This is a genomic window from Marinobacter sp. BW6 (genome assembly GCF_008107725.1).
Classification (GTDB): domain Bacteria; phylum Pseudomonadota; class Gammaproteobacteria; order Pseudomonadales; family Oleiphilaceae; genus Marinobacter.
In genome coordinates, this window is record NZ_VIRN01000083.1 from 173,015 (window position 1) to 220,967 (window position 47,953).

46 protein-coding genes and 1 rRNA gene (1 of these 47 only partly in view) are annotated in these 47,953 nt (G+C 57.5%); 20 read left to right on the top strand and 27 right to left on the bottom strand.

Going from position 1 to position 47,953, the window contains the following annotated elements; all coding sequences use genetic code 11:
* The 8 genes in view from metG to nth are tightly spaced (at most 45 nt apart) and all read left to right on the top strand, a layout consistent with a single transcriptional unit that may run on beyond the window.
* A protein-coding gene (gene metG, locus FMN52_RS19415) for a methionine--tRNA ligase (protein ID WP_148610253.1) crosses the window boundary here: on the top strand, nucleotides 1-264 show its final stretch. Its footprint begins 1,767 nt before the window's first position; 264 of the gene's 2,031 nt are visible here — the last part of the coding sequence; its start codon lies beyond the left edge, outside the window; it ends in the stop codon at nucleotides 262-264.
* Nucleotides 265-309: 45 nt separating this feature from the next.
* Entirely contained in the window at nucleotides 310-891 is a 582-nt protein-coding gene (gene rsxA, locus FMN52_RS19420) for an electron transport complex subunit RsxA (protein WP_148610254.1), read from the top strand.
* 29 nt (nucleotides 892-920) lie between these two features.
* Complete coding sequence (gene rsxB / locus FMN52_RS19425) at nucleotides 921-1,499, top strand: electron transport complex subunit RsxB (RefSeq protein WP_148610255.1); 579 nt, start codon at nucleotides 921-923, stop codon at nucleotides 1,497-1,499.
* Nucleotides 1,499-3,328, top strand: coding sequence for an electron transport complex subunit RsxC (rsxC, locus tag FMN52_RS19430; RefSeq protein WP_148610256.1), 1,830 nt, complete (start codon nucleotides 1,499-1,501; stop codon nucleotides 3,326-3,328). The genes rsxB and rsxC overlap by 1 nt, the downstream gene beginning before the upstream one ends.
* 21 nt (nucleotides 3,329-3,349) lie before the next feature.
* Nucleotides 3,350-4,399: an electron transport complex subunit RsxD gene (rsxD, locus tag FMN52_RS19435; protein ID WP_148610257.1), complete on the top strand. Its 1,050-nt coding sequence runs from the start codon at nucleotides 3,350-3,352 to the stop codon at nucleotides 4,397-4,399.
* A 2-nt stretch (nucleotides 4,400-4,401) separates the two neighbouring features.
* On the top strand, nucleotides 4,402-5,103 hold the full coding sequence (gene rsxG, locus FMN52_RS19440) for an electron transport complex subunit RsxG (protein WP_148610258.1): 702 nt from the start codon (nucleotides 4,402-4,404) through the stop codon (nucleotides 5,101-5,103).
* A gap of 2 nt (nucleotides 5,104-5,105) precedes the next feature.
* On the top strand, nucleotides 5,106-5,822 hold the full coding sequence (locus tag FMN52_RS19445) for an electron transport complex subunit E (RefSeq protein WP_148610259.1): 717 nt from the start codon (nucleotides 5,106-5,108) through the stop codon (nucleotides 5,820-5,822).
* 28 nt (nucleotides 5,823-5,850) lie between these two features.
* Nucleotides 5,851-6,489: an endonuclease III gene (nth, locus tag FMN52_RS19450; protein ID WP_148610260.1), complete on the top strand. Its 639-nt coding sequence runs from the start codon at nucleotides 5,851-5,853 to the stop codon at nucleotides 6,487-6,489.
* A 62-nt stretch (nucleotides 6,490-6,551) separates the two neighbouring features.
* On the opposite strand, the gene FMN52_RS19455 is transcribed toward nth, so the two are convergent.
* From FMN52_RS19455 to FMN52_RS19535, 17 genes are all read right to left on the bottom strand, one after another.
* Nucleotides 6,552-7,127 (bottom strand): chalcone isomerase family protein, encoded by a 576-nt coding sequence (locus FMN52_RS19455; protein WP_148610261.1) that lies wholly within the window; start codon nucleotides 7,125-7,127, stop codon nucleotides 6,552-6,554.
* A gap of 208 nt (nucleotides 7,128-7,335) precedes the next feature.
* The gene (rpoS, locus tag FMN52_RS19460) at nucleotides 7,336-8,331 is read right to left on the bottom strand and encodes an RNA polymerase sigma factor RpoS (protein WP_148610262.1); all 996 of its coding nucleotides are present in this window, start codon (nucleotides 8,329-8,331) and stop codon (nucleotides 7,336-7,338) included.
* A gap of 205 nt (nucleotides 8,332-8,536) precedes the next feature.
* Nucleotides 8,537-9,292, bottom strand: a complete 756-nt coding sequence (locus tag FMN52_RS19465) for a peptidoglycan DD-metalloendopeptidase family protein (RefSeq protein WP_240339546.1) — start codon at nucleotides 9,290-9,292, stop codon at nucleotides 8,537-8,539.
* A 342-nt stretch (nucleotides 9,293-9,634) separates the two neighbouring features.
* Nucleotides 9,635-10,534: a DUF368 domain-containing protein gene (locus FMN52_RS19470; protein ID WP_205424981.1), complete on the bottom strand. Its 900-nt coding sequence runs from the start codon at nucleotides 10,532-10,534 to the stop codon at nucleotides 9,635-9,637.
* A gap of 92 nt (nucleotides 10,535-10,626) precedes the next feature.
* A complete protein-coding gene (locus tag FMN52_RS19475) occupies nucleotides 10,627-11,283 on the bottom strand; it encodes a protein-L-isoaspartate(D-aspartate) O-methyltransferase (RefSeq protein ID WP_148610264.1) in 657 nt (218 codons plus the stop codon).
* Nucleotides 11,280-12,038 carry a 5'/3'-nucleotidase SurE gene (surE, locus tag FMN52_RS19480; protein ID WP_148610265.1) on the bottom strand — a complete coding sequence of 253 codons (759 nt, stop codon included), beginning with the start codon at nucleotides 12,036-12,038 and terminating at the stop codon, nucleotides 11,280-11,282. Before surE ends, FMN52_RS19475 begins: the two co-directional genes overlap by 4 nt.
* 11 nt (nucleotides 12,039-12,049) lie before the next feature.
* Nucleotides 12,050-13,099 (bottom strand): tRNA pseudouridine(13) synthase TruD, encoded by a 1,050-nt coding sequence (locus FMN52_RS19485; protein ID WP_148610266.1) that lies wholly within the window; start codon nucleotides 13,097-13,099, stop codon nucleotides 12,050-12,052.
* The gene (gene ispF / locus FMN52_RS19490) at nucleotides 13,096-13,575 is read right to left on the bottom strand and encodes a 2-C-methyl-D-erythritol 2,4-cyclodiphosphate synthase (protein ID WP_148610267.1); all 480 of its coding nucleotides are present in this window, start codon (nucleotides 13,573-13,575) and stop codon (nucleotides 13,096-13,098) included. Before ispF ends, FMN52_RS19485 begins: the two co-directional genes overlap by 4 nt.
* Before the next feature lie 25 nt (nucleotides 13,576-13,600).
* Nucleotides 13,601-14,302 (bottom strand): 2-C-methyl-D-erythritol 4-phosphate cytidylyltransferase, encoded by a 702-nt coding sequence (gene ispD, locus FMN52_RS19495; RefSeq protein ID WP_148610268.1) that lies wholly within the window; start codon nucleotides 14,300-14,302, stop codon nucleotides 13,601-13,603.
* Nucleotides 14,303-14,308: 6 nt separating this feature from the next.
* Complete coding sequence (locus FMN52_RS19500; RefSeq protein ID WP_064230548.1) at nucleotides 14,309-14,581, bottom strand: septum formation initiator family protein; 273 nt, start codon at nucleotides 14,579-14,581, stop codon at nucleotides 14,309-14,311.
* A 205-nt stretch (nucleotides 14,582-14,786) separates the two neighbouring features.
* Nucleotides 14,787-16,082, bottom strand: a complete 1,296-nt coding sequence (eno, locus tag FMN52_RS19505; RefSeq protein WP_148610269.1) for a phosphopyruvate hydratase — start codon at nucleotides 16,080-16,082, stop codon at nucleotides 14,787-14,789.
* A 180-nt stretch (nucleotides 16,083-16,262) separates the two neighbouring features.
* Nucleotides 16,263-17,108 (bottom strand): 3-deoxy-8-phosphooctulonate synthase, encoded by an 846-nt coding sequence (gene kdsA / locus FMN52_RS19510; protein WP_148610270.1) that lies wholly within the window; start codon nucleotides 17,106-17,108, stop codon nucleotides 16,263-16,265.
* Between the two features lie 2 nt (nucleotides 17,109-17,110).
* The gene (locus FMN52_RS19515; protein ID WP_148610271.1) at nucleotides 17,111-18,739 is read right to left on the bottom strand and encodes a CTP synthase; all 1,629 of its coding nucleotides are present in this window, start codon (nucleotides 18,737-18,739) and stop codon (nucleotides 17,111-17,113) included.
* Between the two features lie 87 nt (nucleotides 18,740-18,826).
* Complete coding sequence (gene tilS / locus FMN52_RS19520) at nucleotides 18,827-20,182, bottom strand: tRNA lysidine(34) synthetase TilS (protein ID WP_148610272.1); 1,356 nt, start codon at nucleotides 20,180-20,182, stop codon at nucleotides 18,827-18,829.
* Nucleotides 20,166-21,119, bottom strand: coding sequence for an acetyl-CoA carboxylase carboxyl transferase subunit alpha (accA, locus tag FMN52_RS19525; RefSeq protein WP_008172897.1), 954 nt, complete (start codon nucleotides 21,117-21,119; stop codon nucleotides 20,166-20,168). Before accA ends, tilS begins: the two co-directional genes overlap by 17 nt.
* Before the next feature lie 140 nt (nucleotides 21,120-21,259).
* Nucleotides 21,260-24,742: a DNA polymerase III subunit alpha gene (gene dnaE / locus FMN52_RS19530; protein WP_148610273.1), complete on the bottom strand. Its 3,483-nt coding sequence runs from the start codon at nucleotides 24,740-24,742 to the stop codon at nucleotides 21,260-21,262.
* 45 nt (nucleotides 24,743-24,787) lie between these two features.
* Nucleotides 24,788-25,255 carry a TlpA disulfide reductase family protein gene (locus tag FMN52_RS19535; protein WP_148610274.1) on the bottom strand — a complete coding sequence of 156 codons (468 nt, stop codon included), beginning with the start codon at nucleotides 25,253-25,255 and terminating at the stop codon, nucleotides 24,788-24,790.
* Nucleotides 25,256-25,323: 68 nt separating this feature from the next.
* On the opposite strand from FMN52_RS19535, the gene arsC reads away from it, so the two are divergent.
* Genes arsC through FMN52_RS19555 form a run of 4 tightly spaced genes read left to right on the top strand, consistent with a single transcriptional unit; the run spans nucleotide 25,324 to nucleotide 28,592 of the window.
* Nucleotides 25,324-25,677: an arsenate reductase (glutaredoxin) gene (arsC, locus tag FMN52_RS19540; protein ID WP_148610275.1), complete on the top strand. Its 354-nt coding sequence runs from the start codon at nucleotides 25,324-25,326 to the stop codon at nucleotides 25,675-25,677.
* Nucleotides 25,678-25,720: 43 nt separating this feature from the next.
* On the top strand, nucleotides 25,721-26,326 hold the full coding sequence (gene wrbA / locus FMN52_RS19545) for an NAD(P)H:quinone oxidoreductase (RefSeq protein ID WP_148610276.1): 606 nt from the start codon (nucleotides 25,721-25,723) through the stop codon (nucleotides 26,324-26,326).
* A gap of 56 nt (nucleotides 26,327-26,382) precedes the next feature.
* Nucleotides 26,383-26,754, top strand: a complete 372-nt coding sequence (locus FMN52_RS19550; RefSeq protein WP_148610277.1) for a DUF2069 domain-containing protein — start codon at nucleotides 26,383-26,385, stop codon at nucleotides 26,752-26,754.
* 20 nt (nucleotides 26,755-26,774) lie between these two features.
* Complete coding sequence (locus tag FMN52_RS19555; protein WP_148610278.1) at nucleotides 26,775-28,592, top strand: GspE/PulE family protein; 1,818 nt, start codon at nucleotides 26,775-26,777, stop codon at nucleotides 28,590-28,592.
* A gap of 7 nt (nucleotides 28,593-28,599) precedes the next feature.
* Here FMN52_RS19555 and FMN52_RS19560 read toward each other — a convergent pair whose 3' ends face one another.
* The 9 genes from FMN52_RS19560 to smrA form a co-directional block, all read right to left on the bottom strand.
* A complete protein-coding gene (locus tag FMN52_RS19560; RefSeq protein ID WP_148610279.1) occupies nucleotides 28,600-29,655 on the bottom strand; it encodes a DUF3080 domain-containing protein in 1,056 nt (351 codons plus the stop codon).
* 36 nt (nucleotides 29,656-29,691) lie between these two features.
* A complete protein-coding gene (mtnC, locus tag FMN52_RS19565) occupies nucleotides 29,692-30,384 on the bottom strand; it encodes an acireductone synthase (RefSeq protein ID WP_148610280.1) in 693 nt (230 codons plus the stop codon).
* Nucleotides 30,381-30,941, bottom strand: a complete 561-nt coding sequence (locus tag FMN52_RS19570; RefSeq protein ID WP_148610281.1) for a cupin — start codon at nucleotides 30,939-30,941, stop codon at nucleotides 30,381-30,383. Before FMN52_RS19570 ends, mtnC begins: the two co-directional genes overlap by 4 nt.
* A complete protein-coding gene (locus FMN52_RS19575; protein ID WP_148610282.1) occupies nucleotides 30,938-31,564 on the bottom strand; it encodes a methylthioribulose 1-phosphate dehydratase in 627 nt (208 codons plus the stop codon). The genes FMN52_RS19570 and FMN52_RS19575 overlap by 4 nt, the downstream gene beginning before the upstream one ends.
* 49 nt (nucleotides 31,565-31,613) lie before the next feature.
* Complete coding sequence (locus FMN52_RS19580; RefSeq protein WP_240339547.1) at nucleotides 31,614-32,609, bottom strand: XdhC family protein; 996 nt, start codon at nucleotides 32,607-32,609, stop codon at nucleotides 31,614-31,616.
* Nucleotides 32,602-34,806, bottom strand: coding sequence for a molybdopterin cofactor-binding domain-containing protein (locus tag FMN52_RS19585; RefSeq protein WP_148610283.1), 2,205 nt, complete (start codon nucleotides 34,804-34,806; stop codon nucleotides 32,602-32,604). The genes FMN52_RS19580 and FMN52_RS19585 overlap by 8 nt, the downstream gene beginning before the upstream one ends.
* 1 nt (nucleotide 34,807) lies before the next feature.
* Nucleotides 34,808-35,296, bottom strand: coding sequence for a (2Fe-2S)-binding protein (locus FMN52_RS19590; RefSeq protein WP_148610284.1), 489 nt, complete (start codon nucleotides 35,294-35,296; stop codon nucleotides 34,808-34,810).
* An 80-nt stretch (nucleotides 35,297-35,376) separates the two neighbouring features.
* Nucleotides 35,377-35,568 (bottom strand): hypothetical protein, encoded by a 192-nt coding sequence (locus FMN52_RS19595; RefSeq protein WP_148610285.1) that lies wholly within the window; start codon nucleotides 35,566-35,568, stop codon nucleotides 35,377-35,379.
* Between the two features lie 63 nt (nucleotides 35,569-35,631).
* Entirely contained in the window at nucleotides 35,632-36,213 is a 582-nt protein-coding gene (gene smrA, locus FMN52_RS19600; protein WP_148610286.1) for a DNA endonuclease SmrA, read from the bottom strand.
* Between the two features lie 170 nt (nucleotides 36,214-36,383).
* On the opposite strand from smrA, the gene FMN52_RS19605 reads away from it, so the two are divergent.
* The 8 genes from FMN52_RS19605 (at nucleotide 36,384) to FMN52_RS19640 (ending at nucleotide 47,764) form a co-directional block, all read left to right on the top strand.
* Nucleotides 36,384-38,300: a putative nucleotidyltransferase substrate binding domain-containing protein gene (locus tag FMN52_RS19605; RefSeq protein WP_148610287.1), complete on the top strand. Its 1,917-nt coding sequence runs from the start codon at nucleotides 36,384-36,386 to the stop codon at nucleotides 38,298-38,300.
* A gap of 16 nt (nucleotides 38,301-38,316) precedes the next feature.
* Entirely contained in the window at nucleotides 38,317-39,024 is a 708-nt protein-coding gene (locus tag FMN52_RS19610; RefSeq protein WP_148610288.1) for a 3'-5' exonuclease, read from the top strand.
* Nucleotides 39,025-39,237: 213 nt separating this feature from the next.
* Nucleotides 39,238-39,504 carry a DUF4212 domain-containing protein gene (locus tag FMN52_RS19615; protein WP_008172923.1) on the top strand — a complete coding sequence of 89 codons (267 nt, stop codon included), beginning with the start codon at nucleotides 39,238-39,240 and terminating at the stop codon, nucleotides 39,502-39,504.
* Nucleotides 39,505-39,510: 6 nt separating this feature from the next.
* Nucleotides 39,511-41,277, top strand: coding sequence for a sodium:solute symporter family protein (locus tag FMN52_RS19620; RefSeq protein WP_148610289.1), 1,767 nt, complete (start codon nucleotides 39,511-39,513; stop codon nucleotides 41,275-41,277).
* Nucleotides 41,278-41,374: 97 nt separating this feature from the next.
* On the top strand, nucleotides 41,375-41,881 hold the full coding sequence (locus FMN52_RS19625; RefSeq protein WP_148610290.1) for a hypothetical protein: 507 nt from the start codon (nucleotides 41,375-41,377) through the stop codon (nucleotides 41,879-41,881).
* Between the two features lie 53 nt (nucleotides 41,882-41,934).
* Nucleotides 41,935-45,453, top strand: coding sequence for a PAS domain-containing hybrid sensor histidine kinase/response regulator (locus tag FMN52_RS19630; RefSeq protein WP_148610291.1), 3,519 nt, complete (start codon nucleotides 41,935-41,937; stop codon nucleotides 45,451-45,453).
* Nucleotides 45,450-47,087 carry a tetratricopeptide repeat-containing response regulator gene (locus FMN52_RS19635; protein ID WP_148610292.1) on the top strand — a complete coding sequence of 546 codons (1,638 nt, stop codon included), beginning with the start codon at nucleotides 45,450-45,452 and terminating at the stop codon, nucleotides 47,085-47,087. The genes FMN52_RS19630 and FMN52_RS19635 overlap by 4 nt, the downstream gene beginning before the upstream one ends.
* A complete protein-coding gene (locus tag FMN52_RS19640) occupies nucleotides 47,084-47,764 on the top strand; it encodes a HAMP domain-containing sensor histidine kinase (RefSeq protein WP_148610293.1) in 681 nt (226 codons plus the stop codon). Before FMN52_RS19635 ends, FMN52_RS19640 begins: the two co-directional genes overlap by 4 nt.
* A gap of 69 nt (nucleotides 47,765-47,833) precedes the next feature.
* On the opposite strand, the gene rrf is transcribed toward FMN52_RS19640, so the two are convergent.
* Nucleotides 47,834-47,948, bottom strand: a 5S ribosomal RNA gene (gene rrf, locus FMN52_RS19645).
* Nucleotides 47,949-47,953 lie beyond the last annotated feature (5 nt).

Genomic DNA, 47,953 nt, shown 5'->3' on the forward strand with positions numbered 1-47,953 from the left:
GAGCATGTTGAAGGTGCCGACAAGCTTCTTCGTCTCACCCTTGACGTAGGGCATGGCGAGCGCAACGTGTTTGCTGGTATCAAGTCAGCCTACAAGCCGGAAGATCTCGAAGGACGCCTGACGGTCATGGTCGCCAACCTCAAGCCGCGGAAGATGAAGTTCGGGATGTCCGAGGGCATGGTTCTGGCGGCGGGCCCCGGTGGTGAGGATATCTTCATCCTGTCCCCGGATTCCGGCGCCACGCCCGGCATGCGGATTATGTAAGGGCGGCCGGGCAAAGCGCTGACAGGGGCCAATGGAGCAAGGTAAATGACCGAATATCTGCTGATTCTGGTCAGCACCATTCTGGTGAACAATTTTGTACTGGTTCAGTTTCTGGGCCTGTGCCCATTCATGGGCGTGTCCAGCAAGCTGGAGACGGCCATGGGTATGTCGCTGGCCACCACGTTTGTGCTGACCCTGGCATCGGTGTGCAGTTACCTTGCCTACACCTATCTGCTCGAACCGCTGGAGCTGGCGTTTCTCAGAACCATCACGTTCATTCTGGTGATTGCCGTGGTGGTCCAGTTCACGGAGATGGTGGTCCGCAAGACAAGCCCGTTGCTGTATCGGGTGCTGGGCATCTTCCTGCCGCTGATCACCACGAACTGTGCGGTGCTCGGCGTTGCCCTTCTTAACATCAACAAGAACAACAATTTCGTTGAGTCGGTATTGTACGGGTTTGGCGCAGCAGCAGGCTTTTCCATGGTTCTGGTGCTGTTCGCTGCCATGCGCGAGCGTATTGCCGTGGCCGACGTGCCGGTTGCCTTTCGCGGTGCTGCCATCGGCCTGGTTACGGCCGGGCTGATGGCTCTGGCTTTCCTGGGCTTTGGCGGCCTGGTCAGCGTTTGACCGGCTGGCGGGATTAGGAGTATCAGGTTATGTGGACAAGCGTTCTTGTTGCCGTTGTGGTTCTACTGGCCCTGGCCGTTGTTTTCGGCGGCCTTCTCGGATTTGCGGCCGAACGATTCAAGGTAGAAGGTAACCCTCTGGTCGAGCAGATCGACGCCCTTCTGCCCCAGACCCAGTGCGGCCAGTGCGGTTATCCCGGCTGTCGGCCCTACGCCGAATCCATTGCCGAGGGCGGCCCCATCAACAAATGCCCGCCCGGTGGCGAGTCCACCATCAAGGCACTGGCAGACCTTCTTGATGTGGAACCGGAACCACTGGACGCCGAGCATGGCGTTGAGCAGGTCAAACGGGTTGCGATTATTCGCGAAGACGAATGCATCGGTTGCACCAAGTGCATCCAGGCCTGCCCCGTGGACGCCATTCTTGGCGCCGCAAAACACATGCACACGGTGATTGAAAGCGAATGCACCGGCTGCGATCTGTGTGTTGATCCCTGCCCGGTGGATTGCATAGACATGGTGACGGTGGAGCCAGATATCCGCACCTGGACCTGGACACCGCCCACATCCGGACTTATTGCCACTGATCGCCAGGGAGCCAGCGCCTGATGACTCAACTCTGGGACTTCTCCGGCGGCATCCACCCCCCGGAACACAAAGACATTTCTACCGCGCGCCCGATTCGCAACGCAGGCGTTCCTGACTATCTGGTACTGCCACTTCAGCAGCACATCGGCGATCCGGCCGAGGCCATTGTTGAGGTGGGTGAGCGGGTTTTGAAGGGCCAGAAAATTGCCGACGTGAAAACCGGCATGGGCGTTCCCGTTCATGCACCGACATCCGGGATGATCGAAAGCATTGCCGACTTCCCTGTCCCCCATCCCTCAGGCATGGCGGACCGGTGCATCACCCTGAAACCGGACGGCGAGGACCAATGGTGCCAGCGCAGCCCAGTGACGGATTATCGTTCTCTGGAGCGCGACCAGGTTCTGAAAATGATCCGTGATGCCGGTATTTCCGGCATGGGTGGAGCCGGCTTTCCCACCAATATCAAACTCCGGCCACCAAGGGATCGCAAGGTCAGCACGCTCATTCTGAACGGCGCGGAATGCGAGCCCTATATCACCGCTGATGACATGACCATGCGGGAAAAGGCCGACGAGGTGGTTGCCGGGCTGAAAATCATGGCGTGGATTCTGCGCCCCGAGCGTTGCGTGATTGGCATTGAAGACAACAAACCGGAAGCCATTGCCGCGCTCCAAAAAGCCACCGAAGGCACCCAGACCGAAATTGCGGTTGTTCCCACCAAGTATCCCTCCGGTGGCGAGAAACAGCTGATCCAGATACTGACCGGCATGGAAGTACCCAGCGGCGGCATTCCGGCCGATATCGGCGTGATGTGCCAGAACATCGGAACCGCCGTTGCCGTGGCACAGGCGGTGTCCGATGGCACACCGCTGATTTCCCGTATCGTTACCATCACTGGGGAAGCCGTTCGGGAACCGGGTAATTTCGAGACTCTTATTGGCACACCAATTGAGCATCTGCTGGAGCAGGCCGGTGTCAACCAGAACGCAGTCAGCCGCCTGGTGCTTGGCGGCCCCATGATGGGCTACACGCTGACGACAGAGGCGGTGCCGGTGATCAAAACCACCAACTGTGTGATCGCCGCGACGGCCTCTGAATTGCCGGCACCACCGCCGGAGCAGCCCTGCATTCGCTGTGGGCAGTGCGCCGAAGCCTGCCCGATGGAGCTTTTACCACAACAGCTGTTCTGGCACGCCAAGGCCACCGAATTTGAAAAGGCGGAGCACCTGAACCTGTTTGACTGTATTGAATGCGGAGCCTGCTCCTACGTTTGCCCGAGTTCAATTCCGCTGGTTCAGTATTACCGATTCGCCAAGGGTGAGATCCGTGCACAACAGGCCGAACAACTGAAGGCAGACCGGGCCCGTGAGCGCTTCGAGGCCCGCCAGGCGCGTCTGGAGCGAGAGCAGCAAGAGAAAGAGCTGAGGCGGCAGGAGCGCGCGAAAGCCGCAGCCGAAGCCCAGGCCAAGAAGAAAGCCGAAGCGGAGAAAGCAGCTGCCGAAGGTGAAGCCGTTGACGAGCGTGCCGCCAAATCGGCGCTGGTTGAACAGGCCCTGGCCCGCAAGAAGGCAAAGACCGAAGCGTCCCAGTCACCTGCCCCCAGTGCGGCGCCGGCGGAGGATAAACCGGATATTGAGGCCCTTGAGAAGCAGCTGAGCCAGGCTCAGTCAAAGCTGGAAACCATGCAAGGCATGCTTGATGACGCCAAAGCCCAGCAGGCAGACAACTTAGAAAAACTGGAGCGGGCCGTGGCCAAGAACCACGATCGGGTACAACGGGCTGAAGAGGCACTGTCTGAAGCCAGAGAGAAGCTGGCCGCCGGTCCAACTGAATCCCAGCCAACCCATTAACCGAGATCAGGCACCACACCCATGGCATTCGTTCAGCAGTCATCGCCCCACGCACACAGTGCCCGGCCCACATCCCGTGTGATGTTATGGGTGCTTATTGCGGCCTTGCCTGGCCTGTTGGCCCAGACGTTGTTTTTCGGCTGGGGCAACCTGATCAACGTGGTCTTCTGTGTCGCTGTCGCCATCGCCTCCGAAGCCGCCCTGCTCAAACTCAGAAAGAAACCCGTGGCGTTTTTCATCAGGGATAATACCGCGGCGGTCACAGGTCTTCTGCTGGGCCTGTCCCTGCCGCAGTTCGCGCCGTGGTGGGTCTCCGCCGTCGCGGTGATTTCAGCCATCGTAGTTGCCAAGCAACTTTACGGCGGGCTGGGCTCAAATCCGTTCAACCCGGCTATGGTGGGCTACGCCCTGGTTCTGGTCTCGTTTCCGGTGGCCATGACAACCAACTGGGCGGAACCCGCCACGCTCTGGGACGGTGCGCCGGGCTTTGGTGAGACCCTGGCGACCATTGCCTCCGGCCAGCAAACAGCGGTCGATGGCTGGACCATGGCAACCCCGCTTGATGAATACAAACACAAGATCACCACCCATACCGCGGCCGAGGTCCTCAACCACCCGACCTTTGGTGAGGGTATCGCCAAAGGCTGGGAATGGGTTAACGCGGCATTCCTCGCCGGCGGCCTGCTGCTCATCGGCCTGCGCATTATCAGCTGGCATATTCCGGCAGGATTTCTTGGCGGTCTGATCGTGATGAGCCTGGCGTTTGGCAACAATGCTGACCTCTACGCGCCCCTATCGCTGCACCTGCTCGCAGGGGGAACCATGTTGGGTGCCTTCTTTATCGCCACCGATCCGGTTTCGGCCGCTACCAGCCACCAGGGAAAACTGATTTACGGGGCCGGAATTGGCATCCTGATCTACCTGATCCGCACCTGGGGCAATTATCCGGACGCCGTAGCGTTCAGCGTTCTGCTAATGAATTTTGCGGTACCGTTCATCGATCATTACACACCCCCACGTACATACGGGCATCACAAGGCCCGCAGGGGTGTACCGGGGAGTCAGGGATAATCATGGCTGCAGTTGCACAGTCCATCCGTCGCAGCGCCATCGGGCTCGGCTTGTTCGCCGTGATCACCGGTGGCACCATTGCCGTGACTCAGGTGGCCACCGAAGAGCGAATTCGTGCGCAGGCTGCCCGAGCAGAGGCTCAGGCCCTGTATGAGATAATTCCGGAAAGCCGCCACAACAACGATCTGCTCAGGGACACCGTGCAGTTGCCCGCCAGTGAGCGGCTGGCACAGCCTGGGCCTCTGACCGTATGGGTGGCTCGACAGGACGAACGGCCCATTGGCATGATCATGCCCCTGGTAGCGCCGGACGGTTACTCCGGTAAAATTCACCTGCTGGTGGGGGTGAACATGCAGGGCACCATTCTCGGAGTACGAGTCACCAGTCATAAAGAAACACCCGGGCTGGGAGACCAGATCGAAACCCGGAAATCGGACTGGATCAAGAGTTTTGATGGCCGATCACTGGGTAAGCCCCCTCATCGGGAGTGGAACGTCAAAAAGAATGGCGGAGAATTCGATCAGTTCACCGGGGCGACCATCACGCCAAGGGCTGTGGTGAAAACTGTTCAGAAGGCACTGATCTACTTCCGGGAAAATCGCCAGATTATCCGGGAGCGGCTCAATGAAGAACCTTCACCGCGGGAGAACATCCTGAACCCCGAGGCGATTGCCGGCGAATCGTCCAATACGGAGCATTCCTGATCATGGCAACCAAACCATCCAGCGAAATCATCCGGGACGGGCTCTGGGACAACAACCCGGCCCTGGTCCAGGTACTCGGGCTCTGCCCTCTTCTGGCCGTCACCAGTACCGTCGTTAACGCTATCGGGCTCGGGCTGGCCACACTTATGGTACTCATGGGTTCGAATCTAGCGGTTTCGCTGATTCGCAATTTCGTCAGCGAGTCCGTACGCCTGCCCGCGTTTGTGATGATCATCGCCTCATTTGTGACCTGCGCCGAGTTGCTGATGCAGGCCTTTACCTATGAGCTCTATCTGATCCTGGGTATTTTCATCCCACTGATTGTCACCAACTGTGCCATCCTGGGCCGTGCTGACGCCTTCGCCTCAAGAAATCCACCGCTGCCAGCACTACTGGACGGTGCCATGATGGGCCTCGGTTTTCTCGCAGTTCTGGTGGTTCTGGGTGGTTTGCGAGAGCTCATCGGACAGGGCACCCTGTTTGTCGACATGCACCTGCTGCTCGGCCCCGTTGCCGCCGACTGGGTAGTGCGTCCGTTCGACAATTATCCGGATATGCTTTTCATGATTCTTCCACCAGGCGCCTTCGTAGGTCTCGGCCTGCTGATCGCCCTCAAGAACGGGATCGACACTCATCTGGAAGAACGACGCAAAGCCCATGAACCGGCACCCGTGGCAGCAGGCAGCAAGCGGGTCCGGGTTACCGGGAACGTTTCCTGATCCCCTGGCTGCAGAAGACTGAGAGCTAATGAACAAACAGAAACGCATTGAGATCTTCACCCGCCTCAGGGAGGCCAACCCCAACCCGACCACCGAGCTGAACTACTCCAGCCCGTTCGAGCTGCTGATTGCGGTTATTCTATCGGCCCAGGCCACGGATGTGGGCGTCAACAAGGCCACCGACAAACTATTCCCGGTGGCCAACACGCCAGAGGCCATCCTCGCCCTTGGGGTTGATGGCCTCAAGGAATACATCAAGACCATTGGCCTGTTTAACAGCAAGGCCGAGAACGTGATCAAGACCTGTCGCATCCTGATCGAAAAACACGGTGGCCAGATACCGGAACGGCGGGAAGATCTAGAGGCATTACCAGGAGTCGGTCGCAAAACCGCAAACGTGGTGTTGAATACCGCCTTCGGGCATATGGCAATGGCGGTGGATACCCATATCTATCGTGTATCGAACCGCACCGGCATTGCCCCGGGCAAGAACGTTCTCGAAGTGGAGAACCGTCTGATGCGCCTGGTTCCGAAGGACTTCCTGCTGGATGCCCATCACTGGCTGATTCTCCACGGACGCTATACCTGTACCGCCCGAAAACCAAAATGCGGCGCATGTATCATTGAAGACCTTTGCGAGTTCAAACAGAAACGGGATTATCTCTGAATTCAGGTCGTAAAAAAGCCGGCATTTCGCCGGCTTTTCTCTTTTGCTGAAGCAAGGTCTGGTTACCGCTGACCCAGCATTTTCTCCTTCAGATCCTTCTGGGCCGGTTTATCGGACAGCCAGATTCCGAACAGGGCCTTTTTGAAGGCCAGATCGCCAACGGTATCCTTGTGCTCACCGTTCTTGAGGACCCGCACGCCTTCACCCGGTAGATACACCAGATCAAAGACGTCACCTTCGGTGATCTCTTCCTCGAACACTGCCATAAACTGGTCCACATCCTCCTGGATAGACGCCATATCGCCGCCGGTGGAGGCCTCGAAACCTTCCAGTGTGGCCTCGGTCATGCGTTCGCTGGTGATCATCCCGGAAATGATATGCAGAGTAATAGCCTGGGGCTCATCCGCGTTGATCACTGCCTCACCATCGTCGATGGTCTCGGGTACGTACAGGCCTCCGACATAAAGATCCATGAACCACTTGGAACGGGTACCTGCACCATTAAGCTTCAATTCGGTATCCATGGCTGAATAGGTATCCGGAACATCAACACCTTCCACTGTGAGCGCAGCCGCCGGTGCAGACAGCAGGGCTGTCATAAGCACAGAGGCAAAGCCGGTTGTAAGAGCCTTTTTCATAGTCCTTTCCTTTTCGATCGTTATTATTGACGTGTTTCATTCGTGCACCGGGTTTCGACACCCTTATCCCCGCCCGGTCACGGCATTCTATCAATGAGGCTGGCTGCCAGTGCGCAACCTGGTTCTCATTTGCGGCGATCCTGAAACACAAAAAAAGCCGGCCAGGAATATCCTGGCCGGCTTTTTTGATCGAAAGATCAGAAGAGTATTACTTGAACAGCAGGTTTCCGGACAAGCCTTCCTTCTCCAGAATTTCACGAAGACGGCGTAGTGCCTCAACCTGAATCTGCCTTACACGTTCGCGGGTCAGACCAATTTCCTGCCCCACTTCCTCCAGCGTACTGACCGGATAGCCCCGAAGACCAAACCGGCGTGACAGAACTTCCTGCTGCTTGTCACTGAGCTGATCGATCCACTTTTCCAGGCAGGAACACATGTTGTTGTCCTGCAGGAGATCCGCCGGATCCGAAGCACCCTCATCGGCCACGGTATCCAGAAGGGACTTCTCGCCCCCCGTTCCAATGGGCGTATCCATCGACGCCACGCGCTCATTAAGACCAAGCATGCGCTTCACGTCGGCTACCGGCTTGTCGACCATTGTCGCGATTTCTTCGGCCGAAGGCTCATGATCCAGTTTCTGGGTAAGTTCCCGTGCGGCACGCAGGTAGAGGTTGAGCTCCTTCACTACATGAATCGGCAGACGGATGGTGCGCGTCTGGTTCATGATTGCCCGCTCAATGGTCTGGCGAATCCACCAGGTGGCGTAGGTAGAGAAGCGGAAGCCTCGCTCCGGATCAAACTTCTCAACCGCCCGGATCAAACCGAGGTTGCCCTCTTCGATCAGGTCCAGCAGCGTCAACCCCCGATTCACATAGCGCCGGGCAATCTTCACAACAAGACGAAGGTTGCTCTCGATCATCCGTTTGCGACCGGACTCCTCGCCCTTGCGCGCCAGGCGAGCAAAATAGACCTCTTCTTCCGGCGTCAGGAGCGGTGAAAAACCAATTTCGTTGAGATACAGCTGAGTGGCATCCAGCTGTTTTTGACTGGTGAAATAACGTCCCTGGGTGGGAAAATCTTCTTCGACTTCAGCCACCTCTTCGGCAGCTTCTTTATCGACTTTTTCTTCTGCTAACAATTGATCCTCGGAGTCGTCCGTGTCCGACACGCGATCAATGATGATAACTTCCTGCTCTGCTGACATTTGTCTTGCCCCGCCTCTCAATAATCCTGGATGTTCGTCCGATACTTCTTGTTATTGCGGACGTCTTTGTCTTCATGCTTTTTCTTCAGGACATTTTGTTGGTCGGCCTGTCACGGCCTTTACCGTTTTTGTTTTTCTTTCGAACGCGGTCTTCTTGTCAGTGCCGGAGTGTGCGATGAGAGCAGCCTGCTGACTGCGTCATTCATTAGCGTGGTGGCAGATAATGGACTGGATCAACCGGATTGCCATTCTTGCGAATCTCAAAATGCAACATGGGTCGTTCAGCACCACTGCTACCGAGCTCTGCGATCACCTGCCCGGCTTTCACATCCTCCCCTTCCTGCACCAGAATCTTCCGGTTATGAGCGTAAGCACTTAAATAGTGCTCATTGTGATTCACGATAATCAGATTGCCGTATCCAAGCAACCCGTTGCCGGCATAGACCACATTCCCGGTGGCCGCAGCTCTTACAGCATCCCCGGCTTGCCCGGTAATATCAATACCTTTATTGACTTTTCCGGATGTTGAATATCCAGCAATTACAGTGCCAACGTGCGGCCAGCGCCATTCAATTCGGGCCACGGTCTGGGTCTGCGAGGCCAGAGGCGCGCCTTTGCTCGGCGCCTTGGTTATCGCCGGTTTTGGTGCCGTGGCGGCTGTCTGCTTCGGGGGTGAAGCCCGGCTCGACGTTCTGGGTGCCGAGCTAGCCGGTCTGTTAGCAGTAGCAGTCTGACTGCCCGAAGTTACATTTCCGCGAAGGTCCAGGCGAAGTACCTGCCCCGCCTTGAGATTCCAGGGCGGACCAATCCCATTGGCATCGCCGAGCTCCCGATAGTCCCGACCATACCGCCAGGCTATGCTGTAAAGGGTTTCACCAGGCTGGACAACATGCCGACCCCAGTAGACCGGGGGATTGTAGATGTCATCCTGGTACAGTGCCGGTGTATTGCAGCCAGACAAAAGCAGAAGGGCTACAAGCGGAAAAAGGATTAAGAGACTGGTCGGCGTTTTTTCTGCAGGGCGATAGCGTTCAGAGGCACCGGAAGGGAACCGCGGGGACACCGGTAAGACGGCATTGACTAGCCCACCCAAAAATCTCACAGGAATAAAACTGTCCCAGTTATGAAAAATCCGTATAAACCAACATGGTTGTCGAAGCAGTTTCTAAACTTTTTATAGTAACTTGCTAATATATTGCACATTTCTCGCAGGAAGCCAAGTTACTAACCGGCCATCCCTGTTACCTCAAGAAACACACGTTTTGTGCGTTAGGTAACACTATCGCACCGCATTCACCCCGAACTACGCCGCCGATGAGGCCTGCCCGCGCCTGGAACCGATCCATTCAACAAGCAGAACAAGCCCGAAGCCAGCCAGCGCCATAAACACAGCGAGTAGTACCTCAGGATCCTGGCCAGCCTGCTCCGCGAAGGTCCAGGGCCAGATACTTGCCTCATTCAGTGGCACTTGCTCACCAGAGCTGTTGATGCGCCAACTGAGAGTTTCTTTCCAGGGCCACACCTTGTTGAGCGAGCCGATCATGAAGCCCGTCAGCAAAGCGAGCACCAGATCGTGAAAATGATGAAACGCCCAGGTGATCAGGCGGGCAATGGAAAACAGGCCCGCCACGCAACCTGCCATAAACAGCAGCAGAATGCTCACATCCACTGCTTTGATCGCTGCCAGAACGGGAGCGTACATACCGATAATCACCAGGATGAAACTACCCGAGATGCCAGGGAGGATCATGGCACAGATGGCAAGCGCTCCGGCTCCGAAAAATGCCAATGCGGAGGGGGAGACCTCGCTGGCAGACAGGGCGGTAATCCACCAGGCGATAACAATGCCGAACAGCAGCGGGACCAGAAGTGCGGGGATATAGCGCCGGACCTGACGCCCCACATGCCACACCGAAGCCACAATCAAGCCAAAGAAAAAACTCCAGATCAGGATCGGATATGCCACCAGCATATAGCTGATGGCGGAAGCCAGGGTGGCAATGCTCGTCAGAATGCCTGCCAACAAGCAGACCAGAAAGGTTCCATCGCAGTCGCGCCAGAAAACTCTGAACTGGCCCCGAAACAGTTGGTGGAAGACTGCGCCCGGGACAGCGTTGATGGCTTCAAGCAGCCGGAAGTAGATGCCGGTAATGAATGCTATGGTGCCACCGGACACCCCGGGAACGATATCAGCGGCTCCCATGGCGATGCCCCGCAGAAACACCGCCGCAGGGTGATGGTTACGGACGGTCTCGCCAACAGAGTCGGAGCTGTGTACTGCAGAGTCAACCATGACTATCGGACAACCCCGCCCAGAAGCGGCACAAACCGGACCGGTTCCAACTCTTTATGATCGAAACGATCGCCACGGCGGGTTACCTCCACCAATACCTGACTCTCTTCGCCCACTGGCGCAATCAGAACGCCTCCGTCCGCCAATTGAGCAAGTAGTTCGCCTGGAACTTCAATGGGCGCAGCGGTCACGATAATGCCTTCGAAAGGCCCCCGCTCAGGCCAGCCCATGCCACCATCAGCGTGCTTCAGGAACACGTTTCTGGCGTTCAGCTGTCGCAACCGGTCCCGTGCCCGGTCCTGCAGTGCCTTGATACGCTCAACGCTGTAGATTTCCGAGAACAGGCGGGAGAGTACCGAGGTCTGGTAGCCAGAGCCGGTTCCCAACTCAAGTACCCGTGACGGCCCATGAGCCAGCATCAACTCCGTCATTCGCGCCACGATGTAGGGCTGGGACAGCGTCTGGCCATAACCGATCGGAAGAGAAGTATCTTCATAGGCCCGATGGGACAGGGCCTCATCCAGGAAGATGTGCCGTGGCACCTCTCCCATAATCTCAAGTACCCGGTCCGATTCGATGCCGGCTTCCCTGAGGCGCTGAACCAGTCGCATCCGGGTGCGTCGGGAGGTCATCCCGATGCCTTCGAGCTGAGCGGTCATCCCCGGCCCTCCAGCGAATCGACCCAATCCCGGAGCCGAGACAGGGCCTCGTGCCGGGTCATGTCGATATGTACCGGGGTAACAGAGACATAGCCTTCTCGAACGGCGTTGAAATCCGTACCCGGACCGGCATCACCCCCAACACCGGCCGCCCCTATCCAGTAACGCTCCTTACCCCGGGGACAGGTCATCGGAACGGCGCCTTCTGCACGCTCGCGGTGACCCAGCCGGGTTACCCGAATGCCTGCCAGGTCCTCCCAGGGGACGTCCGGGACATTCACATTGAGAATCGAGCGCGGCCCGAGGACCAGAGGACGCTCGTTCTCAAGCAGCATCCGGACAACCCGGGCAGCAGTCTCGTAGTGAAAGTGGCCATCATTCACCAGGGAAACGGCGATGGCAGGGAGGCCAAGATGGCGCCCTTCGGTGGCGGCGGCAACGGTACCGGAGTAGATAATGTCATCGCCCAGGTTGGCGTGGGTGTTTATCCCGGAAACCACCCTGTCGAACGGCTCCGGGAACAGTCCGTTAACCGCAAGATGAACACAGTCAGTCGGCGTTCCGTCCACAGAACGGAACCCGTTGGGATGCTCCTCCACCGTCAGGGGGCGGTTGAGGGTCAGGGCATTGCTGGCGCCGCTGTGATCCCTATCAGGCGCCACGACCTCCAACTCACCCAGCCCCTTTAACCCCTCAAACAGGGCGATAAGCCCTGGTGAATGAACGCCGTCATCGTTCGACAACAGAATACGCACAGTGTTCTCCGCTAGCCTTGTTGTTCGTTATGTCGGCCGAGGCTCATGTCCTCAAGCTCGAAAATATCACTCAATATGGTTGTGGCGTACTGGCCAGGTGACAGAAAAAACGTCAATTCCAGGCCGCCTTCAGCCAACCACTGCCAGGAGAGCCCCTCCGGCTTTACCGCCAGCGGCCGCCGCTCCGGTTTCATCCGGGTGGCCGAGAACAGGCTCGCCAAGCCCGGGGTTTGCGCAACAATGTCCCGTTCAAGAGTTTCCAGTGCCCCGGAAGCGGTCGTGCCTCCGTCACCCCACAGGGGCCCTGTCGCCCCTGGATCGGCCCAACTGCCATCGTCTACCCGAGCCGCAAGCACCTCGTTGAACAGCCATGAGCGCGCCGCCGAAAAATACAATACGTTTTTAGAGCCGTCGCTGCCAGCACGCTTTCTGCCACCACGGCCTTTTCCGCCAGACCGGCTCCGACGGTTCAGGGTGGCCGGGTCCAGATGCACCGCCCGGTCAAGGTTAGCGCCACCGTTGCCAAACCTTTGGGGGCCAAAGTAATTGGGAGCACCAATATCTGCGAGGCGGACCAGCGCGTGATCGATAACCTCGCGCTCCCCGGTAATGCCTCTCAGGATTACCACAAAGCCGTTGCCCGTGTGCTCGCCTCGACGTAATTTCCGCGCTTGTCGCGAGGCCGCCAGAACCGGCCAGCGAACGGCAATCTCCTGAATCAGGGAGGCGTCCTGAGACTCACAACCGGGTCGATAGAGACTGAACCACTGGCGTGTCACCGCATGCCGGTCCTTGAGACCGCAGAAGCCGACATCAAAGTTGCGACAACCAGCAATTCTGGCCAACTCGCGAGCAACATACTCTGTGTTATCGCCCACTTTCTCCAGTTTCAGACAGAGGTGCTCTCCACTTCCTGCGGTGGCATCTGCCTCGACATCGGAGTTGCTTTCCGATAGCTCCAGTAACTCGTCGACAATGAAATCGCCGGGCGTTGTCTTTAAGCGGCCAAAAGCAACACGGCCACCACCGGACGTTGGCCAGTCAAGACGCCACTGAGTCACGAACCCTCCGGTTCAAGCAGGCAGATGGCCTGGCAGGCGATGCCTTCGCCCCGCCCCGTAAAACCGAGTTTTTCCGTGGTAGTCGCTTTCACGCTCACGCGGCTGGCGGCGACCCCCAGGTCTTCCGCAATGTTCAGACGGATGGCATCGATATGAGGAGCCATTTTAGGCGCTTGAGCAATGATGGTGGTATCCACGTTAACCACACTGAACCCTTCGTCCCGGACACGCGTCATGACCCGGCGTAGAAGATCGCGGCTGTCGGCCCCGGCCCACTCATCACTGGTGTCTGGAAAGAAATGCCCGATGTCGCCAAGTGCTACCGCGCCCAACAGTGCATCCGCCAGCGCATGGAGCAGGACATCACCATCGGAATGAGCCTTCAGTCCTTGGGAGTGCGGAATGCTTACGCCGCCAATAATCACACAGTCGCCTTCACAGAAGGCATGGACATCAAAGCCCTGACCAATACGCATAATGTGCTCCGGAAACTCCGAAAATTCAGAACCGGCTAAGAATAAAGCCTGCAAGCGCCAGATCCGCGGGTACGGTGATCTTGATATTGTCCGGCCGCCCTTCAACCAGCACCGGCATGTTACCGGAAAACTCCACGGCAGAGGACTCATCCGTCACCGGAAGTTCCGTGGCCAGAGCAGTCTCCAGGGAGTCGACCAGAATACGATAGCGAAACATCTGGGGCGTCAGCGCCCGCCACAAACTTGTGCGATCAACCGTCCCGGCAACCTCCGGAAGCTCGCCGGTGCCGGCTTTCTTGAGGGTGTCGGCCACTGGCGAAGCAAGGAGCCCCCCAACCGGGTGGTTGTAGAGTTGGTCAATAAGATTGGACAAATCCCGGGTATGAAGGCATGGCCTAGCGGCATCGTGGACCAGAACCCAGTCATCATCCCTGACCTGTTCCGCCATGGCATGCAGTGCCGACAACACCGAGCTGGCCCTTTCAGAACCGCCAGTGCAGGTCTGAATCCGGCTATCGCCACTAGCCTCGGTATCCGGCCACCAATGATCGGTCGGATGCAATGGCACCATGCAGCCTGAAAAAGGGGCGGAATCCATGAGTCGGGAAAGAGTGATGTCGAGAATGAAACGTTGGTCGATCCGAAGGTACTGTTTCGGTTTCTCAGCCTGCATGCGCTGGCCGATGCCGGCGGCAGGAACAATCAGCCAAAGTCTCGGAGCAGGCATAGACAATCAGTTTTCAACAACCAGGAAAAAGGTCTCGTCTTCTCTTATCAGGCCGAGGTTCATTCTGGCCCGCTCTTCAACGGCGCCCTGCTCGTTACGCAGATTCCTGACTTCGGCATAGAGGCGTTCATTGCGGGTAGCCAGTTCGGCATTTTCTTCGCGTTGCTCTGCGATGGACTGCTCAAGAGCCCATACCTGCGCAAAGCTGCCCTCCCCGACCCACAGGCGCACCTGTAGCAGGAGAATCACAACCACCATTATGGTCCAGAGCAACTTCATTGCCGATTCCGTTCAAAAATTAATCAATCAAAATAACAACGCCGGACGTTGAGTATAGACCTTAGAGTAGATTAGCAACAAATTCTTCTAACTGCCTGTACAAAAAGGCCATCGCATCCAGACTTTCGCCCAGAACACGATGGCCTTAGCAGTTTTTCGCTGATCACCGGCCCGACACTTTGCCAGAACCGGTCAAATCAGTCGATCAGCTTTGCCCTTTGATCTCGCTCAGGCCGCGGTATGGCGCCTTACCGTCCAGAGCTTCTTCGATACGCAGCAGCTGGTTGTACTTGGCAACACGATCCGAACGGCACAGGGAGCCAGTCTTGATCTGGCCAGCGCAAGTGGCCACGGCCAGATCAGCAATGGTGGTGTCTTCGGTTTCACCCGAGCGGTGCGAAATCACTGCAGTGAAGCCGGCATCCTGGGCCATCGTGATGGCATCGAGGGTTTCACTCAGGCTACCAATCTGGTTGAACTTGATCAGGATGGAGTTACCCACACCCTTCTCGATGCCCTGCTTCAGGATCTTGGTGTTGGTAACGAACAGATCGTCGCCCACCAGCTGAACCTTGCTACCGAGCTTGTCGGTCAGCACTTTCCAGCCATCCCAGTCACTCTCATCCATACCGTCTTCGATAGAGACAATCGGGTAACGCTCACACAGCCCTGCCAGGTAATCGGCAAAACCTTCGGAATCGAAACTCTTGCCTTCACCGGAAAGCTGGTACTGGCCATCTCTGTAGAATTCGGAGGACGCACAGTCCAGAGCCAGGGTCACATCGGTACCGAGCTTGTAACCGGCCTTCTCGACCGCTTCCTGAATCACCGCCAGCGCTGCTTCGTTGGATGGCAGGTTGGGAGCAAAACCACCCTCGTCACCAACCGCCGTGTTCAGACCCTGGGCCTTCAGCACTTTCTTCAGGCTGTGGAAAATCTCCGCGCCAACACGCAGAGCCTCGGAGAAGCTTTTCGCAGATACCGGCTGAACCATGAACTCCTGGATATCGACGTTGTTATCCGCGTGCTCACCACCGTTCAGGATGTTCATCATCGGCACCGGCATGGAGAACTTGCCGGAGGTCCCGTTAATGTCTGCAATGTGAGCATACAGGGGCTTGCCCAGGGAGATTGCAGCCGCCTTGGCCGCTGCCAGGGAGACTGCCAGGATCGCGTTGGCGCCCAGGTTAGCCTTGTTCTCGGTGCCGTCGAGGTCCAGCATGATCTGATCCAGAGCACGCTGATCAGCCGCATCTTTGCCTACCAGTGCATCACGGATCTTGCTGTTCACGGCTTCTACAGCCTTCAGAACACCTTTGCCAAGGTAACGGGAGGCGTCACCGTCACGCAGTTCCAGGGCTTCACGGGAACCCGTGGAGGCCCCGGATGGCGCGCAGGCGCTACCGACGGTGCCGTCTTCGAGGATGACATCGGCTTCTACTGTCGGGTTACCGCGGGAATCCAGAACCTCACGGCCCTTGATGTTGGCAATCTTGGTCATTCTTCTCTGTCTCCAAGTTCATGTTCAAATTTGGGAGTCAGAACGAGCGGGAACGGCCCTGCGAAAACCGCTACAAGCACATCCATGTGCGCTTGTTTCGGGCCATCCATGGCCCTCTACATTTTCGCAGGGCCGTTCCCGCTCGCTCCCATAGTCCGCGTAAAACGCCAACACCGCCAATCAGGCGGTGTCGATAGGTTTAAAGCTTTTTACCAGATCATCCACAGCTTTCACCCGCTGCAGGAATGGCTCCAACTGGCTAAGCCTCAGAGCGCAAGGGCCGTCACATTTGGCCTTGTCCGGGTCCGGGTGGGCTTCCAGGAACAGGCCGGCCAGGCCCTGGGACATGCCTGCCAAAGCCAGATCCGTAACCTGGGCCCTGCGGCCACCGGCAGAATCGGCTCGTCCCCCCGGCATTTGCAGGGAGTGGGTCACATCGAACATCACCGGTACGTTCATGGCTTTCATAATGCCAAAGCCCAGCATGTCGACGACCAGGTTGTTGTAACCGAAGCTGCTACCTCGCTCACACAAGATCACCTTATCGTTGCCGGCTTCCTCGCACTTGGTGATGATGTGCTTCATTTCCTGGGGAGCCAGGAACTGGGCCTTTTTGATGTTGATCACCGCACCGGTTTTTGCCATGGCGACCACCAAATCCGTCTGGCGACTCAGAAACGCCGGCAGTTGGATGATGTCACAGACCTCCGCAGCTGGAGCAGCCTGGGCCGGCTCGTGGACGTCCGAAATAATGGGAACACCGAACTTGCTCTTGATGTCCGCCAGGATTTGAAGACCTTTCTCCAGACCGGGGCCACGGAAGGAATTCACAGACGACCGGTTGGCTTTGTCAAAAGACGCCTTGAAAACGTAGGGGATACCGAGCTTGCCAGTGGCCTCAACATAAGCCTGGGCCACTTCCATGGCCAATTCCGGCGACTCGAGGACGTTCATGCCACCAAAGAGCACAAAAGGCTTATGGTTGGCGACGTCGATTCCCGAAACGTTTACGGTGCTCTGCGCCATGATCAGGATCCTTTCTTGCAGGCCAGTGCTGCCTTAACGAAGCCCCTGAACAGCGGGTGGCCGTCGCGGGGCGTGGAGGTAAACTCCGGGTGGAACTGGCAGGCGACAAACCAGGGATGATCCGGCGCCTCAACAACTTCGACCAGGCGGCCATCGGTCGAGCGTCCAGAAATCTGGAGACCAGCCTCTTCCAGCTTCGGCAGGAAATGGTTGTTCACCTCGTAACGGTGGCGATGACGCTCGCGAATGGTTTTCTTGCCGTAGCAGCTGGCAATGGTGGAACCTTCGGTGAGAACGCAGTCCTGGGCCCCAAGACGCATGGTCCCGCCCAGATCGGATTCTTCTGTGCGCTCTTCACGCTCTCCGGTGGAGTCCAGCCATTCGGTGATAAGGCCGACCACCGGTTCCGGCGTGTGCGTGCGGAACTCCGTACTGTGTGCTTCTTTAAGACCTGCCACGTTGCGGGCGTATTCAATAACTGCAACCTGCATGCCCAGACAGATGCCCAGGTAAGGCACCTTGTTCTCACGGGCATACTGGACTGTGCGGATCTTGCCTTCCACCCCCCGTTCGCCAAAGCCGCCCGGCACCAGAATCGCGTCAGCACTGGCCAGTGCGCCTGTACCGTCACGCTCGATGTCTTCCGAGTCGATATAGTTGATATTAACCTTGGTGCGAGTCTTGATGCCGGCGTGCAGCAGGGATTCGATCAGAGACTTGTAAGCATCCAGAAGCTCCATGTATTTGCCAACCATGGCAATCGTCACTTCATGCTCCGGGTTCATCAGCGATTCAACAACGTTGTCCCACTCACTGAGATCCGCAGGACGGGCGTCCAGGCCGAAGCGTTCAATAACCAGCTGATCCAGGCCATGCTCATACAGCATGCGCGGGATGGCGTAGATGGATTTGGCATCCTGGAGAGGAATAACCGCCCGCTCTTCCACGTTGGTGAACAGGGCAATCTTGCGACGTGAACTGGCGTCTACCTCATGCTCCGAGCGGCACAGCAGGATATCCGGCTGGAGACCGATAGAGCGCATTTCCTTGACGGAATGCTGGGTAGGCTTGGTCTTGATCTCGCCAGCGGTAGCAATGTACGGAACCAGGGTCAGGTGCATGAAGAGTGCACGCTGGGGGCCCACTTCGACCTTCAGTTGACGACAAGCTTCCAGGAACGGCAAGGATTCAATATCGCCCACGGTACCACCGACTTCGATCAGCGCCACGTCGGCTCCTGCAGCACCTTCAACGACCCGCCGCTTGATTTCGTCGGTGATGTGGGGAATCACCTGAACGGTTCCGCCCAGGTAGTCACCACGACGCTCCTTGCGGATCACTTCTTCGTAAACCCGGCCGGTGGTGAAATTGTTGCGCTTGCTCATCCGGGAGCGGATAAAACGCTCATAATGGCCCAGATCGAGGTCTGTTTCCGCGCCATCCTCGGTGACAAAAACCTCACCGTGCTGGAATGGGCTCATGGTGCCGGGGTCCACGTTGATGTACGGGTCCAGCTTGAGAATAGTGACCTTCAGGCCGCGTGCCTCGAGGATCGCAGCCAGAGAGGCTGATGCGATACCTTTCCCCAAGGAGGACACGACACCGCCGGTGACGAAAATATAACGCGTCATGCAGATTCCGTGATTGTCTGGTTCGGTGAAGGAGGGAGATTGTCATCTCAAGATGGGACGCCAGACTACCAGAAAGGCCCCATTGACTCAATCACATTCCCGCTCTACAACCAGCCGCCAACCGGCGGCATGGGCGCCTCCCGAGTATTGTTCAGAACACCATAAATCGCCAATGGCAATGAGCTCGACTGCCTCCCCGGAACCGGCGAAAACCAGCGGCAGACGGGCCCTCTCCCAGGGAGGAACGGCCAGTTCCTGGAACCATTTCTTGAGTGATTTTGACTGGCCCTCGGGATGAAAACGGACCCGCTCCCCGCCCTGCCTCGTAGATATCCGTATTGGCGGCAACGGCCTTTCCGGGGTAACGACAGGTTCCAGCCTGAGGAACCACTCGCCAAAGTACAGACCAGGACCCGGCTCCAGAGCAATCGGAACCTCCGACAACGGCAAGCGGTCGGGAACCAGGTATACATCGCCCTGGTAACGACGCAGACTGAAGCCATCGGACCTGAACTCGGGCTCCCGGTCCTCCCCTGCAAAAAGCAGGTCCTGTATGACCTGCTGCCAGTCGCCAATGGTGGGCGCATGAAACCCTCGCTCCCGGACCCACCAACGAATCAGATTTTTCTGCTCCGTCAGAGACAGGGTTTTCAGGCCAGCCACGGGCAGGCGGTCCTGGTCGCCGCCGACAGCCTGCCACTGCAAAGCGGCCAGCTTGCGGTTCAGCGCTTCGCTCTCGGCACAGGACTCCGCCGTGTGGCGCAGCCTGCGATTCAGGCCCGGCCAGCGTTCCCGCAACGGCGGTAGCACACTGTGACGCAGAAAATTCCGGTCGAATCGTTGGTCGATATTGCTGGGATCATCAACCCATGACAGGCCAGCCGATCTGGCCCAGCGCTCAAGCTCATCCCTCTCAAAGCCTAGCAGGGGCCGGACAAGAATCGCGGGGCCCAGCGCGCGACTAGCCGGCATGCCCGCTAGTCCCGCCACACCACTGCCCCTGAGCATCCGGAACAGAACCGTTTCCGCCTGATCATCACCATGGTGAGCCATCAAGAGCAGATCTCCGCGCTGCACCAGTGACTCGAATGATGAATACCGCGCCTTGCGGGCCGCCTCTTCGATGCCACCAGCCACGCCGAAATCATCCCCTGCGGCAACGGTCACCCGCTCAACCACGAGCGGAACACCCAGACGCTCACATTCATCGCGACAGAACGACTCGGTATCCGATGCATTGAATTGAAGCTGATGATTGATATGGATCGCCCGGACAGCTCCGGAACGACCATGGCAGTGGACTGCCAGGTGCAATAGCAGGGTGGAATCTAGGCCGCCGCTCAGTGCGACCCAAAGACGGGTGTGATCAGGGAGTTCTCTGACCGGGGCACACAGGGCCTCCGGCCAGTTGAATCCGGAGCCGGGCTCAGCGCCCGGTGTCATAGCGGGTCAGCCGCTCATAACGGCGGGATACCAGCTCATCCAGTGGCAGGCGGCTGAGTTCAGCGACACCTTTTGCCAGAACCTCCTTGAGGGATTCCGACATTTTTTCGGGGTTGCGGTGAGCACCGCCGAGGGGCTCGGTCACCACGTTGTCCGCCAGGCCCAGATCTTTCAGCCGATCAGCGGTGACACCCATGGCTTCCGCGGCCTGTGCGGCGTATTCGGCACTCTTCCACAGGATTGAGGCACAGCCTTCAGGAGAAATAACCGCGTAGGTGGAGTACTGAAGCATGTTCAGCTGGTCACAGACTCCGATGGCCAGCGCGCCACCGGAACCACCTTCACCGATTACAGTGGAAATAATGGGCGTTTTAAGACGGGACATAACAGCCAGGTTGAATGCAATTGCCTCACTCTGGCCCCGCTCTTCCGCACCAATGCCCGGATAAGCCCCCGGTGTATCGATGAACGTGAGAATGGGCATCTTGAACCGCTCGGCCATTTCCATCAGCCGCAGGGCCTTGCGATACCCTTCCGGGCGCGGCATACCGAAGTTACGCTTGACCTTGTCCCGCACTTCCCGGCCCTTCTGATGACCAATCACCATGACCGGTTTGTCGTCCAGTCGGGCAGTACCCCCTACGATCGCCAGATCGTCTGCATAACGGCGGTCACCGTGCAGTTCATCGAAATCCTCAAACATGGATTCGATGTAGTCCAGGGTGTAGGGCCTGCGGGGATGGCGGGCCAGTCGGGCAACGTCCCAGGGCTTGAGATCGGAGAAAATGCTCTCGGTGAGGCTGACGCTCTTTTTCTTCAGCCGGGTGATCTCGTCGGTGATGTTGATGTCGGTGTCATTGCCAACCATCCGAAGCTCTTCAATCTTGGCTTCCAGGTCGGCGATTGGCTGTTCGAAATCCAGATAGTTAGGGTTCATGATGTTCCATCATTTTTTGCCAGGCGGGAAAATGCTCCGCCAAACCAGAATTTGACACAAAGATAGCAGCGCCCGGTCAGTGGCTAAAGCGGACATTGGTATGAGTCCGCTATCTGACAAACTTTTAATTTTCAGCTTACTCAATCATAGACCAGTTCTACCGACTGGTCGCCTACCAAGTAACGGAGCTCCAGCAACAGGTTGTCATCCGGCTGCACTCGCCAGGATTCACCCAGTTCGATCCGGGTGGACGCCTCGGAGCTGCTGTACTCAATCCAGACCGGGCTGCCATCACACCGGAACGGCCTCAGGGTGGTATCCAGTTTCTCAAGCAGTCCGTTCTGCAGCTGATCGGCATGCAGGTTGAGCTTCAACCCACGGCTGAACTGCTGGCGAGCGCTCGCGACATCCATCACCGAGCTCACCCGCATCTTCATCTGGCCGGAATAGTCGTCGTGACTGACCTGCCCTTCCACGACAATCACCTGATCTGACTGCAACAGTTCCCGGTTCTCAAAGAAGGCTTCCGAGAACAGGGTCGCCTCTATCCGCGCACTCCTGTCGTCCAGGGTGATGAAACACATGGTGGAGCCGGTTCGGGTTTTCATGGTGCGCTGTGCAACCACCAACCCGGCGACCCGCTGGGGCGACTTGTTCGGCTTCAGATCGGCAATGGAAGACCGGACAAACCGACGGACCTCTTTCTCGTATTCATCAAACGGGTGGCCGGTGAGATAAAGCCCCAGGGTGTCTTTCTCACCCTTCAGACGCTGCTTTTCAGGCCACTCCCGCACACCGGCCACGTCCTCGTAAGGGTCGCCACCATCGCCGGCTTCAAGCATCTCACCGAACATATCCATCATGCCAACGGACTCGTTCCGGGATTGCTGGCCGGCCTGTTGAACGGCCTTATCGATACTGGCCATCAACTGAGCCCGGCTGGCGCCAAGCTTATCCATGGCGCCGCACCGGATCAGCGCTTCCATGGCGCGCTTGTTGACCTTTTTAAGGTCAATGCGTCGGCAAAAATCGAATATATCCTGATAGGGCTCGCCATCACCACGCCCTTCGACGATGCTCTGGATCGGGCCCTCACCCAGGCCCTTGATGGCCCCCAGGCCATAGACAATCTGACCCTCGTCGTTAACGGTAAAGGTGTATTCCGAACGACTGACGTCAGGCACCAGAAGATCAAGCTTCATGTTCCGGCACTCTTCCACCAGCGTGACCACCTTGTCGGTGTTCTGCATATCGGCGGTCAGTACCGCGGCCATGAATTCCGCCGGGTAGTGGGCTTTCAGCCAGAGGGTCTGGTAGGAAACGAGCGCATAGGCGGCCGAGTGGGATTTGTTGAAGCCGTAGCCGGCAAACTTCTCCACCAGGTCAAAGATGTTTTCGGCCAGGGTCGTGTTGATCCCGTTCTGCTCACAGCCATCCAGGAAAAACTGCTTCTGCTTGGCCATTTCTTCAGGTTTTTTCTTGCCCATGGCCCGGCGCAACATATCAGCGTTACCGAGGCTATAACCCGCCATCACCTGGGCGATCTGCATGACCTGTTCCTGGTACAGGATAACCCCGTAGGTGGGCTCCAGGACCGGCTTGAGGCCTTCGTACTGGTAATCCGGATGCGGGAAGGACATCGGCTGGCGACCGTGCTTCCGGTCGATAAAGTCATCCACCATGCCCGATTGCAGCGGCCCCGGTCGGAACAAGGCCACGAGGGCGATCATGTCTTCGAGGGAGTCCGGCTGGAGACGGCGAATCAGGTCTTTCATGCCCCGGGATTCCAGCTGGAAGACCGCCGTGGTTTCCGCTTTCTTGAGCATGTCGAACGAGGGCACGTCATCCAGCGGAATCTCGTTGATGTCGAGCGGCCGCATGCCCTTGTTTTCCCGGCGCGGATTGATCATGTTGAGCGCCCACTTGATGATCGTGAGCGTCCGCAGGCCCAGGAAGTCGAACTTCACCAGCCCGGCGTCTTCCACGTCGCCCTTGTCGAACTGGGTCACCAGGCTGCCGCCCTCATCGTCGCAGTACAGCGGCGAAAAATCGGTGATCTTGGTAGGCGCGATCACCACGCCACCGGCGTGCTTACCGGCGTTCCGGCACACACCCTCCAGCTTCAGGGCCATTTCCCAGATTTCCTGGGCTTCCTCGTCGTTCTCGAGAAATTCGACCAGTTGGGGCTCCTGCTCCAGGGCTTTCTCCAGGGTCATACCTGGTTCGAAGGGGATCATCTTGGAGAGCTTGTCGGCGAGGCCGTAGGATTTGCCCTGCACCCGGGCAACGTCGCGCACAACCGCCTTCGCGGCCATGGTACCGAAGGTAATGATCTGCGACACCGCCTCTCGACCGTACTTCTGGGCGGTGTATTCAATCACCCGATCCCGACCTTCCATACAGAAGTCGACGTCGAAGTCGGGCATGGAGACCCGTTCCGGGTTCAGAAACCGCTCGAACAGCAGGTCGTATTCCAGGGGATCCAGATCGGTAATCAACTGGGCGTAGGCCACCAGCGAGCCGGCACCGGAGCCCCGGCCCGGCCCAACGGGCACACCGTTATTCTTGGCCCACTTGATGAAGTCCATCACGATCAGGAAGTAGCCCGGGAACCCCATCTGGATGATGATGTCCAGCTCAAAATTCAGGCGCTTGTAGTAGGCCTCGCGCTTGGCATCGTATTCCGGATCGTCCTTGCTGAGGGTCTTGGCCAGCCGCTCTTCCAGACCCTCCTCGGAGACCTTCCGGAAATAGTCGTCCATGGTCATGCCATCGGGAATCGGGTAATTGGGCAGGAAGTACTCGCCCATCCGAACCTTCACGGAGCAGCGCCGGGCAATCTCCACGGTGTTCTCGATCGCTTCCGGAATGTCGCTGAACAGCTCGATCATCTCATCGGCGCTGCGCAGATATTGCTGGTCACTGAACCGGCGATCACGGCGCGGGTCGTCCAGGGTGCGGCTCTCACCGATACAGACGCGGGCCTCATGGGCTTCAAAGTCGTCCGCTTCCAAAAAGTGGACATCGTTGGTGGCCACCACCGGAAGCCCCAGCGCCCCGGCCAGCTCAACACTCAGGTGCAGACAGTCCTCGTCACCGGGACGACCCGTGCGCTGTAACTCCAGGTAGTAGCTGTCCGGATACAAATCCATCCAGTAACGGGCGCGCTCGCGGGCCAGTTCCGGCTTGCCCGCCATCAGAGCCTTGCCCACATCACCCATCCTGGAACCGGAGAGCGCAATCAGACCGTTCGCTCGGGCCTCAAGCCACTTGCGCTGGATAATCGGCTTGCCAAAACGCTGGCCCTCGGTGTAACCCAGGGAAATGATTTCAGTAAGGTTGAGGTAACCATCGTTATCCCGCGCCAGCAGCGTGAGCCGGAACGGGTTCTCGGGCTCGTCCGGGTTTTCCAGCCACAGATCGGCGCCGATAATGGGTTTGACGCCCGCACCCATGGCCGCTTTATAGAAACGCACCAGCGAGCACATGTTGGATTGCTCGGTCAGGCCAACGGCCGGCATGCCCAGCTCGGCAACGCGGTTGATCAGCGGTTTAACCCTGACCAGCCCATCCACCATGGAGTACTCGGAATGGACACGGAGGTGTACAAAAGTCTGCGACATAACGTCAGGTTATTCCTGCTGTAAAATTCAGTTAGGGCAGCGGTCTCAGCCGCCGATCACGGCCCGGAGTTCTTCTTCGGTCTGGGGACCAAAACGGGTTTCAACCAGATCGCCGTCGGGGTTGACCAGGAACGTGGCCGGCAGCGCGACCGGTAATTTCCAGCCGAACCCCGGCCCGGGATCGTCCGCCAGCATGGTGAATTCGATACCCATTCGCTCACCGAGCTCCACCAGGGCATCGCCCCGCACGCCATCAAAATTGACGCCGAGTACGGTGATGTCGGGCGCCTTGTCCAGCTCATTCAACTCGGGAATTTCCTCAAGGCACGGCTTGCACCATTCCGCCCAGTAGTTAACCAGCACCCATTGACCACGCATGGTGTTCCAGTTCAGTTTTGTCCCCTCGGCCCTCTCGAGTTCGATTTTCTCACAACCTGCCATCGCCAGAACAAGCAGCAGAACACCGACCAGATGAAGGCGGGAGCGACCACGAACAGAATCAGGGTACTGCACTGGAAAACCTCCTGTTAGACTACCGGCCACAGACATCGTGGACTCCATTCAGACAATCAGGCACGAAGATGACAGAACCAACCCGGATTTTCCACAACCCGCGCTGCTCGAAATCCCGCCAAACCCTTGAACTGCTTACCGAACGGGGCATTGAGCCAGAGATTATACGCTACCTGGAAACACCACCGACAGAGCAGGAGCTAAAGGATATTCTCAGCGCCCTGAATCTGCACCCCCGTGAACTGATGCGGACCAAGGAAAAAGAGTATAAAGAACAGGGCCTGAACAACCCGGACCTCAGCGATGAGCAGTTAATCGCAGCCATGACAGCGACACCGAAACTGATTGAACGGCCGATCGTGATCGCCAACGGCAAAGCAGCCCTTGGTCGCCCACCGGAAAACGTTCTTTCGATTCTTTAAGCCCGAAAAACTTCCCCGCGTCAGATCAGAAGGATCGCTGACAATGTCCGAGCAATTGCCGTATATTCTCGTGCTTTTTTACAGCCGCACCGGCCAGACCGCAGAGCTGGCCAGCCAGATCGGCCGAGGCGTGGCCCGAGTGGAAGGCATTGAAGCCAGGCTGAGGTCGGTACCGCCGGTTTCCCCGGACACGGAAGCATCGCTGCCCGCAGTGCCGGACTCCGGGGCGCCCTATGCCAGCAAATCCGATCTCGCACATTGTGCCGGACTGGCCATCGGCAGCCCCACCCGCTTTGGCAACATGGCGGCGCCTCTGAAGCATTTCCTGGACAGCACGGGCGATCTCTGGCTGGGTGGCACCCTCGAAGGTAAACCCGCCGGCGCATTTACGTCGACCGGCAGCCTTCATGGCGGACAGGAAACCACACTGATGACCATGATGATGCCGCTTCTGCATCATGGCATGGTGGTCTGCGGTCTGCCCTACTCCGAGAAGAGCCTTGGAGAAACACAAACCGGTGGCACACCCTATGGCCCGACCCATTGGGCCGGTACCGGTGAGCAACAGCCACTGAGCACTCACGAGAAAGCGCTGTGCCAGGCCTTTGGCGAACGTCTGGCCCGATTCGCGCTGAAACTCGCTGACTGATACAGGCTCGGGTACGAAACGTACCCTGATTTACACTTTTTATTCCGGAACACACTATGCTGAACAACCCGAAGGCCCGAACCACTTTGCGGGCAACGATCGCCCTGTATATCGGCGTGCTTGCCACCCTTCTGATCACGACCTTCTACCCGGCTCCTGTGGAGGGCGTCTCAATACCGTTGATGCTGGCTGTGAAGCTGATCCCGCTGCTGCCCTTTGCGGTTCCGGTCTTTCGGGGCCACAATCGGGGCTATATCTGGATGTCGTTCGTGGTGATCTTCTACTTCACCCAGGCCGTCGTGTCCGCCTGGCTGAGTGAAGGCGCTCCCGGACCGGTCATTCTGACGGTACTGACCTTCCTGTTGTTCACTGTTGCCATGATTCACCTTAAAGTGAACCGACCCGTGGCGGATGGAAATACACCCTGAATACCTGGACCTGACCTTTTATGGCTGAAGCAAGCAACTCCGGAACCGTGCAGCGGCCACCCGCGCCGCCCAGAAGTACCCTGACCCTGAGAGATGTTTGCACCGCGCTTGTGACCAGCGGAGAAATTAGCCAGGAAGACGCCGAACGGGTGCTCTCGGCCAATCTCGGCGCGGCCACCGGTGAAGGACAGAAGGGCAAACGCCATCCACTGGAACTGGTGGCTATTGCTGCGTTGACCAGCCAGAAAAGCGGCCGCACCCTCGACCTGGATCGGCTGACCCACTGGCTGGCCGATTGGGCCGGGCAACCCTACTACCACATTGACCCTTTGAAGATCGACACACCCGCCATTGCCAGGGTGATGTCTTACGCCTTCGCCCAGCGCCATGGCATCCTGGCGGTTGAGATCGGCACCGAAGAGGTGCTGGTCGCCAGCACAGAGCCTTTCAAAAGCGATTGGGTGCAGAACCTTCAACAGGCCGTCCGCAAGGATATCCGTCGCGTAGTAGCCAATCCCGAGGATATCCGCCGGTACACCGTGGAGTTCTACCAGCTCGCCAATTCCGTCAGCAAGGCCAGCGGCAGCCAGGGCCCTGGGGTGGCCGGCAACCAGAATTTCGAGCAGCTGCTCGATCTTGGCGCCAGCGAACACCCGGACGCCAACGACCAGCACGTTGTCAAGATTGTCGACTGGCTGCTGCAGTATGCCTTCGACCAGCGCGCCTCGGATATTCACATCGAGCCCCGCCGCACGGTCACCCAGGTCCGGTTCCGGATAGACGGCGTGCTGCACAACGTTTATGAATTCCCCGAGCATGTGGGCGTGGCGGTGACCAGTCGCCTCAAGATCCTAGGTCGCCTGAATGTGGCAGAGAAACGCCGCCCCCAGGATGGCCGCATCAAGACCCGCAAGCCCGATAACCGGGAGGTGGAACTTCGTCTGGCCACCATGCCGACCGCCTTTGGCGAAAAGATGGTCATGCGAATCTTTGATCCGGATGTGCTGCTGAAATCCTACGAGCAATTGGGGTTCGGCAGGGAAGACCGCCAGCGCTGGCAGGAAATCACGTCCCGCCCCCATGGTATCGTTCTGGTAACCGGGCCGACCGGGTCCGGCAAGACCACGACCCTGTATTCGACCCTGAAACAGATTGCCTCACCCGAGCTCAACGTCTGCACCATCGAGGATCCCATCGAAATGGTGGAGCCAGCATTCAACCAGATGCAGGTGCAGACCAACATCGACCTGACCTTTGCGGCCGGTGTGCGGGCCCTGCTTCGACAGGATCCGGATATCATCATGATCGGCGAGATCCGCGATCTGGAAACCGCGGAAATGGCGGTTCAGGCCGCCCTTACTGGTCATCTGGTGCTCTCGACCCTGCACACCAACGACGCCCCAAGCGCGATTACCCGGATGATGGAACTGGGCATTCCACCTTATCTGATTCGGGCCACGGTACTGGGCGTGATGGCACAGCGTCTTGCCCGTACCCTATGCCCCCATTGCAAGGCGCCCGGCCCCGCCGACGAACAGGCCTGGCAGACCTTGACCCGGCCCTGGAAAGCGCCGGTTCCCAAGCAGTTCTATCAGCCCGTGGGTTGCCTGGAATGTCGGAACACCGGTTATCTTGGCCGGGCAGGGGTGTATGAAATCATGACGCTGTCTGGCGCATTGCTCAAACAGATCACCGACCATTGCGAGCTGGAGCAACTCAGGCTGGATGCCTATAAGGAAGGCATGAAATCCCTGCGCCTGAGCGGCGCCCAGAAAGTGGCCGCCGGCCAGACAACGGTGGAAGAAATTCTGAGGGTGACGCCGGAAAGCCAGCGCTGAATCAGGGTCAGGCTCCCGGGCGCAATCCGCACTGGCCCAGTAAATCCTGCCAGGCTCTGGTGTGCGCCATCATGGCCACGTCGAGCTCCCGCCACAAGCTGGCCTCGGCGCTCTGTGCAAGGTGCCGGTCATACCAGCCGGTGAAACTCTCGGGCATGACCTCCTGCTGCACCGCTGCCAGCCGCTCGAACGGCTCGATGAGCGCAACCCGCCCCTGGGTCACGGCGCTCATGTAGGGCTGGATCTTTTCGATATACACGCTGAAGAACATGTTCTGCACAATATCCGACTGGTTATTGGGCTTGCCATCAAGACAAAGGGGGCGGCCGTCGATTCTCTGCCTGAGCAGTTTCGTCCCATCCTGCAGCCGTGCGGTCAAAAGAAGCGCGCTGTTGATCAACTGGCCGGCCCGGTATTCCGCCTGCCAGCGCTGATGAACGTCGCCAGCAAAGTCGAGGGAAACCGCCAAATCTTCAGAATACAACCGGGCCACTGCTGCGTTCAGGCTGTCGATATCAAGGGCCAGATCCGACACGGGATTGCCCTCAGGCGCGACCGGATAATAGCCCTTGGCGAGGGTGAACAGCTTCTCGATCTCTTCGACACCCCAGGTGGCATTCCAGATGGCAATGGGCAGGGATTCAAGCTTGCTGTCGATGGCGCCGGTAAGCTCTTCGGCGAACTCTTCATCTTCTATCTCGGGAAGACAATCCCGAGCCGCTTCGATAAACCGGATTTCGTAGCGCAGACGGTTAAGGGGCTGCATAACCCGCCCCATCACCGAGTTTCTCTCACCAACCACGTACTGGAGTTCACAACCGTAAAGGGACAGAAAATCCAGCATCCCCATGTCCAGCTCGGGCATGGTCAGCACCCGATCGCGGCGGCGGGGAAGCTGGCTGGCGGAGGGAATCTCAGAAAACTCAGGATCGGTTTCCAACACCCGGGCCACCCGCTCCACGTATTCATCCATCATGGGGCGGGCGTCAGAGAAAGGATCGCAACCGGCAAGAAGCACGGCGAGAACCGGCGCAACGATTCTGCAAAATCCGGTTCCGGGCATTCATTCCTCCTGCGATGGCGTTACAGAGCCGTGGGCCTAGCGCTTTTGCAGCAGGGTATCGACCTCCGCAAAATCACGGGCGACAAAACGTTCGGTTTCCGGAAGATCCCCCTCGCGAACCAGCCAGGCGGTCTGCATACCAGCTTCCTCGGCGGCCTCAAGCTCAGCTTCCACATCAGACAGGAACAAGACTGTGCCAGCCTCCACGCCGAGCTCCGACAGAATTTTGCGGTATGCCGCCGCCTCTTTCTTGCCACCGATACGGGTATCGAAGTAGCCAGAGAAGAATGGCGTAAAGTCGCCCTCCGTGGTGAAACCGAAAATCAGTTTCTGGGCCTTGACCGACCCTGATGAGTATACGAACAAACGCAGACCCCGATCATGCCAGCGCTGCAGGTAATCGGCCGCATCGGCGTATATATGGCCCTTCAGCTCTCCCTGCTGGTATCCCTGCTCCCAGACCATGCCCTGGAGCGCCTTCAGGGAGGTTTCCTTGCGGTCCTCATTAATCCAGCTTTTCAGCACCTCGATCAGGCCTTCAATATCCCCCCGAGCAACACCTGAAGCCTCGGCCACCGCGTCCAATTGCTCAGAAACTGCGAGGTTGTCCTGATGCTGATCACGGACAAATCCCGGCAGATGTTCGCTGGCGTAGGGAAACAGGACATCGTGCACAAACGAAATCGAGCTGGTGGTGCCTTCGATATCCGTCAGCACAACCCGGATCATTCGGCCGCTCCTGCCAGCGCCTCATAGCGAGGCAGGCGACCGGCGATGTCTTCACCGGTAAAGTCCGCCACCCAGCCTTCGGGGTTGGTGAACAGGCGGATGCAGGTAAATGCCGGTTCCGGGCCCATATCAAACCAGTGACGAGTGCCATCGGGCACGCTGATCAGATCGTTCTTCTGGCACAGCACGGCAAAGACCTCGTTGCCGAAGTGCAGGTAGAACAGGCCCTGGCCACGAACAAAGAACCGGACCTCATCCTCACTGTGGGTGTGCTCATCCAGGAACTTCTGGCGGAACGCCTCTTTCTGCGGGTTGTCCGGGTTAAGGCTAATTACATCCGCGGTCTGAAAACCACACTCCTCTTTCAGCCTTGCCACTTCCTCGCTATATGCCTCGAGTATGTCTTCCTGGGATGCATCCGCGGGCAGATCCTTGGTTGGCCACTGCTCAAAGCGCACACCGTGGCTGGCCAGGATGTCGCGAATCTCTGCCGGGTTTTCGGTAACCTTTTTGGCCTTCTCGGGCTGGCTCTGGTCAAAAATACTCAGGGTAGTCATGGGCGGACCCTCATGGTTTCAAGCTCACATTCAAACAGGAATTCAAAAGCCTCGACATGGCGCAGGCAATCAGCCATGGATTTGCCCCAGGTGTACAGGCCATGGCCACGAATCAGATAACCGGGCTGTTCGGGGTGGTCCTGGAACCAGGTCCGGGTCTGCTCCGCCAGCGTGTCGATATCCTGGGTGTTGTCGAACACCGGAACGGTCAGGACCGATTCGTGGGTGTTGACGCCGGTAAACGCCTTCTGAAGTTCGTAGCCTGCCAGCGCCAGTGGCTGGCCAGGAACCAGCAAGCGGCTGAGGACCGTCGCCTTCACCGAGTGGGTGTGCAGCACCGCGCCAACCTCGGGAAACACCTCGTACAGCACCGTGTGCAAGCGGGTCTCTGCAGAGGAGCGACAGTCACTCTGCACCGGGCGTCCAGCCAGATCCACCACCATAACATCACCCGCACCCAACTGGCCCTTGTGGCGGCCGGAAACGGTTATGGCAATGTGTTCCGCGTCTATACGCGCCGAGTAATTACTGCTGGTTGCCGGCGACCAACCCTGCTGGTAAAGGAAGCGGCCGGCCTCAACAATCGAGTCTGCGGCGACCGCGTATCGGGTTACATCAAACACGAGCTCTCTCCCGGGTTTCAGAGTGCTTACGACACTCCCATGGCCGCCATTATAGGGACGAAGCAGCGCCCCGCAAACGGTGCCGTGAAGCAATCAGATCGGCGACAACGGAAACAGCAATTTCCGCCGGAGTCTTGCTCGGAATATCAACGCCAATGGGTGCCCGCAGTCGTTCCAGTGCAGCCTTATCGAGCCCCAGAGAGGCGAGCCTTTCCCGCCGGGCTTCCGAGGTTTTTCGAGATCCCATGGCACCAATGTAAAAGGCCTCGGAGTGAAGGGCCGCCAGCAGCCCCATATCGTCGATACGGGGATCATGGGCCAGAGCCAGAACGCCGGACCAGGCGTCGCCAAACTGCGTTGAAATCAGATCATCGGGCAGACGGCGGTCCAGCGGAATCTGATCAAAACTCCAGCCGGCGGCGAAAGCCTCCCGGGGTTCACAGAGGGTTACGGCGAAATCCGCCGCCGTTGCAAACTCAAAAACGTAACGGGCAACCTCGCCAGCGCCAATCAACAATAGCCGGCATTCGGGTTGCAGGGCGTGGAGAAGCTGATTGCCATCGAAGCGAACCGAATTACCCGCGCGGGATTCGGAGTGGTCGAGGGTCGCCGTACCTTTCAGGGGTACGCGACGAACCACCGGCTCGCGATTGCGTAAAGCACCTGCCAGCGATTGAATGTGATCGAGCCCTGGCTGACCCTGGAAGGGTTCGACAAGAAGCCGAATCCGGCCGCCGCACGGCAGCTGGAACTGATCCCGGTCATCGTCGGTGATTCCGTAATCAACAAATACGGGCTGATCGGGCCCGTCCTTCGCCGTGCGCCGAAGCAGATCTTCTTCCAGGCAGCCACCGGATACCGAACCGCTCCAGTGGCCGGACTCAGCAATCGCCAGCCAGGAGCCGACCGGGCGCGGAGAGGAACCCCAGGTCTCGACTATCGTGCAGAGCCAGACCCGCTGCCCTGCCCCCAGCCAGCCAGACATCTTGTCGATGACCATTTGACGGCCCGAAGCGACCGAATGGGCGACGTTTGACTCAGACATCGGCTTTCAATGGCAGGCTGCGCTGGCGCTTGCCGTTAAGAGCGAACAGAGCATTTCCCAGGGCCGGGATTACCGGAGGCACTCCCGGCTCACCAACTCCGGTCGGCGTCTCGCTGCTATCAACAATATCTACCACCACCTCAGGTCGCTCGTACTGTCTCATCAACGGATAGTCGTGGAAGTTGCTCTGCTGAACCTCGCCGTTCTGCAGCGTAATTTCGCCATAGAGTGCTGCGGTCAGTCCGAACAGAATGCCGCCCTCGATCTGGTCTTCCACGATACGCGGATTCACGACCTGACCGCAGTCCACCGAGCAGCTGACCCGGTAAACGCGAACAGCACCGTTCTCGATTCCGGCCTCCACCACCTGGGCCACGTAGGTGCCAAAACTCCGGAACAAGGCGAGCCCCCGGGCCCGTCCCTCTGGCACAGGCGACTGCCAATCGGCAAGCCTGACAACCCGTTCAAGCACTTCCAGGTGCCTTGGCTCATGGGAAATCAGACGACGACGGAACTGGTAAGGATCCTCACCTGCCTCATGGGCAAGTTCGTCCATGAAGGTTTCGACGGCAAACCCGTTGTGGGAAAAACCCACTGAACGCCACCAGGTAATGGGAATGCCAGGATCTGTGTGGGTATGGCGGATATCGATGTTGGACACCCGGTAGGGATACTCGATGGCGCCCTCGATCGCAGAGATATCCTTGGGCGTGGCGATACCCTCAGCCATCAGGCCCACCTTACCCAGGGTGTCGTACATAAACTTCGGAGCCCAGGGGTATTGGGCCGGCGCTGCGTTACGCACATACCAATCCAGAATCTGTGGACCAACGATCTGGTGGCGCCAACCAGTGAGCTCGCTGCCAGACAGGCTGGCTTTCATCCGATGCAGCATGGCCGGGCGGTAAAGGTCATGGCGGGTATCTTCTTCCCGGGACCAGATGACTTTGACTGGCCGCCCGACGCGGTAAGCCAAAGCAGCGGCTTCTTCGATGTAATCCTGAGTCAGCCGACGACCGAAACCGCCGCCAAGAAAGGTCGTGTTAATCGTGATGTCGTCGGGCCTGAGGTCCGTCGCTCTGGCCGCCGCGATTCGGCCCAGATCCGGCGCCTGGGTAGGTGCCCACACTTCCATCCGGTCTTCACGGTACCAGGCCGTGGCGTTCATGGGCTCCAACGTAGCGTGGGCCAGGTATGGCTGGGCATACTCCGCTTGCACGACCCGGTCGCTCTCCTCTATGGCGCTGGCAAAGCTGCCTTCACTGCGTTCGGACTCTCCGGGATCGTCATCGGCTGCGGCGCGATAGGAATCGAACACGTCGCCTGTAGACAGAGACACGGCATCCGAAAAATCCCAGTCTATCTTGAGCGCGTCCTGAGCTTTGCGGGCACGCCAGTATTTGTCTGCAACAACGGCCACGCCACGCTCGATCTCAAATACATCAAGCACACCCGTCATTGCCCGGACCTGATCAGCGTTGAAGTCCCGGACCCGGCCGCCGCGTCGGGGAGACCGTGAAACAACGCCGTACACCATGTCCGAAAGATCCACATCAATACCGTAAACCGCGGTTCCGGTCGACTTGGCTCGGGCATCCAGTTTGCCCCGTTGCTTGCCAATGTACTTCCATTCACTCTGCGGCTTGAGGGCTATCTCACCACGAACGACTTCTTTAGCGGCCAACTCCACTAACTGGCCATAGGCCATGGAATCGATACCGTTCGGGTGCACCACCCTTCCGTCACTGGCGCGACATTCGGTTGCTTCGACGTTCCAGACCCGGGCTGCGGCCATAACCAACATTTGCCGGGCTTCCGCACCGGCCGCTCGAAGCGGCTCCCAGCTGGTCGCGACACTGGTGCTACCGCCCGTTAGCTGCAGCTTGTAAAGAGGATTTCGATACTCCGGCGCCACCGGTGCAAAGCGTGGCGTGATCCGCTCCGGCTGGATTTCCAGCTCCTCGGCAATCAGTGTGGTCAACCCGGTGTAGGTGCCCTGCCCCATTTCGACCCGGGCCAGGGTGAAGAAGACTTCATCATCGGCAGTCAGTTCCAGCCAGGCATCGGGACGCCATTCGCCCGTGTCCGGCTCATAACCCGTCTGGATTCCCGCGCAGCCCGGTAATGTCATTGAAACCATCAGACTGCCGGAAGCACCGGCACTAACCTTGAGAAAATTCCGTCGGCTCATGACCATGTTACGCCTCCCGTCCCTGCGACCTGCCTGACGACTCGGCGCCAGCCACAGATTCCACCGCTGCGATGATCCGGGAGTAGGTTCCGCACCGGCACAGGTTCCCTGTCATGGCTGCAACAATATCCTCCCGCGACGGGGCCGGATTATTGGCCAGCAAGTGGGCTGCACTCATGATCTGGCCGGACTGGCAGTAGCCGCATTGCGGAACGCCATGCTCGATCCAGGCTTCCTGCAGGGCATGAAGACGATCACCCTCCCTCAGTCCTTCGATCGTGGTGACCCGACCGCCGGCGGCCATTTCAATCGGAGTAGAACAGGAGCGTACAGGCTGACCATTCAGATGCACCGTGCAGGCGCCGCACAGGCCGGCACCGCAACCAAATTTGGTTCCCTTGAGCCCCAGTTCATCACGCAACACCCACAGAAGCGGCGTATCCTCTTCAATGTTCAGCGACCGCTCGTCGCCATTAACTGTCAGGCTCACGGCCATCCCTACTCTCTCCCTTTATGTCTCCGGCCTTGTTGCCGGGTTTTATTGTAATGGCCGCGCCTGCGGCAGATGTTCAGATTCTACTTGACGACTTCCTCACCATCCTTGTTAACCCAGATCTTGCGCTCGCCGGACTCCATCCTGCCATTGGAGTCCCAGACCTCTCGATCCGTTGTGGCCTCGTCAACCTTGCCGTTATCGTTCCAGATCACTCGATCCTTACAACCCGCCAGTGCCAGTACGGCAAATACAACAACTACAGTTTTCTTCATAACGATAACCTCCGTTCAGCCGCCGCAGCGGCTATTAATAAAGGATGGCTGGGATCGGAGCCGCTAACGGCTGCCGTGGAGTTCACGATTATTTTGCTTGTCCCGGTCACTTTTCCGCACCATGACATAAACCGCACCGGTACCACCATGGTGTTTCTGGGCCGAATGGAATGCCAGGACATCGTCCAGTTCCGGGAGCCATTTGGCGAGGTAGCTCTTGAGTTGGGCAATGCCATCGGGATTGCGCTCGCCCTTGCCATGAAGAATGATGACCGAACGCAGACCATAGCGCACACAATCGCCAATGAATCTGAAGACTTCACGCCGCGACTGCTCAACCGTCATCCGGTGCAGGTCGAGACGTGCCTCAATGGGATACTGGCCAAGCCTTAGCTTACGAAACACGCCGTGCTGGATGCCCGGCCGCTGCCAGCTCAGTACATCGTGGGCAGTGAGTGGTTCCACCATGTCGGAAGTCAGCGGGTTGGTATCCCGCATCGGCTTTTCCACGGCCGCCCTCTGACGTTCCAGGTGGCCCGGTGTCAGTTCGCGGGGCGTTGTCACCTCAGCCCGGTTGGGCTTGCGGATTCGCCGGACGTCTTTCATTTCCTCAAGAAAGCTGAGGCGCTCTTCTTTGGTAGTCATGGCATTACAATTAATGACCTGATTCAGGTACCGACTTTACCACCCGGGTAACCGCCCTTAAAGAAAACTGATCTATGTCAGGCTTACTGCGACCAAAATCGTAGGGCGACGGGCGCTCTGGGTAAACTACACTTCCCAGGGACAATAATAACCAGCGAGTGACTACGGACATGGCCTCAGCGAACCAGGAAAACGATCGCCCCCAGAACATCCGTGCAATGATGACGTTTCTGCGGGAGCACGCGCCTTTTTCAAGCATGGATGATACGCATCTGGCTCACTTCGCCGAGAACGCCTCCATTCAGTTTTACGCCGATGGTGATGTCGTCCTGTCCCCCGACCAGGGCGTCGTTAAACGGTTTTACGTGGTGAAACAGGGTCGGATTCGTGGCGAGCGCCATAATGAAAAAGAAGACCGCACCGAAACGACTTTTGAAATAAGCCAGGGCGAATGCTTTCCCCTTGCTGCCATGATTGGCGAGCGGCCAACCAGAACCCTGCACCGGGCAGACGGCGACACCTTCTGCCTCAGCATCGGGCAGACGGCATTCGTTACACTCTTTGCTGAAAGCGAACCGTTCCGGGATTTTTGCCTGCGGGGCGTCAGCAGCCTGCTCGATCAGGTAAACCGGCGCATACAGTCAAGTGCCATGGCCTCAATAGGGTCCAGCACGTCCCTCGATACGCCACTGGAACGCTATGCCCTGCGCAATCCGATTGTTTGCTCGCCCGACCTTCCGGTGCGTAAAGCCGTGGCTCGCATGCATGAAAACAACGTCGGCAGCATTATTGTTACTGACGAAAACCGACACCCGACCGGCATTTTTACATTGCGTGACCTGCGGACCATGATCGCCGAGGGCACAGGTCCTCTGGACACTCCCATACAGCAGGTAATGACCAAGAACCCCTGCTGCCTGCCTTCCCATGCCGACGCGTTCGAAGCCGCCATGCTGATGGCAGAGCATCATTTTGCCCATTTATGCGTCATCGATGACGATCACAAGTTAATTGGCGTGGTTTCGGAACGCGATCTGTTCTCCCTGCAGCGGGTGGATCTGGTCAATCTTGCCCGCACCATTGGCACCGCCACCCATTTGCGCACCCTGGTGAGCCTGCGAACCGACGTCTCCCGCCTGGTGGATGCGATGCTTGCCCATGGTGCTGACTCCGGACAGGTGGTCAAGATCATTACCACACTCAACGACGTGACGGTCCGGCGGGTTCTGGAGCTCAACATCAAGAAAAACGACCCAGGAATTCCCTTTACCTGGCTGACTTTCGGCAGTGAAGGCCGTCAGGAGCAGACCCTGTTGACCGACCAGGACAACGGCATCCTTTTCCAGACTCCCGAAGACATGACCGAAGAACAGGTCCGCGAAAAACTGCTGCCCTTTGCCCGGAAGGTTAACGACGAACTGGCTGAATGCGGCTTTACCCTGTGCAAAGGCAACATAATGGCCAGCAACCCGAAACTCTGCCTGAGTGACAGGGAATGGGACGACTGGTTTATCCGATTCATTGACGCATCCACGCCACAGAACCTGGTGTATTCGTCAATCTTCCTGGATATGAGAGCCATCTATGGCCCGACAGAGCCTTTGGACGCCCTTCTGGATAAGGTCCTGACACGAATCCGTAAAAACGCTTTGTTCCAGAAAATGCTCGCCGGCAATGCCTTTCAGCGGAAGCCGCCGCTGACCATGTTTCGCAACTTCCGCTATATATCTGAAGGCAACAAGCACTCACTGGACCTCAAGCGTCAGGGCCTGGCGCCATTTGTCGAAGCTGTAAGGGTCTTTGCCCTGGCGAACGGTGTTGAGACGGCAAACACCCTGGAGCGTATGGATGAGCTGGCCAAAAAAGGCGTCTTCGACCCGAAAGACGCCAACGCCTGGAAAGAAGCCTATAGCCTTATTCAGGCAATCCGGATGAGAGCCCATCAGGAAATGCTGGCAAAGGAGGAGGAGCTGACAAACTACATCGATCCCGACGACCTGAACCCGCTCGACCGTCGAATCCTTAGGGAATCCTTCAGACAGGCGCAGCGGTTACAGCAAAAGCTCGAAGTTACCTACCAACTCTGACCTTCAGGCGTGAGACATGCTGGAACAAATCAAACAATGGATTGAGCAGCGCCGGGGTGGAAAGATTGGCAGCCACGATCCTGACAACCTGCCCACCCCGAAAACACCAGGGGAACAACTCCTTACAGATTGCCGCCTGATTGTCCTGGACCTGGAAACCACGGGGCTGAATGCTTCCAAGGATCAGGTGATCGCTATTGGCGCCGTGGCCATCCGGGGCGGAATCATTCCCTTAAGCGACCAGTTCGACCTAATCCTGAGACGGCCGGAGCTGGATATAAGCGAAACCGTTCTCATTCATGGTATTGGCCCTGAGGCACTCACTCAGGGCCATGAGATCGAAGACGCCCTGCTCTATTTGCTTGAGTGGATGAATGGAGATCCGATCCTGGCCTACCACTCGGCATTCGACCAGAAATTCCTGGAAAAGACCCTGAAGGCGCAACTGGGGTATACCCAGCCCCATACCTGGATGGACGTTGCAGACCTGATGCCGGCATTTTTCCCAAACACGAAAACCGGCGGCAAAGGGCTCGACAACTGGGCGGACTTTTTTGGCCTTGAAGTCAGCGAAAGACATCATGCCGCGTCCGATGCTCTCGCCACCGCCGAGCTTACCCTGGTAGCCCTCAACAAGGCCCGCGGGGAGGGGGTAAAAACCCTGAAGGGTCTGTACGACAAGCTGCATTACCATCGGCGGCTGCAAAAGATGCATCGTTTTTGAATCGATCCAGGACAGAACCTCTTGGAAATAGACCAACGTCACGCCAAATGACTGAGAATTAGACCTTTTGCCAATATCTATAAATCGCTTGACCAGTAAAGTCAGTAGAGACAACTAGTCGGAGAAGTACTTATATGAATAATAAATTCTCTAATCGAAGTGCCTCACCAAAAACCCACCCAACCTCCACAACAACAAAACAGGAGTGATCCTATGTCAGCAGGTCATAGCTACGATGCTGAAGCATACTGGAAGGCGAATCTGCGCCTGATATTCGGGAGCCTGATCGTCTGGGCCCTGGTATCTTACGGCTTTGCAATTCTGCTCCGTCCGATGCTTGCGGGTATTCCGATTGGTGGTACTGATCTGGGCTTCTGGTTCGCCCAGCAAGGTTCCATCCTCACGTTCATCGCTCTGATCTTCCACTACGCGTGGCGCATGAACAAGATCGATGAAAAATTCGGCGTACACGAGGAGTAAGAACGAATGAGCCAATTTGCCATTAACATCATGTTTGTAGGGGGCTCATTCCTCCTCTACATCGCAATCGCTATCTGGGCCAAGGCCGGAAGCACGAGTGACTTCTACGTTGCCGGTGGCGGCGTTCACCCGATCACCAACGGCGCAGCAATCGGCGCCGACTGGATGTCCGCGGCATCGTTTATCTCCATGGCAGGCCTGATTGCTGCCGGTGGCTACGCCAACTCCACCTTCCTCATGGGCTGGACAGGCGGCTATGTTCTGCTGGCCATGCTGCTGGCTCCGTATCTGCGGAAGTTCGGCAAGTTCACGGTGCCCGAGTTCATCGGCGACCGCTTCTACAGCAAGAATGCCCGCCTGGTTGCGGTTGTCTGCCTGATCGTAGCGTCTGTAACCTACGTTATCGGCCAGATGGCTGGTGCCGGTGTTGCCTTCTCACGCTTCCTGGAAGTTGATTCCACCCTCGGCCTCATGATCGCGGCAGTTGTGGTCTTCATCTACGCGGTTATGGGCGGCATGAAGGGCATCACCTACACCCAGGTTGCCCAGTACTGCGTTCTGATCGTTGCTTACACCATTCCTGCGGTGTTCATCTCCCTGCAGCTGACAGGGAATCCGATTCCGGGTCTGGGACTGTTTTCAACACACGTGGATTCCGGCATGCCGATTCTCGACAAGCTGAATCAGGTTATCACCGACCTCGGTTTTAACGAGTACACTGCCGACATCGACAACAAGCTGAACATGGTTCTGTTTACTCTGTCGCTGATGATCGGTACTGCGGGTCTGCCCCACGTCATCATCCGCTTCTTCACCGTACCCAAGGTGGCTGACGCACGTTGGTCTGCCGGTTGGGCTCTGGTATTCATCGCCCTGCTGTACCTCACGGCTCCGGCTGTTGCTTCCATGGCTCGCTTGAACCTTATGACCACCATCTACCCGGACGGCACCGCAGCGGAGCCGATCCAGTATGATGAGCGTCCGAACTGGATCAAGGAGTGGGAAGTGACTGGTCTTATCCAGTTCACCGACAAGAACGAAGACGGTCGGATCCAGCTCTACAACGACAGCGAAGCCTTCGCGCCTACGGCTGAAGCCCGCGGCTGGAACGGCAACGAGCTGGTCGTTAACCGGGACATCCTGGTACTGGCCAACCCGGAAATCGCTAACCTGCCGGGCTGGGTCATTGGTCTGATCGCAGCAGGTGGTCTTGCAGCAGCACTGTCCACGGCGGCCGGTCTGTTGCTGGCGATCTCCTCGGCGGTCAGTCACGACCTGATCAAGGGTTCCATTAACCCGGCAATCTCCGAAAAAGGTGAGCTGCTGGCAGCGCGGATATCCATGGCGGTCGCTATCGTTGTCGCCACATGGCTTGGTGCGAATCCTCCCGGCTTCGCGGCACAGGTTGTTGCACTGGCATTCGGTATCGCCGCTGCATCCCTGTTCCCCGCGCTGATGATGGGTATCTTCTCCAAGCGTGTGAACAACAAAGGCGCAATCGCTGGCATGCTGACCGGTCTGGCCTTTACCCTGGCGTACATCTTCGTGTACAAGGGCTGGCTGTTCATTCCGGGCACCAATAACCTGGCAGACACCCCCGAAAACTGGGTGCTGGGCATCTCCCCGCTGTCTATCGGTGCGGTTGGTGCAATCGTCAACTTTGCGGTAGCCTTCATTGTATCCAACGCAACTGAAGAACCGCCCGTTGAGATTCAGGAACTGGTTGAAAGCGTCCGTTACCCACGTGGTGCCGGTCAAGCTACAGACCACTAAGCAACATCTCAGCCTGATTCGTTCAATGAACTGACAGGTTGATACTGAACGGGCTTCCTCAATGAGGGAGCCCGTTCTTTTTTGAGGAAGTCATTATATGTTCTGGACATTTGTCGCTACTGTAGTTTGCGGCCTTGGCGCTGCCGGTATTGCACTGGGTATTCGCGCCGCCACCCGAAATAAAGCCCCGAAGTGGCTCATCCCGGTTTTCGCCGGCGCGGGCATGCTCGGCTATCTCATTTACATGGAATACACCTGGTTCGACCAGAAAGAAGCTCGTCTGCCGGACGAAGCGGTGGTTGTGAGTACCGAATCCGACGGCATCCTGTGGCGGCCCTGGACCTTCGTGCTTCCCTACGTCACCGCATTTTCCACAGTCGACACCAAAAGCATCAGCCGTGACACCAGCAGCGAAGACATCGTCCGGTTCACCCTTTATCGCTTCGAGCAGAAAATGACGGACGCGGTTTCCCACCGCATTCACATCATTAACTGTGCGACCCGGGAACTGGTGCCTCTGGGATCAGACGGAAACCCGCGAGTGGATAACCTGAAGCTGCTGGAACCCGGAGATCCCCTGTATGAAACCGTCTGCGCCGAGTGATGCCTCGTTAGCGTAATGCTTCAACCTGCTGATACTGTCGGGAACGCGTAACCATGATTAGTGCCTGGCTGCTGGTCCTCATTTCCATCACCTACATCTCGATCCTGTTCGTGATCGCCTGGGCCGGCGACAAACACCCCGGCCTTTATCGCAGGCGCCTGGCACGCACGCACATATACGCACTGTCTCTGGCAGTCTACTTCACCTCCTGGACCTTCTACGGTGCCGTTGGCCGCGCCACGCAGGAGGGTCTGGGTTTCCTGCCGATCTACCTGGGGCCATTACTGGTTTTTGTTTTCGGTGCACCTTTGCTGCGCCGGATCATCTATATCAGCAAGCGCAACAACAGCACATCCATTGCTGACTTCATCGCCTCGCGATATGGCAAATCCCAGCTCCTGGCTGCGATGATTGCGACCTTCGCCCTGATCGGCAGCGTCCCTTATATCGCCCTTCAGCTGAAGGCAATCGCCATGGGCTTCAATGTGCTCTCGGAAACGGGCACCAGCTATGGTGAACTCAGCACGGCAGCCTGGAACGATTCCGCCTGGTATATCACCATGGCCCTGGCGGTCTTTACCGTTCTTTTTGGCACCCGGCACCTGGAATCCACTGAACATCACCGAGGCATGATTCAGGCTGTTGCCTTCGAATCCCTGATCAAACTCGTGGCGTTCGTGGCTGTCGGCCTTTTCGTCGGCTTCGGACTTTACGGCGGTTTCGGAGACCTGTTTGACCGGGCAAAAGACGCTGACCTGATCGGCACCCTGACCACCGATGGCATTGAGACACCTGCGTTCATTACCCAGACACTCATCGCAATGCTTGCCATCATCTGCCTGCCACGACAGTTTCATGTCATGGTTGTCGAAAACACCGATCACCGGGACTTCGAGATTGCCCGCTGGGCCATGCCTATTTACCTGGTGGTCGCCAGCGCGTTCGTACTGCCCATCGCAGCCGCTGGTCTGCTGTCACCGGAGGCGTCGGCCGGCAACCCCGACATTCTTATCCTTCAGTTACCGATCTTGGCCGGTGAAGAATGGCTGGCGATACTGGCGTTTCTTGGGGGCGGTTCAGCCGCCGCAGCCATGGTTATCGTCTGCTCCGTCGCCATTGCCACGATGGTGAGTAATGAAATCATCATGCCAGCCCTGCTGAAGTTTTTCCGACCGCGCATGAACCAGCGTGCGGATCTCAGCTACCTTTTGCTCAGTATCAGGCGGGTCGCTATCTTTGTTGTGCTGCTCACGGCCTATGGGTTTTACCGGATGGCCGGCGAGGATTACAGCCTGACAGCCTTCGGCCTGCTCTCCTTTGCCGCAGCAGCACAGTTCGGGCCGGCCCTGGTTGGCGGTATTATCTGGCGCCGGGGCAATTACATGGGCGCCGTCTGGGGGCTTGGCCTCGGTTTCCTGATGTGGTGCTACACCCTGCTGCTACCGGCGCTCGCCACCACCGGCTGGGTCACCGATACGCTCATTGAGCAGGGACTCTGGGGCCTGAACTGGACACGGCCCACCGCGCTGTTCGGCTCCGAACTGGACCAGACCAGTCATGGCATTATCTGGAGCCTGGGGATCAATACGGTGGTGTACATCGTACTCTCGATGCTGACCCGTCAGCGTGTCCGCGAGAAAATCCAGATTGCTTCCTTCTTCCACGATCCACAGCCCAAAGCAGAAACCGCCCAGCATCAGAGCTGGCAGGGTGAAATACTGACGTCCGACCTGCAGGCGCTTACTGACCGATTCATGGGTGAAGAACGTTCGGAAACCATCTTCCGGAATTACGAACGCCGCAATGCCATTCGCTTGCACCCACATCGACCGGCTTCCGCACATTTGATGAAATATATCGAGCGTCAGCTGGCGTCGGTAATCGGTGCATCGACCGCACGCGTCGTACTGGAGTCCACTCTTACTGGCCGGGACATGCAGATCGAGGACGTGGTCAGCATTGTCGACGAAGCTTCCCAGGCCATGACGTTCAGCCGGGAATTGCTTCAATCGGCTATTGAAAACATAAGCCTGGGCGTTTCTGTGGTTAACCATCAGCAGCAACTGGTGGTCTGGAACCATCGTTATCTGGAACTGTTCACCTATCCGAAAGGTTTCGTCAGAGTCGGACGCCCAGTTGAGGATCTGATGCGTTACAACCTGACCAACGCCAACCTCTCAGCCCGCAGGATTGATGAGATCGTGGCAGACCGCTGTACCAGTATGCGGGAGGGCCGTCCTATGTCCTATGAGCGGCAGAGGCCGGATGGAACCGTTTTGCGCATTGATGGCAGCCCGATACCCGGGGGAGGCTATGTCACCACCTTCCAGGACATTACCGCCATGCGCCGGACCGAGCAGGCCCTGAAGGAAACCAATATTTATCTCGAGCAACGGGTGAAGGAGCGTACCCAGGAGCTCCAGGTCATCAACGAACAGATGCTGAAGGCCAAATCCGTGGCTGAACAGGCCAACCAGAGCAAGACTCGCTTCCTCGCCTCGGCCAGCCATGACCTCCTTCAGCCACTGAACGCAGCACGACTATTCACCTCTGCTCTCGCCGGCAAAGCCGATGACGGCGAGATGAAAGATCTGGTAGACCACATCGACAGCTCACTCGGAGCGGCCGAAGAGATCATCAGCACCCTGTTGGATATTTCAAAGCTGGACGCGGGCGCGCTGGAACCGGATATCGGGGTCTTCCCAGTCAACGAGATCATGCGTCACCTGGCAACCGACTTTTCGGCAATCGCCAAGGATCAGAATCTGGATTTGCACGTTGTGCCCAGCACGGTCTGGATCCGTTCGGATGCCAAACTGCTGCGCCGCGTGATCCAGAATTTCCTGTCCAATGCGATACGCTACACGCCGGAAGGAAGGATCCTCCTGGGTTGCCGACGCCTGAAAGGCTATATCCGTATAGAAGTCTGGGACACCGGTCCCGGCATACCCGAGGATCAACTGGCGCACATCTTTGAGGAATTCCGGCGGTTTCAGCATGGCCGGGACAAGAAAGGCCTCGGGCTTGGCCTCGCGATAGTCGATCGCATCAGCGGCATGCTGAACCACCCGGTCAGCGTCCATTCCGTTCAGGGCCGCGGCAGCGTCTTCGGTATCACCGTGCCAACGGCGGCGCCCGAGCAGAATGAGACCACAGCTGCCAAGCCCACATCGGGGTCCCGGAGAGTATCAAACCTGGGTGGCCTGCATTTCCTGTGTATCGATAACGACCCAGCCATTCTTCAGGGGATGGTAGCGCTGCTGGGCAACTGGAAGTGTGACGTGACCGCAGCCGAAAGCCTTGAAGATGCCATGGAAAAACTGGAAGGTCACCGGCCAGATATTATACTTGCCGATTATCAACTGGATGATAACAAGAACGGCCTTGACGCCATGGACAGCATTCGTGGTGCGTTGAGCGCCGACATACCAGGCATACTCATCACCGGCTATATGGCGCCTGAAGTTCGGGAAGATGCCATAAACCGGGACTACCAGATTCTCTACAAACCGGTAAAACCGGCTGCACTGAGGGCACTGGTTAACAAGTTACTCAAACAGAAGCGCTCATGACCGACTCCAAAGCTGACTTCAATCCGTTCGGAAAGCTTACCTATCTGGTCATCGATGATTTCGAAAACTTCCGGTTATCCATGCGCCAGATGCTGCGCAGCTGCGGTGCCGATAAAATCGAGCTGGTTTCCAATGCGAACCAGGCGATTCAGTACTGTACCTACAATCACGTAGACGTGGTGTTGTGCGATTTTAACCTGGGAGAAGGCAAAAACGGCCAGCACATACTTGAGGACCTCCGATACAAAAAACTCCTTAAGCGCTCTTCCCTGTTTCTGATGGTCACCGCCGAGACGTCCAAAGAAATGGTTATGGGTGCGAGGGAATATCAGCCGGACGCCTACCTCACAAAGCCCATCAACCGGGCCGTGCTTGAGAAACGACTTAGCGCCCTGATCAGCCAGCGCAATATTCTCATGCCCATCAACCGGGAAATCGACCGGGAAAACTATCCGGAGGCCATTTCACTCTGCCTCCAAATCCTTCCTCGACAACCACGTTATAAAACCTGGTTGATGAAAACTCTTGGTGACCTGTACTTTCAGCTCGGCGACCTGACTCACGCACTCAAGATCTATGATGAGGTTTTGGCGCAACGCGAGCTCTCATGGGCAAGGCTCGGACGCTGTAAGATCCTCCTGGCCAATCGGAGCTTCGACCAGGCTGTGGACGGCCTCCGTGAGCTTATTGCTAAACATCCGGACTACATGGAGGCCTATGACCTTCTCGCAGAGGGTTTTGAACGACAGGGCCGTCCGACACAGGCTCAACAGGTACTTGAAAAAGCCATAGAGCATTCCCCCAATGCCCTGCTTCGACAGAAGCAGCTGGCAGAATTGGCTGGTTCCAATCAAGACCTGGAGACGTCCTCCGAGGCCTGGCGTCGAACAGTGGAGCTTGGCACCCACTCAATTCACGACAACTCCCAGCATTACCTTGCATTAGGCCAGACGCTCTCGGATCTCAGCGAAGGCGATCTCGAGGAGGACGGTACTGAAAGAGCCAAAGAGGCGCTGGCGGTTCTCAAGAAGATGGAAAAACGGTTTGAAGGCGAGGAAGGCATCAGCTTGCGTAGCCAGATCGTCCAGTGCCGCGTGTATGCAGGACAGGGAAAGGAAAAGCAGGCCGGAAAGATCCTGGAAAGCCTCCGACCGGAACTTGAAGGTACCGCAAACCTGGATGCAAGAACGGGGCTTGATTACGCCAAGACTTTGTTTCGCCTCGGACATGAAACCGATGCCAAACAGCTTCTGCGAGAGATGTCCGAGCGTTTCAGCGATGATCCTGACACGCTCCAGAAAATCGAAAACCTTCTGGACGAGCCGGTGGGATTCCGTCAAAAGATCAAGGCCAGGACTCTTAACCGGGATGGCATAAAAGCGTTCGAATCCGGAAATCTGCAAGACGCAGCGGAAATCTTTTCAAAGGCTCTGGAGATCGTCCCCGACCATGCAGCCCTGAACCTTAACCTGGTTCAGGTACTGATGAAGGAACATGACAATAATCCGGGCAACGCTGAACTCCTGGAACGCTGCCAGTCCTGTCTTAATCAGTTGTCAGGACTGCCAGAACAACATCGTCAACACCGGCGCTATATCGCCTTACAACGCAAGCTGAAGGGACTGATGGAATGAACAACCAGAATATTGATTTTTCAATGGTGCTCGCCTCAGCCGTTCATGACATGAAGAACTCGCTTGGCATGCTCTTGAACTCCCTGGACGAACTTCGCAGCGAGCACGAAGAAAACCTGGGTGAGTCTTCACGCTTCAATACCTTACAGTACGAAGCCGAACGAATGCATAACGATCTGGTTCAGCTTCTTGGCATCTATCGCCTTGGCGAGAACAACCTGTCTGCACACATTGAGGAGCACTTTGTACCGGATTTCCTCACCGAGCATCTGGCGAGACACACGCCTCTGCTTGAGGGACTTGGCATTGATGTTTCCGTGGAAGCTGAAGACATAAACGGCTTTTTCGATGAAGATCTGTTGACCGGCGTGCTCAACAACACCATTAACAACGCCATCCGCTATACCCGAAGCAAGATCCTCCTTACCGCCGGTGAAAGAGACGGTTACCTGGTAATCGGTGTTGAGGACGATGGAAAGGGCTATCCGGACAGTATGCAGCACACAGGAACCCTGAACTTTAAATCGCTTGATTTCAAAAGTGGCAGTACCAGCCTTGGGCTGTTCTTTGCCTCTTCTGTCGCCAAACTGCACAGCGAAGGAGACCGAAGTGGTTCTATAAGGCTTCACAATGGCGGAAGCTTTGGTGGTGGGGTGTTTGAGATCTGGTTGCCTTGATTACGAGACTTTAGTTTCAGGCAATAAAAAACCCCAGCATCGGGGATGCTGGGGTTTTAGGCATTAGGCGCCTGACGATGACCTACTCTCACATGGGCAACGCCACACTACCATCGGCGCTGGTCTGTTTCACTTCTGAGTTCGGGATGGGATCAGGTGGTTCCAGACCGCTATGGTCGTCAGGCAAAA

Coding starts and splice junctions, on each gene's coding strand:
- rsxA (WP_148610254.1), top strand. CDS start 310: ATGACCGAATATCTGCTGATTCTGGTCAGCACCATTCTGGTGAACAAT.
- rsxB (WP_148610255.1), top strand. CDS start 921: ATGTGGACAAGCGTTCTTGTTGCCGTTGTGGTTCTACTGGCCCTGGCC.
- rsxC (WP_148610256.1), top strand. CDS start 1,499: ATGACTCAACTCTGGGACTTCTCCGGCGGCATCCACCCCCCGGAACAC.
- rsxD (WP_148610257.1), top strand. CDS start 3,350: ATGGCATTCGTTCAGCAGTCATCGCCCCACGCACACAGTGCCCGGCCC.
- rsxG (WP_148610258.1), top strand. CDS start 4,402: ATGGCTGCAGTTGCACAGTCCATCCGTCGCAGCGCCATCGGGCTCGGC.
- FMN52_RS19445 (WP_148610259.1), top strand. CDS start 5,106: ATGGCAACCAAACCATCCAGCGAAATCATCCGGGACGGGCTCTGGGAC.
- nth (WP_148610260.1), top strand. CDS start 5,851: ATGAACAAACAGAAACGCATTGAGATCTTCACCCGCCTCAGGGAGGCC.
- FMN52_RS19455 (WP_148610261.1), bottom strand. CDS start 7,127: ATGAAAAAGGCTCTTACAACCGGCTTTGCCTCTGTGCTTATGACAGCC.
- rpoS (WP_148610262.1), bottom strand. CDS start 8,331: ATGTCAGCAGAGCAGGAAGTTATCATCATTGATCGCGTGTCGGACACG.
- FMN52_RS19470 (WP_205424981.1), bottom strand. CDS start 10,534: ATGGGAGCCGCTGATATCGTTCCCGGGGTGTCCGGTGGCACCATAGCA.
- FMN52_RS19475 (WP_148610264.1), bottom strand. CDS start 11,283: ATGACCGCTCAGCTCGAAGGCATCGGGATGACCTCCCGACGCACCCGG.
- ispF (WP_148610267.1), bottom strand. CDS start 13,575: ATGCGTATTGGTCAGGGCTTTGATGTCCATGCCTTCTGTGAAGGCGAC.
- ispD (WP_148610268.1), bottom strand. CDS start 14,302: ATGCCTGCTCCGAGACTTTGGCTGATTGTTCCTGCCGCCGGCATCGGC.
- FMN52_RS19500 (WP_064230548.1), bottom strand. CDS start 14,581: ATGAAGTTGCTCTGGACCATAATGGTGGTTGTGATTCTCCTGCTACAG.
- eno (WP_148610269.1), bottom strand. CDS start 16,082: ATGACCAAGATTGCCAACATCAAGGGCCGTGAGGTTCTGGATTCCCGC.
- kdsA (WP_148610270.1), bottom strand. CDS start 17,108: ATGGCGCAGAGCACCGTAAACGTTTCGGGAATCGACGTCGCCAACCAT.
- FMN52_RS19515 (WP_148610271.1), bottom strand. CDS start 18,739: ATGACGCGTTATATTTTCGTCACCGGCGGTGTCGTGTCCTCCTTGGGG.
- tilS (WP_148610272.1), bottom strand. CDS start 20,182: ATGACACCGGGCGCTGAGCCCGGCTCCGGATTCAACTGGCCGGAGGCC.
- accA (WP_008172897.1), bottom strand. CDS start 21,119: ATGAACCCTAACTATCTGGATTTCGAACAGCCAATCGCCGACCTGGAA.
- dnaE (WP_148610273.1), bottom strand. CDS start 24,742: ATGTCGCAGACTTTTGTACACCTCCGTGTCCATTCCGAGTACTCCATG.
- arsC (WP_148610275.1), top strand. CDS start 25,324: ATGACAGAACCAACCCGGATTTTCCACAACCCGCGCTGCTCGAAATCC.
- wrbA (WP_148610276.1), top strand. CDS start 25,721: ATGTCCGAGCAATTGCCGTATATTCTCGTGCTTTTTTACAGCCGCACC.
- FMN52_RS19550 (WP_148610277.1), top strand. CDS start 26,383: ATGCTGAACAACCCGAAGGCCCGAACCACTTTGCGGGCAACGATCGCC.
- FMN52_RS19555 (WP_148610278.1), top strand. CDS start 26,775: ATGGCTGAAGCAAGCAACTCCGGAACCGTGCAGCGGCCACCCGCGCCG.
- FMN52_RS19560 (WP_148610279.1), bottom strand. CDS start 29,655: ATGCCCGGAACCGGATTTTGCAGAATCGTTGCGCCGGTTCTCGCCGTG.
- mtnC (WP_148610280.1), bottom strand. CDS start 30,384: ATGATCCGGGTTGTGCTGACGGATATCGAAGGCACCACCAGCTCGATT.
- FMN52_RS19570 (WP_148610281.1), bottom strand. CDS start 30,941: ATGACTACCCTGAGTATTTTTGACCAGAGCCAGCCCGAGAAGGCCAAA.
- FMN52_RS19580 (WP_240339547.1), bottom strand. CDS start 32,609: ATGTCTGAGTCAAACGTCGCCCATTCGGTCGCTTCGGGCCGTCAAATG.
- FMN52_RS19585 (WP_148610283.1), bottom strand. CDS start 34,806: ATGGTCATGAGCCGACGGAATTTTCTCAAGGTTAGTGCCGGTGCTTCC.
- FMN52_RS19590 (WP_148610284.1), bottom strand. CDS start 35,296: ATGGCCGTGAGCCTGACAGTTAATGGCGACGAGCGGTCGCTGAACATT.
- FMN52_RS19595 (WP_148610285.1), bottom strand. CDS start 35,568: ATGAAGAAAACTGTAGTTGTTGTATTTGCCGTACTGGCACTGGCGGGT.
- smrA (WP_148610286.1), bottom strand. CDS start 36,213: ATGACTACCAAAGAAGAGCGCCTCAGCTTTCTTGAGGAAATGAAAGAC.
- FMN52_RS19605 (WP_148610287.1), top strand. CDS start 36,384: ATGGCCTCAGCGAACCAGGAAAACGATCGCCCCCAGAACATCCGTGCA.
- FMN52_RS19610 (WP_148610288.1), top strand. CDS start 38,317: ATGCTGGAACAAATCAAACAATGGATTGAGCAGCGCCGGGGTGGAAAG.
- FMN52_RS19615 (WP_008172923.1), top strand. CDS start 39,238: ATGTCAGCAGGTCATAGCTACGATGCTGAAGCATACTGGAAGGCGAAT.
- FMN52_RS19620 (WP_148610289.1), top strand. CDS start 39,511: ATGAGCCAATTTGCCATTAACATCATGTTTGTAGGGGGCTCATTCCTC.
- FMN52_RS19625 (WP_148610290.1), top strand. CDS start 41,375: ATGTTCTGGACATTTGTCGCTACTGTAGTTTGCGGCCTTGGCGCTGCC.
- FMN52_RS19630 (WP_148610291.1), top strand. CDS start 41,935: ATGATTAGTGCCTGGCTGCTGGTCCTCATTTCCATCACCTACATCTCG.
- FMN52_RS19635 (WP_148610292.1), top strand. CDS start 45,450: ATGACCGACTCCAAAGCTGACTTCAATCCGTTCGGAAAGCTTACCTAT.
- FMN52_RS19640 (WP_148610293.1), top strand. CDS start 47,084: ATGAACAACCAGAATATTGATTTTTCAATGGTGCTCGCCTCAGCCGTT.